The organism is Paenibacillus oleatilyticus (assembly GCF_018998565.1).
Classification (GTDB): domain Bacteria; phylum Bacillota; class Bacilli; order Paenibacillales; family NBRC-103111; genus Paenibacillus_G; species Paenibacillus_G oleatilyticus.
Map to the genome: position 1 here is coordinate 1 of NZ_JAHNZO010000027.1, position 57,345 is coordinate 57,345.

56 protein-coding genes and 2 riboswitches are annotated in these 57,345 nt (G+C 55.3%); of the genes, 18 read left to right on the forward strand and 38 right to left on the reverse strand.

The window, feature by feature from the left end:
- Positions 1–338: 338 nt before the first annotated feature.
- The 6 genes from KQX66_RS27355 to KQX66_RS27380 all read right to left on the reverse strand — a co-directional run bounded on the left by KQX66_RS27355 (position 339) and on the right by KQX66_RS27380 (position 6,098).
- Positions 339–1,199, reverse strand: coding sequence for an inositol monophosphatase family protein (locus KQX66_RS27355; RefSeq protein ID WP_216796045.1), 861 nt, complete (start codon positions 1,197–1,199; stop codon positions 339–341).
- A 224-nt stretch (positions 1,200–1,423) separates the two neighbouring features.
- Entirely contained in the window at positions 1,424–2,191 is a 768-nt protein-coding gene (fabI, locus tag KQX66_RS27360; protein ID WP_216796046.1) for an enoyl-ACP reductase FabI, read from the reverse strand.
- A gap of 105 nt (positions 2,192–2,296) precedes the next feature.
- Complete coding sequence (uvsE, locus tag KQX66_RS27365; protein WP_216796047.1) at positions 2,297–3,289, reverse strand: UV DNA damage repair endonuclease UvsE; 993 nt, start codon at positions 3,287–3,289, stop codon at positions 2,297–2,299.
- Positions 3,290–3,421: 132 nt separating this feature from the next.
- Complete coding sequence (locus KQX66_RS27370) at positions 3,422–3,739, reverse strand: hypothetical protein (protein WP_216796048.1); 318 nt, start codon at positions 3,737–3,739, stop codon at positions 3,422–3,424.
- A gap of 88 nt (positions 3,740–3,827) precedes the next feature.
- Positions 3,828–4,958 (reverse strand): D-alanine--D-alanine ligase, encoded by a 1,131-nt coding sequence (locus tag KQX66_RS27375; RefSeq protein WP_216796049.1) that lies wholly within the window; start codon positions 4,956–4,958, stop codon positions 3,828–3,830.
- Between the two features lie 117 nt (positions 4,959–5,075).
- Positions 5,076–6,098, reverse strand: coding sequence for an amidase domain-containing protein (locus KQX66_RS27380; RefSeq protein WP_216796050.1), 1,023 nt, complete (start codon positions 6,096–6,098; stop codon positions 5,076–5,078).
- A gap of 234 nt (positions 6,099–6,332) precedes the next feature.
- Here KQX66_RS27380 and acnA point away from each other — a divergent pair, with 234 nt between their 5' ends.
- On the forward strand, positions 6,333–9,038 hold the full coding sequence (gene acnA / locus KQX66_RS27385) for an aconitate hydratase AcnA (protein ID WP_216796051.1): 2,706 nt from the start codon (positions 6,333–6,335) through the stop codon (positions 9,036–9,038).
- An 88-nt stretch (positions 9,039–9,126) separates the two neighbouring features.
- On the opposite strand, the gene KQX66_RS27390 is transcribed toward acnA, so the two are convergent.
- A complete protein-coding gene (locus KQX66_RS27390; RefSeq protein ID WP_216796052.1) occupies positions 9,127–9,873 on the reverse strand; it encodes an IclR family transcriptional regulator in 747 nt (248 codons plus the stop codon).
- 374 nt (positions 9,874–10,247) lie between these two features.
- Here KQX66_RS27390 and KQX66_RS27395 point away from each other — a divergent pair, with 374 nt between their 5' ends.
- Both KQX66_RS27395 and KQX66_RS27400 read left to right on the forward strand, forming a co-directional pair.
- On the forward strand, positions 10,248–11,270 hold the full coding sequence (locus tag KQX66_RS27395) for an alpha/beta hydrolase (RefSeq protein WP_216796053.1): 1,023 nt from the start codon (positions 10,248–10,250) through the stop codon (positions 11,268–11,270).
- Positions 11,271–11,369: 99 nt separating this feature from the next.
- Positions 11,370–12,620, forward strand: a complete 1,251-nt coding sequence (locus tag KQX66_RS27400) for a Fe-Mn family superoxide dismutase (protein ID WP_216796054.1) — start codon at positions 11,370–11,372, stop codon at positions 12,618–12,620.
- A gap of 126 nt (positions 12,621–12,746) precedes the next feature.
- Here KQX66_RS27400 and KQX66_RS27405 read toward each other — a convergent pair whose 3' ends face one another.
- The 12 genes from KQX66_RS27405 to KQX66_RS27460 form a co-directional block, all read right to left on the reverse strand.
- Positions 12,747–13,175: a DUF5360 family protein gene (locus tag KQX66_RS27405; protein ID WP_216796055.1), complete on the reverse strand. Its 429-nt coding sequence runs from the start codon at positions 13,173–13,175 to the stop codon at positions 12,747–12,749.
- 25 nt (positions 13,176–13,200) lie between these two features.
- Positions 13,201–13,584, reverse strand: a complete 384-nt coding sequence (locus KQX66_RS27410) for a DMT family transporter (protein WP_216796056.1) — start codon at positions 13,582–13,584, stop codon at positions 13,201–13,203.
- A gap of 23 nt (positions 13,585–13,607) precedes the next feature.
- On the reverse strand, positions 13,608–14,186 hold the full coding sequence (locus tag KQX66_RS27415; RefSeq protein WP_216796057.1) for a TetR/AcrR family transcriptional regulator: 579 nt from the start codon (positions 14,184–14,186) through the stop codon (positions 13,608–13,610).
- Between the two features lie 178 nt (positions 14,187–14,364).
- A complete protein-coding gene (gene folE / locus KQX66_RS27420) occupies positions 14,365–14,955 on the reverse strand; it encodes a GTP cyclohydrolase I FolE (RefSeq protein WP_216796058.1) in 591 nt (196 codons plus the stop codon).
- Between the two features lie 78 nt (positions 14,956–15,033).
- Positions 15,034–15,249, reverse strand: a complete 216-nt coding sequence (locus KQX66_RS27425; protein WP_010502086.1) for a YneF family protein — start codon at positions 15,247–15,249, stop codon at positions 15,034–15,036.
- 81 nt (positions 15,250–15,330) lie between these two features.
- On the reverse strand, positions 15,331–16,359 hold the full coding sequence (locus tag KQX66_RS27430) for an HD-GYP domain-containing protein (protein WP_216796059.1): 1,029 nt from the start codon (positions 16,357–16,359) through the stop codon (positions 15,331–15,333).
- Positions 16,356–16,889 carry a methylated-DNA--[protein]-cysteine S-methyltransferase gene (locus tag KQX66_RS27435; protein ID WP_216796060.1) on the reverse strand — a complete coding sequence of 178 codons (534 nt, stop codon included), beginning with the start codon at positions 16,887–16,889 and terminating at the stop codon, positions 16,356–16,358. The genes KQX66_RS27430 and KQX66_RS27435 overlap by 4 nt, the downstream gene beginning before the upstream one ends.
- Positions 16,870–18,120: a tRNA epoxyqueuosine(34) reductase QueG gene (gene queG / locus KQX66_RS27440; RefSeq protein ID WP_216796061.1), complete on the reverse strand. Its 1,251-nt coding sequence runs from the start codon at positions 18,118–18,120 to the stop codon at positions 16,870–16,872. The genes KQX66_RS27435 and queG overlap by 20 nt, the downstream gene beginning before the upstream one ends.
- On the reverse strand, positions 18,120–18,716 hold the full coding sequence (gene lepB, locus KQX66_RS27445) for a signal peptidase I (RefSeq protein ID WP_216796062.1): 597 nt from the start codon (positions 18,714–18,716) through the stop codon (positions 18,120–18,122). Before lepB ends, queG begins: the two co-directional genes overlap by 1 nt.
- Before the next feature lie 3 nt (positions 18,717–18,719).
- Positions 18,720–19,271: a DUF402 domain-containing protein gene (locus KQX66_RS27450; RefSeq protein ID WP_216796063.1), complete on the reverse strand. Its 552-nt coding sequence runs from the start codon at positions 19,269–19,271 to the stop codon at positions 18,720–18,722.
- Positions 19,272–19,458: 187 nt separating this feature from the next.
- Entirely contained in the window at positions 19,459–19,896 is a 438-nt protein-coding gene (locus KQX66_RS27455; protein ID WP_216796064.1) for a GNAT family N-acetyltransferase, read from the reverse strand.
- 266 nt (positions 19,897–20,162) lie between these two features.
- On the reverse strand, positions 20,163–23,321 hold the full coding sequence (locus KQX66_RS27460; protein WP_216796065.1) for a S8 family serine peptidase: 3,159 nt from the start codon (positions 23,319–23,321) through the stop codon (positions 20,163–20,165).
- Positions 23,322–23,494: 173 nt separating this feature from the next.
- On the opposite strand from KQX66_RS27460, the gene KQX66_RS27465 reads away from it, so the two are divergent.
- The 5 genes from KQX66_RS27465 (at position 23,495) to KQX66_RS27485 (ending at position 26,672) form a co-directional block, all read left to right on the forward strand.
- Complete coding sequence (locus KQX66_RS27465) at positions 23,495–24,298, forward strand: hypothetical protein (RefSeq protein WP_216796066.1); 804 nt, start codon at positions 23,495–23,497, stop codon at positions 24,296–24,298.
- Between the two features lie 145 nt (positions 24,299–24,443).
- Positions 24,444–24,680, forward strand: a complete 237-nt coding sequence (gene yfhS, locus KQX66_RS27470; protein ID WP_253957470.1) for a mother cell protein YfhS — start codon at positions 24,444–24,446, stop codon at positions 24,678–24,680.
- Positions 24,681–24,761: 81 nt separating this feature from the next.
- Positions 24,762–25,376 carry a superoxide dismutase gene (locus tag KQX66_RS27475; protein WP_216796067.1) on the forward strand — a complete coding sequence of 205 codons (615 nt, stop codon included), beginning with the start codon at positions 24,762–24,764 and terminating at the stop codon, positions 25,374–25,376.
- Positions 25,377–25,602: 226 nt separating this feature from the next.
- On the forward strand, positions 25,603–26,286 hold the full coding sequence (locus KQX66_RS27480; protein ID WP_054973825.1) for a Crp/Fnr family transcriptional regulator: 684 nt from the start codon (positions 25,603–25,605) through the stop codon (positions 26,284–26,286).
- Between the two features lie 227 nt (positions 26,287–26,513).
- Positions 26,514–26,672, forward strand: a complete 159-nt coding sequence (locus KQX66_RS27485) for a hypothetical protein (protein WP_163859909.1) — start codon at positions 26,514–26,516, stop codon at positions 26,670–26,672.
- 50 nt (positions 26,673–26,722) lie between these two features.
- Here the strand turns inward: KQX66_RS27485 and mutY are convergent, their stop codons facing one another.
- Positions 26,723–27,856, reverse strand: a complete 1,134-nt coding sequence (gene mutY, locus KQX66_RS27490; protein WP_216796068.1) for an A/G-specific adenine glycosylase — start codon at positions 27,854–27,856, stop codon at positions 26,723–26,725.
- A 173-nt stretch (positions 27,857–28,029) separates the two neighbouring features.
- Here mutY and KQX66_RS27495 point away from each other — a divergent pair, with 173 nt between their 5' ends.
- The 3 genes from KQX66_RS27495 to KQX66_RS27505 all read left to right on the forward strand — a co-directional run bounded on the left by KQX66_RS27495 (position 28,030) and on the right by KQX66_RS27505 (position 30,000).
- On the forward strand, positions 28,030–28,884 hold the full coding sequence (locus tag KQX66_RS27495; protein ID WP_216796069.1) for a helix-turn-helix domain-containing protein: 855 nt from the start codon (positions 28,030–28,032) through the stop codon (positions 28,882–28,884).
- 151 nt (positions 28,885–29,035) lie between these two features.
- Complete coding sequence (locus KQX66_RS27500; RefSeq protein WP_216796070.1) at positions 29,036–29,626, forward strand: hypothetical protein; 591 nt, start codon at positions 29,036–29,038, stop codon at positions 29,624–29,626.
- A complete protein-coding gene (locus KQX66_RS27505) occupies positions 29,623–30,000 on the forward strand; it encodes a c-type cytochrome (RefSeq protein WP_216796071.1) in 378 nt (125 codons plus the stop codon). The genes KQX66_RS27500 and KQX66_RS27505 overlap by 4 nt, the downstream gene beginning before the upstream one ends.
- An 84-nt stretch (positions 30,001–30,084) precedes the next feature.
- Here the strand turns inward: KQX66_RS27505 and acpS are convergent, their stop codons facing one another.
- Positions 30,085–30,510, reverse strand: a complete 426-nt coding sequence (acpS, locus tag KQX66_RS27510) for a holo-ACP synthase (protein WP_216796072.1) — start codon at positions 30,508–30,510, stop codon at positions 30,085–30,087.
- A gap of 118 nt (positions 30,511–30,628) precedes the next feature.
- Between acpS and KQX66_RS27515 the strand changes: the two genes are divergently transcribed.
- Positions 30,629–30,796, forward strand: a complete 168-nt coding sequence (locus KQX66_RS27515) for a hypothetical protein (protein WP_216796073.1) — start codon at positions 30,629–30,631, stop codon at positions 30,794–30,796.
- A gap of 15 nt (positions 30,797–30,811) precedes the next feature.
- On the opposite strand, the gene KQX66_RS27520 is transcribed toward KQX66_RS27515, so the two are convergent.
- Positions 30,812–31,672 carry a hypothetical protein gene (locus KQX66_RS27520; RefSeq protein WP_216796074.1) on the reverse strand — a complete coding sequence of 287 codons (861 nt, stop codon included), beginning with the start codon at positions 31,670–31,672 and terminating at the stop codon, positions 30,812–30,814.
- A 189-nt stretch (positions 31,673–31,861) separates the two neighbouring features.
- On the opposite strand from KQX66_RS27520, the gene KQX66_RS27525 reads away from it, so the two are divergent.
- The 3 genes from KQX66_RS27525 to thrS all read left to right on the forward strand — a co-directional run bounded on the left by KQX66_RS27525 (position 31,862) and on the right by thrS (position 36,287).
- Positions 31,862–32,539, forward strand: a complete 678-nt coding sequence (locus KQX66_RS27525) for a response regulator transcription factor (RefSeq protein ID WP_216796075.1) — start codon at positions 31,862–31,864, stop codon at positions 32,537–32,539.
- On the forward strand, positions 32,529–33,935 hold the full coding sequence (locus KQX66_RS27530) for a sensor histidine kinase (RefSeq protein WP_216796076.1): 1,407 nt from the start codon (positions 32,529–32,531) through the stop codon (positions 33,933–33,935). The genes KQX66_RS27525 and KQX66_RS27530 overlap by 11 nt, the downstream gene beginning before the upstream one ends.
- A 435-nt stretch (positions 33,936–34,370) precedes the next feature.
- Positions 34,371–36,287, forward strand: coding sequence for a threonine--tRNA ligase (thrS, locus tag KQX66_RS27535; protein ID WP_216796077.1), 1,917 nt, complete (start codon positions 34,371–34,373; stop codon positions 36,285–36,287).
- A gap of 67 nt (positions 36,288–36,354) precedes the next feature.
- Here thrS and nadE read toward each other — a convergent pair whose 3' ends face one another.
- The 14 genes from nadE to KQX66_RS27600 all read right to left on the reverse strand — a co-directional run bounded on the left by nadE (position 36,355) and on the right by KQX66_RS27600 (position 50,648).
- Positions 36,355–37,164, reverse strand: coding sequence for an NAD(+) synthase (gene nadE, locus KQX66_RS27540; RefSeq protein WP_216796078.1), 810 nt, complete (start codon positions 37,162–37,164; stop codon positions 36,355–36,357).
- A gap of 168 nt (positions 37,165–37,332) precedes the next feature.
- Positions 37,333–37,767, reverse strand: coding sequence for a BrxA/BrxB family bacilliredoxin (locus KQX66_RS27545; protein WP_010502131.1), 435 nt, complete (start codon positions 37,765–37,767; stop codon positions 37,333–37,335).
- 158 nt (positions 37,768–37,925) lie between these two features.
- The gene (locus tag KQX66_RS27550; RefSeq protein WP_216796079.1) at positions 37,926–38,354 is read right to left on the reverse strand and encodes a DUF3905 domain-containing protein; all 429 of its coding nucleotides are present in this window, start codon (positions 38,352–38,354) and stop codon (positions 37,926–37,928) included.
- A gap of 25 nt (positions 38,355–38,379) precedes the next feature.
- A complete protein-coding gene (locus KQX66_RS37875; RefSeq protein WP_284439853.1) occupies positions 38,380–38,514 on the reverse strand; it encodes a hypothetical protein in 135 nt (44 codons plus the stop codon).
- A gap of 58 nt (positions 38,515–38,572) precedes the next feature.
- Positions 38,573–39,466 (reverse strand): polysaccharide deacetylase family protein, encoded by an 894-nt coding sequence (locus KQX66_RS27555; protein ID WP_216796080.1) that lies wholly within the window; start codon positions 39,464–39,466, stop codon positions 38,573–38,575.
- 127 nt (positions 39,467–39,593) lie between these two features.
- Positions 39,594–40,622 carry a MerR family transcriptional regulator gene (locus tag KQX66_RS27560; protein WP_216796081.1) on the reverse strand — a complete coding sequence of 343 codons (1,029 nt, stop codon included), beginning with the start codon at positions 40,620–40,622 and terminating at the stop codon, positions 39,594–39,596.
- Between the two features lie 26 nt (positions 40,623–40,648).
- Positions 40,649–42,982 carry a universal stress protein gene (locus tag KQX66_RS27565; protein WP_216796082.1) on the reverse strand — a complete coding sequence of 778 codons (2,334 nt, stop codon included), beginning with the start codon at positions 42,980–42,982 and terminating at the stop codon, positions 40,649–40,651.
- Between the two features lie 29 nt (positions 42,983–43,011).
- Positions 43,012–44,259 carry a DUF445 domain-containing protein gene (locus KQX66_RS27570; RefSeq protein ID WP_216796083.1) on the reverse strand — a complete coding sequence of 416 codons (1,248 nt, stop codon included), beginning with the start codon at positions 44,257–44,259 and terminating at the stop codon, positions 43,012–43,014.
- Positions 44,260–44,279: 20 nt separating this feature from the next.
- Positions 44,280–44,894, reverse strand: coding sequence for a potassium-transporting ATPase subunit KdpC (kdpC, locus tag KQX66_RS27575; protein WP_216796084.1), 615 nt, complete (start codon positions 44,892–44,894; stop codon positions 44,280–44,282).
- Positions 44,895–44,985: 91 nt separating this feature from the next.
- Complete coding sequence (kdpB, locus tag KQX66_RS27580; RefSeq protein ID WP_216796085.1) at positions 44,986–47,016, reverse strand: potassium-transporting ATPase subunit KdpB; 2,031 nt, start codon at positions 47,014–47,016, stop codon at positions 44,986–44,988.
- Between the two features lie 34 nt (positions 47,017–47,050).
- Entirely contained in the window at positions 47,051–48,730 is a 1,680-nt protein-coding gene (gene kdpA / locus KQX66_RS27585; RefSeq protein WP_308647285.1) for a potassium-transporting ATPase subunit KdpA, read from the reverse strand.
- Positions 48,731–48,772: 42 nt separating this feature from the next.
- Complete coding sequence (locus KQX66_RS38230) at positions 48,773–48,850, reverse strand: potassium-transporting ATPase subunit F (protein WP_368858150.1); 78 nt, start codon at positions 48,848–48,850, stop codon at positions 48,773–48,775.
- 141 nt (positions 48,851–48,991) lie between these two features.
- Positions 48,992–49,405, reverse strand: coding sequence for a hypothetical protein (locus KQX66_RS27595; protein ID WP_216796087.1), 414 nt, complete (start codon positions 49,403–49,405; stop codon positions 48,992–48,994).
- 131 nt (positions 49,406–49,536) lie between these two features.
- Positions 49,537–49,726, reverse strand: a riboswitch (cyclic di-AMP (ydaO/yuaA leader).
- Between the two features lie 163 nt (positions 49,727–49,889).
- Positions 49,890–50,088, reverse strand: a riboswitch (cyclic di-AMP (ydaO/yuaA leader).
- A gap of 203 nt (positions 50,089–50,291) precedes the next feature.
- Positions 50,292–50,648 (reverse strand): gamma-glutamylcyclotransferase family protein, encoded by a 357-nt coding sequence (locus tag KQX66_RS27600; RefSeq protein ID WP_308647290.1) that lies wholly within the window; start codon positions 50,646–50,648, stop codon positions 50,292–50,294.
- A 741-nt stretch (positions 50,649–51,389) separates the two neighbouring features.
- Between KQX66_RS27600 and KQX66_RS27605 the strand changes: the two genes are divergently transcribed.
- Positions 51,390–52,721 (forward strand): hemolysin family protein, encoded by a 1,332-nt coding sequence (locus KQX66_RS27605; protein ID WP_253957471.1) that lies wholly within the window; start codon positions 51,390–51,392, stop codon positions 52,719–52,721.
- Between the two features lie 69 nt (positions 52,722–52,790).
- Here the strand turns inward: KQX66_RS27605 and KQX66_RS27610 are convergent, their stop codons facing one another.
- Positions 52,791–53,399 carry an HD-GYP domain-containing protein gene (locus tag KQX66_RS27610; RefSeq protein WP_308647286.1) on the reverse strand — a complete coding sequence of 203 codons (609 nt, stop codon included), beginning with the start codon at positions 53,397–53,399 and terminating at the stop codon, positions 52,791–52,793.
- Between the two features lie 126 nt (positions 53,400–53,525).
- Here KQX66_RS27610 and KQX66_RS27615 point away from each other — a divergent pair, with 126 nt between their 5' ends.
- A complete protein-coding gene (locus KQX66_RS27615; RefSeq protein WP_216796089.1) occupies positions 53,526–54,473 on the forward strand; it encodes a tyrosine-type recombinase/integrase in 948 nt (315 codons plus the stop codon).
- A 333-nt stretch (positions 54,474–54,806) separates the two neighbouring features.
- Positions 54,807–56,084, forward strand: a complete 1,278-nt coding sequence (locus KQX66_RS27620; RefSeq protein WP_216796090.1) for a BaiN/RdsA family NAD(P)/FAD-dependent oxidoreductase — start codon at positions 54,807–54,809, stop codon at positions 56,082–56,084.
- 343 nt (positions 56,085–56,427) lie between these two features.
- Here the strand turns inward: KQX66_RS27620 and KQX66_RS27625 are convergent, their stop codons facing one another.
- Complete coding sequence (locus tag KQX66_RS27625; RefSeq protein WP_216796091.1) at positions 56,428–57,297, reverse strand: cation diffusion facilitator family transporter; 870 nt, start codon at positions 57,295–57,297, stop codon at positions 56,428–56,430.
- Between the last annotated feature and the right edge of the window lie 48 nt (positions 57,298–57,345).

Genomic DNA, 57,345 nt, shown 5'->3' on the forward strand with positions numbered 1-57,345 from the left:
AGCTCAAAAGTTACTACTGACGAGAATTTGCATTCTCTTTATGACACTCACTCGATGTTCAGTTTTCAAAGGGCAATGATGTTCGCCATTTTTCGACTTCGTTTTACAACCCGTCGAAAGCGACCTCTTTAATATACCACATCTTCAACCCGTAATGCAAGCACTTTTTTTAAAAGTTTTTTTCGAAACTCTTCAAAAGCTTGTCCTTGCACCGGTTTGCGATGCCCCAGCTCATGGCCGGAAAACTAATATACCATGGCTCAAATCGAAAATCAACCCCTCTGCATAAAAAAGATACAAACCAGCGTTGGTTTGTATCTCGTCTCAGAAATATCGCTTTATATGCCGGTGGCCGAAGCTGCCGACAGCTCCTGCTGGATTTCATCGTGAATATGACCATTCGTAGCAAGAACATCGCGGACATGCAAGCTGTACGGCTTGCCTTCCGTATCCGTAACCTTGCCGCCCGACTCGGAAATAAGCAGCGCTCCGGCCGCCATATCCCATGAATTTAATCCAATTTCCCAAAAACCGCTCAATCGCCCCGCAGCTACATAGGCCATATGTAGAGCAGCAGATCCCGCCACGCGAAGATTTCTTACTTTAGGAGCCAACGCTTGAACGCCGCGCATATTCACCGGCAGGGCGCCCGCCCGATCCGCAGGGAATCCGGTAGCAACCAGACTGTCGATGAGCTTCGCTTCGGAAGAAACTTGCATGCGCTTTCCTTTGAGATAAGCGCCTTTTCCTTTCTCGGCAACATACAATTCGTTATGAACGGGATTGTAAACAACGCCGACAATGACTTCGCCTTTGTGAGCAAGCGCCAGCGAGATGGAGAAAAAGGGAAAGCCATGGACGAAATTCGTCGTGCCATCCAGCGGATCGACGATCCACAAATATTCGGCGTCTCTCAGCTGCTCCAGCGCCCGCTTGGAAGCGTCCGGACCGGGAGCGACTCCTTCCTCGCCCAAAACAACATGATGAGGAAAATGCGTCTGTATCAAATTGCGAATCATCGTTTCAGCGCCCTTATCGACTTCCGTGACAAGATCGTGGGACGAATATTTGGTTTGCAGTTTGTTGAAGTCTCCCAGTTTGCTTTGAATCCATTCTCCCGCTTTGGAAGCGATATTAATTGCGACCGCGGTAAAGCTTTTGCTGCCGACAGCAAAGGAGGGGATGTTGGAATTGGTCATTACTAATCATTCCTTTTCTATACCAATAAATAGAAGTCTTTTTCAATCCTAGTGACATGGCAACAGATCGAATAGTATCAGTATAGTTAATATACGTAAAATATGCTACGGAGTTTCGTCCAACAGGCAGTCAAATGTGACAAAACCTTGATTTTCCCAAAAAACCCAATTTGCACAAGAAAACCACCCGCCGATATGACGGATGGCTGTGTTATAACTGGAGATTAAACGCCGACAATATGGTAACCGCCGTCGACATAAATCACTTCTCCCGTAATCCCGCGGGACAGATGGCTCATTAAGAAGAGAGCGGTATCTCCAACCTCGGCGGTTTCGGTCGTGCGGCGAAGGGGAGCTTTTTCCTCGACGGTTTTCAAGATGGAATTGAAGTCTTTGATGCCTTTGGCTGCGAGGGTACGGATCGGGCCTGCCGATATGGCGTTCACGCGGATGTTATATTGGCCGAGATCGTTCGCCAAATAACGTACGCTGGCTTCGAGGGCCGCTTTGGCGATGCCCATGACGTTATAGTTTTTCATAGCACGCTCGGCACCCAAATAAGTCATGGTCATAACGCTGCCGCCTTCGCTCATAAGCGGATAAAGCTTCTGGGCCACGGCTACCAGAGAGTACGCACTTATATCATGAGCCAGTGCAAAGCCGTCTCGCGACGTATTGACAAACAGCCCTTCCAGCTCCTCCGTGCGCGCAAAAGCGATGCTGTGCACAATGCCGTGCAGGACGCCAAACTGTTCTTTCAGGGCTCCGGCCAGCTTCTCGATATCTTCGTCCGAAGTGACATTGCATGGCAGGACGACGGAGTTCGGAATCGTGTCGGCCAGCTTTCGCACCCGCTCCTCGACCCGTTCGCTTTCATATGTAAAAACAAGTCTTGCACCGTGGCTCGCCAAAGATTGTGCAATCGCCCAGGCAATGCTGCGATCGTTAGCGACCCCCATGACCAATATGTTTTTGCCGGCAACCAAGTTCATATCCATCAGTTCCCCTCTCATCCATAAAATAGGGCTTGGACAACTTTCTCCCTTCTCAACGTACTTTATTTCCACAAAGATTTCAAGTTTGCGGATTCACCGAAATTACAGCTCAAACGAAGCTTGGGACAATACCGTAATCCCTTCTTCCTGGCGAATGGCTTCCATAAGATTGAACAGCGCTTCGTCTTTCTTTTTGGCCTCCAGCATGATATCGAGCCGCGGCGTTGTCGGGGCGATGGCACGCAAAAAGGTCATCAGAATGCCGGTATCGATGAAATCGGCATGGCCGCGGGGATCTTTTTCACTTTTGGGACTGGAGACATGTATTTTGGGTGGCAATTCGTGCGGAGGAGCCGCGGTACCCGCCTGCGCTTTCTGACCTTGCCATGTCTGCTGAATCCTCGGCCATAGCTGTTCCGCCGTCTCTTCGCTCCGGTTCACTTGGTCGTGATGAATGTCAAGCACCATCGGCACGCCGACCTCCTCGCATACCTCCAGAGTTTCGAGGGCGGTAAACGTCTTGTCGTCGTTCTCCAGCGTCATCCGCTCGCGAATCCGCTTCTCCAAAGCACCGAAATTGCGAATGAACCGATCTCTTGCCGTTTTTTTGTTGCCGTACGTGCCCCCGATATGAATGTTGCACTTCGCGGCCGCATCCAGTCCCATCGCTTCCAGCATACGGACATGACGGTCCAGATCGGCGAAAGAGTGCCGAAGCACATCCTCCCGTGGAGTGCTTAATACCGTAAAATGATCGGGGTGAAAGCTGATTCGCATCCGATGCTCCCGGGCATAGCTGCCGATTTCCGCAAACGATTCCGCCAGCTCTTCCATCGGGTCCCAATCGCTAAGCATCTCATGGCCGACCAAGGGAATCAGCTTGGAGGAGCAGCGGTAAAGCTCGATGTCATGCGCCCGGTTATGCTTAAGAAGCCGCAGCGTGTTGTGAAGGTTCTCCGCGGCAATCCGCTCCAGCTTGCGCAGCGCCGCTTCCCGGTCGTCAAGCTTGGCGAAGTTGGTATACGTCATCGTTTTGGAAGGCGAGGCATTCTGTACTATCATGGACATCGCTACATAGCCAAGACGAACGATCATGATACATCACGCTCCCGAGAGTTAACTACTCCATAGCTTGTCCCTGGAAAGAAAAAAGCACCCTCTTCCATGGCTGGAAAAGGATGCTGCCTTCTAGATTTAAGTGACGTAATATTACGCGGGGCTAGCAGTCTAAGTCCGCTCTCCGAAAAACATTTCGTGAGCCAACGACGTCTGGATGCGCGCTTCCTCTTCGGTCAGCTTACGAACCAACTCCATCTCGACCTGCGTTACCTCTTCGCCCTGAAAGTTAATTTCGGCAATGGAAGCCAAAATTTTAACGATGGCAATAGCTTGGTTAGTCGGCGTATAGGCGATGACTCTTTGCCCGGTAGGAAACACGCGGAAGCCGCTTTTCATCATTTTGCCGCGGCCGTACTCCAGCAGCTCGAACAACTCTTGCTCGGATTTGAATTTGCATACGGAATTGAACTCGGTTTGAAATCCCATGAATTCGCTCCTTTCAGCCGTCTTTTGCTTAAGCATATCGAACCTGGGAAGAAAAAAGCAAGTCCGGCGGCTCAATCTGCGTCGAAGGTTAGTCCAAGGCATACTCCAAGCGCTGCTTCTCGGCATGACGCTCCAACGCAAGACGAATCAATTCGTCGATCAGCTCGCCGTAAGGCTTCCCGCTCTCGCGCCACAGCAGCGGATACATGCTGTAAGGAGTGAAACCCGGCATGGTGTTGATTTCATTAATGAAGATTTTGTTGTCTTCTTTCCTTAAGAAGAAATCGACGCGGGACAAGCCCGACCCGTCGATAGCCGTGAAAGCCTGAAGCGCCAGCTCCCTGATTTCTTCCGCCGTTTCTTGCGGAATTTCCGCGGGAATAACCATGGACGAGGTGCCGTCGACATATTTGGCCTTGTAATCGTAAAACTCGCTCGAAGATACGATCTCGCCGACGACAGAGGCTTGCGGCTCGTCGTTGCCAAGCACTGCCACCTCCACCTCACGGGCATTGACGAACTCTTCGACAATGACCTTGCGGTCGTAACGAAACGCTTGATTCACGGCGGCAAACAGCTCTTCGCGGTTGCGCGCTTTGCTGACGCCGACGCTAGATCCGAGATTGGCCGGCTTGACGAAGCACGGATATCCGATCGAGATTTCAATTTCCATCAGGAAATAGGCGTTGTCTTTTTCCCACTGGCTTCGTGTAAAGTGGCGGAAAATGCATTGAGGCAGACCTTCCTGGGCGAATATTTTTTTCATGGTGATTTTGTCCATGCCTACGGACGAAGCCAGTACGCCGGCGCCTACATAGGCGATGTTCGCCATTTCGAGCAGCCCTTGAACGGTGCCGTCTTCGCCGAACGTGCCGTGCAGCAAAGGAAAGACGACATCCAGCGGAGCAGACGGCTCGGAACCGCCCGACACCTTAATCGGCGCGTCGGCGGAAGCCGGTTGGGTAGCAAAAAACGGCTGGAGGGCAAACTCCCCCGAAGCTTCGGACGAGCCATCGAACGCAAGCGCTTCGACCGATTCGGCCGGCGACGTAAGCTGCGGTCCCGCATGCCAGGCCCCTTGCCTGGTTATGTAAAACGGCTGCACCTCGTATTTGTTCAAGTCGAATGCTTTGATGACGGCCAGTGCCGTTTGGAGCGAGACTTCATGCTCCCCGGATTTGCCGCCGTAAATCAAGCCTACACGTATTTTGTCGCTCATAGAAACCTCCGGAAGTATGTTGATCCAAGCCGTCTAAAATCATGAAAAAGCGGGCTCCGTGCATGGCCGACGGCAGAAAAGCGAAGCCTAAGCTACGCACAGCTAAATTCGGAAGAATTAAAAGGAATCGGATAAATGCAGGAAACGGTAGCGCGTTCGCTTCGTCCAAGCCGGGGAATCCGTATAGCTCCAGTACCGATGCTTGCTGTTGATCGTCTGAGCGTTGACAAGCGGCATGCCGCTTGGGTCCTTGGCGGTAACGATGGTGGTATGCTGATACCGGCCGTCGCCGTCCCAGTCGTAGCTTATGATATCGCCCAAATCGAGCTGCTGCGGATTCGCCACTTCTTGGCCCCGCAGCCCTCTGCGGCTCGTCAGCAAATAAAACTGCAGACTTTCGGCTACGGCCCAACTGAAGCTCCAGAGCTCCTGACCGCCGACCCGGCCTTTGTACCACCAGCCCGAATCCCTTTTACCAGTATAGTTCATAGGCGCTCCGCCTGCAAAGATGCATTGGGATACGTAATTGCTGCAGTTGACCTCAAAAGCAAGATAGGCCGGATTGGTTCTGTCCCACCACTGATCGGCGTAACGTACCGCTTCGAGCCGGTTGTAAGGGGTACGGGCGGCGGCTTGCTGGAAATGGGAAATGATTTGAGTATTCAAATACGGTACGGAAGGAGCACGCATTAACCCGACGGCGGCAAACGAATCTTCCGCTTGCATGATCCCGCCCGCAACCGGAGGTTTCAGACGTAAAGCCTGCTCCGCTTGAAGATATTCAATATGTACAACGGACCAGCCGTCCAGCGCCGGGGAAAGGGTGATCCGTTCCTGTTCGATCCGCTGCTCTTCGTGGAGAACGTGCCGAATCTCGCCGACGGTCGTCCGTCTGAGGGTAACGTCGGCCACGATGCTGTCTTCGCGCTCCACCACTTGATCGACAGTGAGCCGGGTTTCGCTTTTGGACGGCACGAATTGCCGCTGACGGTCAGTGTCCGCCCGCCGGGCAAGCCTCTCGGTCTGCGCACGCAAATAGGCGGCATCCTCCACAAAGGGCAGCATCGGTTCCACGGAATAATCGATGTCCATTTGATTGCGATGATGTACATAATCGTAGAGGGTCGTTTTCCAAGACACGGCATCGGTCCCCTTTCATCGGAAGCCTGTACGGCTAAGATCGATTTATTTCAACAGGGCAGAAAACATTCATTCCCATGGTATGCGCGCCGCCGTATAAAAATGAGCGAAATCAACCTTTACGAAACGGCCATTCAGCATGTATACTATAGCTATAGCTAATAATGAAATCAAGTTTCATACAATGAAACAAGATCCATGCAGCTGATTACTTGTCTAAGGAGGAATAGCACCATGTCTAAAAAAGACCAATTCTCGGTCCGCAAGCAGCTGAACGTTGGCGGTCAATCGTACAACTACTACAGCCTGCAGGCGTTTGAAGCGCAAGGCAACGGCCATGTGCAAAATCTGCCTTTCTCCATTAAAGTTCTGCTTGAAGCGGCGATTCGTCAATTCGACGGCAAGGCGATCACGGCAGAGCACGTGAAACAAATCGCCGGCTGGGCTTCCGAACGCGATGCCAACAAAGAAATTCCGTTCATTCCGGCACGGATCGTGCTGCAGGACTTCACCGGCGTACCGGTCGTTGTCGACCTGGCAGCCATGAGAGATACGATGAAACGGGCGGGCGGCGACCCGAAACGGATCAACCCGCTTGTGCCGGTCGACCTCGTTATCGACCACTCAGTTATGGTTGATGCTTTCGGTTCCCCGGACGCACTCGAATATAACGAACGCATCGAATTCGAGCGCAACGAGGAGCGCTACCGCTTCCTGCGCTGGGCGCAAACGGCGTTTGACAACTTCCGCGCCGTGCCGCCGGATACCGGTATCGTTCACCAAGTTAACCTTGAGTACCTCGCATCTGTCGCAGCAACGAAAACCGTTGACGGCGAAACGGAAGTTTATCCGGATTCCCTCGTTGGTACGGACTCCCATACCACGATGATCAACGGTCTCGGTATCGTTGGCTGGGGCGTCGGCGGTATCGAGGCTGAAGCAGGCATGCTGGGCCAACCGCTGTATTTCGTAACGCCGGAAGTTATCGGCTTCAAGCTGACCGGTACCCTGGCGGAAGGCGCTACGGCAACCGACCTCGCGTTGACCGTAACCCAAATGCTGCGCAAAAAAGGCGTTGTCGGCAAGTTCGTCGAATTCTACGGCCCAGGCCTGAGCAACATCAGCTTGGCAGACCGTGCGACGGTAGCGAACATGGCTCCGGAATACGGCGCAACGATCGGCTTCTTCCCGGTTGACTCCGAGTCCTTGAACTACATGAGAGGCACGGGCCGCAGCGAAGAGCAAATCGCGCTTGTCGAAGCTTACTATAAAGAACAAGGCATGTTCCGCACCGACGCAACACCGGATCCGGTATTCAGCGATACGCTGGAGCTTGACCTCGGTTCGGTCGTACCGAGCTTGGCCGGTCCGAAGCGTCCGCAAGACCGCGTCGAACTGACGAACATGAAGGAATCGTTCAACAGCATCATCCGCACTCCGATCGAAAAAGGCGGCTATGGCCTGTCCGACGAGAAAATCGCGGAAACGGTCGAAGTGAAGCATCCGAACAACGAAACGAGCAAAATGGGCACAGGCGCGGTCGTTATCGCAGCGATCACTTCCTGTACCAATACGTCTAACCCAAGCGTTATGCTGGGTGCCGGTCTCGTTGCGAAAAAAGCGGTAGCTCTCGGCCTCAGAAAACCGGGCTACGTGAAAAGCAGCTTGACTCCGGGCTCCCTGGTCGTTACCGACTACCTGAAAAAAGCCGGTCTCCTTGAGCCGCTCGAAGCCCTCGGCTTCCACGTCGCCGGCTACGGCTGCGCAACGTGTATCGGTAACTCCGGTCCGCTGCCGGACGAAGTCAGCAAAGCGATCGCCGACAACGATATGACCGTTGCTGCCGTACTGTCCGGCAACCGGAACTTCGAAGGCCGCGTTCACGCCCAAGTGAAAGCGAACTACCTGGCTTCTCCGCCGCTGGTTGTCGCTTACGCTTTGGCCGGTACGGTCAACATCGACCTGGCGAACGATCCGATCGGCTACGACCATAAGAACGAGCCGGTTTACCTGAAAGACATCTGGCCGACATCGCAGGAGATTCAAGAAGCGATCCAATCCGCAATGAGCCCTGCGCTGTACCGTGAAAAATATGCCAACGTGTTCCGTTCCAACGAGCGTTTCAACGCGATCCAAGTACCGGAAGGCGAGCTGTACGAATGGCCGACTTCCACGTATATCGCAAACCCGCCGTTCTTCGAGAACCTGGGCGCCGGACTGTCCGACATTGCGGATATCCGCGGAGCCAAGACGCTTGCGCTGCTCGGCGATTCCGTTACGACAGACCATATCTCGCCTGCGGGTAACATCAAGGTCGATAGCCCTGCCGGCAAATACTTGATCGAGCATGGCGTGAAGAAGGAAGACTTCAACTCCTACGGTTCCCGCCGCGGTAACCACGAGGTCATGATGCGCGGTACGTTTGCGAACATCCGTATCCGCAACCAAGTGGCACCGGGCACCGAGGGCGGCGTAACGACTTACCTGCCGACCGGCGAAGTCATGTCCATCTACGATGCTTCGATGAAGTATCAAGAGCAAGGCACGAACCTCGTCGTTATCGCCGGCAAAGAATACGGCACAGGCAGCTCCCGCGACTGGGCGGCAAAAGGTACGTTCCTGCTCGGCGTGAAAGCGGTCATCGCAGAAAGCTTCGAGCGGATTCACCGTTCCAACCTTGTCGGCATGGGCGTGCTCCCGCTGCAATTCTCGGAAGGTCAAAGCTGGACATCGCTCGGCTTGACCGGCAGAGAAACGTTCGACATTACAGGTCTGAGCAACGACGTACAGCCGGGTCAAAAAGTATCCGTCAACGTCACGCGCGAAGACGGCTCGAGCTTCAGCTTCGAAGCCATCGTCCGTTTGGACAGCTACGTGGATGTCGATTACTACCGCAACGGCGGTATTCTGCAAACCGTCCTGCGTCAAATTATGGCGTAAGACGAAGCCTTCCATATACAAGGAAGCCCCAATCCTCTTCGCGAGGCCTTGGGGCTTCTTTTTTTGCTATATGAGGCCGTTCTGCCGATTACTTCAACATCTTGCCCATCCGGCGGGCGGCCTCCATCAAGGCAGGCGCATGCTCCTTCATCTTCTTGAGCGTCAGCCGGTTGGCCGGCCCCGACACCGCGAGAGCGGCAACCAGCCGCTGGGCGCGGCCGAAGATCGGCGCCGCCACCGCCGCGGCGCCGGGTTCGCGCTCCTCGACGCTGGTGGCGTAGCCCAGCGTCTTCACTTCCTCCAGCTGCTGCAAATAAGCAGCTGGGGACACCGCCGTCGGCCATGACGGATCGCGCAGCAGCAGCTGCTGCTCGTCCGGATCGGCGAAGGCGACGAGGATCTTGCTCGACGCGCCGACGGACAGCGGCAGTCTGGCCCCGATCGGAGCGACCCGGCGGATCGCCTGGTTGCTCTGAACCGCCTGCACACGGACGCGCTCCATGCCGTCGCGCACGTACAGGCTGACGGTCTCGCCGACTTGATCGCGCAGCCGTTCCATCTCCGGCAGCACGATCAGCGCAGGATCGTCGCTGTGCGTCAAATTGGCGCTCAGTTCCCAGATGCGAAAGCCGAGTCGATACCGCTCCGAGGCCGGGTCGCGGATGATGAAGCCTTTGCCTTCCAGCGAGGCCAGCAGCCGATGGACCGTGCTTTTGTGCAGCCCGACCCTTGCGGAAATTTCCGTTAAGTTCAAATCTTCCGCTTCCGTAAAGCAAAGCAATATATCCAGAGCCCGTTCGACAGCGCGAACGGTTAGTTTGCCATCTTCGACCATATTCCCACTCCCCGAAAATCCGTTTCACTGGTTGAAATCTATTATAGCCGATTTCCATGCATTTTCCTATATGAAGGTCGTTCCTTCTTTAATAAAATATTGTTTTTCCAGTTGTTGTAACAACCGATGTTACAGGGAGATTACAGAAAGTTTACATTTTTCGCGCAATATTGACGCCCGGCCATTCTCCCTATACTATAAAAATATAAGGATCTTACAAGCCTCGAATTTTCGGATCTGACCGCAAATGTAACTCGCAAGTTTTTCCCTCCGATCGTTCGGATAAAAGCTGGCGTTTTCAAATCGTTATCAGGGCCGTATCCGACGTCATCCGCTAAAGGTAGTCATCTTAGTTTCAATGGGAGGGATCCGGCATGGAAACCAATTCTTATTCACCCGTACCTTTAAACACCACTACGGTTGAAAGCGCTATCAGACGTACTACCTTCCTCCGAAGGAACAGAGGTCTGCTTCTCGTTCTGCTGTCCGTTCTGCTTCTGCTGTTCAGCTTGACGATGGCCTTTCACGCTTATATTGCCTGGACGCTGGTCCGGCCGCATATCGATCCGCTGCGCTCGAATCCCGCCGTCGCTTTCGGCGCCGCTTACGAGGACGTGCAGTTTCCTAGTCTGAATGCCTCCTCCAACCTGTCCGGCTGGTACATCCCGTCGAGCGCGGGAACGGCAGCGGCCCGGCAAACGGTTGTGTTCTCGCACGGCTACGGCGGGAACCGCGAAGAAATCTGGGTGCCCATCTACGACTTGGCTAAAGCAGCCCACGATATGGGCTACAACGTGCTGATGTTCGATTACGGCTACGTCCAGCCTCAATGGAATGTGACGGGCGGTTTGCGCGAATCGCAAGAGCTGCTGGGCGCCGTCCAGTACGCGAAAGACCGGGGAGCCGAAAAAGTGTTCGTCTGGGGCTTCTCGATGGGAGCCGGAACGGCTCTGCAGGCCGCGCTGCAAACGAAAGACATCGACGGCATGATTCTGGACAGCACCTTCGTGCTCGAACCGGAGACCCTGTACCATAACATGAAGCAAGCGGCGAATTTGCCGAAGTTTTCTCAAAGCCTTGTGCGTATGTTTTTCCCGCTGATCAATGGAGTCAGCTTGAACCAAGTGCCTTATGACACAGTGAAAGAGACGCAGTATTCGATGCCGATTTTCTTCATCCACGGCAAGAAAGATTTGCGGGCCCCGTACGAAATGGCGGAAGGTATCTTCCAGAAGCAAAAAACGGACTCCGGCTCCGCGTTGTGGCTGCTGGAGAACGACGGGCACGAGCTGATCTACCGCGCTCACAGCAAAAGCTATCTGCAGATGACGACCGGTTTCCTCCGTACGTTGTCCTCCGCTCCGGCACAACCGTCGAAGTATAATAAAGCCAGGTAGACAAATAAAACATAGCTGTACCCCTCCCCGAATACAATGTTCCTGTAGCGTCCGGCAGCGAAAGCCGGATGAAGCAGAACGACGGGGAGGTTTTTGCGTATGCTGTACGTTTACGGTTCCCTAATGCCGCTCAGGGTTTTGGAGGAAATTCGGTTCTGGAAAATGCAGGAGAGAGAACACACGGTCGTCATCCGCGAACTGGTTCCAACGCTCGAACCGGAGTACGCCGCACTGCTGCAGCAATGGGAAGGCGTCCTTGCGCAGACGGAATCCGCCAGCCAGCAATGGATCGAAGCCGTGCTGCGGGCCAAGCATCCGGTCAGTCCGTATATCATCGACAAAGTTAACGAACTGCTCTATGCGTCCATTGCCCAATCGAATGAATTTATCCGGCATTTGTTTCTCATTCTGGAACGAAGCCGTCCGGTTCGGGCGAATCCGGTCGTCCAAACCGTGTTCTTGCACATCATACGCGAATCCGAATATTTTCTCGGCGTTCTGCATGCGGTCCAAAGCTCGCCTGAAGGAGTTGAAGAGTTTCGCGCCGAGGATGCAGGTGATGCAACGGATACGCCCACAGTGAACCATGCCCCGGACGAGGAGCAAGCGCACATCCACTTATGGCGCAGCGAAAGCGAGCCGGCTCCCATTGACCTAAACCAGCTCACGGCGACGCAGGAAGGCATGTGGTCCGGAGAACGGCCCCAATCACCCCACTTAAGGCCCGTACCGATCGGAGGCCACAAGCTGCCTCCTCTGCCCTATGCCTACAATGCGCTCGAGCCGTATATCGATGCGGAAACGATGCGGCTGCATCATGACAAGCACCATAAAAGCTATGTGGATGGGCTAAATAAGGCCGAGAACATGCTTGCGCGTGCGAGGGAAACGGGCGACTTTTCGCTGGTTACGCATTGGGAAAGGGAAGCGGCGTTCAACGGAGCGGGACACTACCTCCATACGATTTTTTGGAACGTGATGAAGCCGGGTGGCGGTGGAAAAGCAACGGGACCCATCGCGGCGGAGATTAAAAAGTCGTTCGGCTCGTACGAAGGATTTCGCAAGCAATTCAGCGCAGCGGCGGAGAAAGTGGAAGGCGGCGGCTGGGCCATTCTGGTCTGGGGTCCGCGCAGCCACCGGCTGGAAATTTTGCAGGCGGAAAAGCATCAAAACTTGTCGCAATGGGACGTCATTCCACTCCTCGTGCTGGATGTATGGGAGCACTCGTATTACCTCAAATATAAGAACGAACGGCCCAAATACATTGAAGCTTGGTGGAATACGGTGAATTGGGATCATGTTAACGAACGGTTCGCGGCTGCCCGTCATTTGATGTGGCTGCCTTATTGAAAAATCATAACGAATCCCCGGCTGACAGAAATCCGGTCCGCATGCGAAGTCAAAGACAAAGCAGTTGCGGGCCGCATCGGTCCGGGGATTGCTGCATTTATGCAGGGACATTTATTGTCGAAGGGCTTATCCCGCGATGGAAGTGGTGCGGTCCTGCTTACCGGAACCCAGCATCGAGATGAGCCAAGGAATGAAGACCAGCGGATACAGCATCAAGTAGGCATTAGGAAGCCACCATGCCGGATCGAATTCGCCGCGAACGGCCCAGAACGAAATGGCCAGCAGTCCGGAGCTGAATGTTAAAATAAGCGAGATCAGCGACCAGCCGATCCACGTGCTCCGGCCTTTTCCATGCAAATACAGGCTGTATAGACCGGTGAGGGAGATAAACAGATCAATAGGCATAAACGACCAGTTCCATGCCACCAGAATCGGGTTGGTGTAGTCGTTATACAGCCATTCCGGAGGGATAAGCTTCAGGGCAGTAATTCCCCAATACAACAAAAATCCGATATCAGTGATCCAAAATAACGCTCTTAGCGCCTTAAGCCGCATTTTTATCCCCTTTTCCCATGGCTATTTAATCCTGTATCTGCTGCTTTGACGCGGGAGCACTTTCCGACGGAGCACTGGCCGAGCTTCCGTGAGCCCCTCCGCCCAAGTTCAGTCCGATGACGCCGAGTATGATCAGAGCGATAGAACCGGCTTTTAACAGCGACATGGACTCGTTAAAATACAAATACCCGATCACCGCAATAACCGCCGTCCCGAGACCCGACCATATCGCGTAGGCGACGCTCACATCAATTTGCTTCAGGGAAAAATTGAGCGCGGTAAACGCCAGCAAGTAAAAGACGACCATGAGGATCGAAGGTGTCAGCCGCGTAAAGCCTTGTGAAAATTTCATCGAAATCGTTCCGGCAATTTCGAGGGCAATGGCAGCCCCCAAATAGAACCAATACATCTACACACCATTCCTTTTTATATTTATTGCTCGATCTCCTGACCCGGATCTTCCGGAATTAATCCTTGCACAAAAACGTCGGCCATCGTTCGGACCGCCCCCGCTAGCGTACAATCCGTATTCATTAAAAAATCAGCGTCAAATAGGGAAACGGACGCTCCCTTCATCAGTTGGATGATCGTCGGCACATGAACGGGCCGAAATTGTCCGGCCGCAACGCCCTCCTCAATAATCGTCCTGACGGTTCCCCACTCTTCCTGAAGCAGCCTGTCGACTTTTAACCACTCGTCTGGAGCGAACCGCTTAAGGTCCGATAGCAACCGATGGTCGCCAAGCTGCAGCCCCTTGGGAAGAATCGTTAAAATCGCGCTCAGCTTCTGGGCGCAGGACAAGCTTTCGTCCCGGTAAATGCCTTGCTCGGTTCGCTTTACCTCCGAGACCGCCTCATCGACGAGCGTGCCGACGATATGCTCTTTGGATTCGAAGTGCTCGTAAATCGTACGCTTGCTGGTGCCCAGCTCGGCGGCCAAATCCGATATCGTAAATTTCAACCCCTTCCGCTTCATCAGCTCCATGGCGGCTTGCAGCAAACGTTCGCGCACAGGCGATCCCTCTTCCTTAAGTTAGTCAATCGTTCCAATTGGTACCGGATTATTTTTGTCAGTACCACAATGAGTAAAGTATACTTTTCTCAACATCGTTCGTCAACGGTTCGTCTCCTGCTCTTCTCTTGCCGAAAAAAGAAAAAGACGCAGGTCTCCCTGCATCTTCTTCGTTAATTCAGTCTTTGATAAGCGATAAAAACTCCGAGCGTGAAGCCGCATCCGTACGGAACAGTCCGCGAACGGCGGAGGTCACGGTTTTGCTGCCCGGCTTCTTGACGCCACGTGCGCACATGCACAGATGCTCGCCCTCGACGACGACCATGCAGCCGTGCGGCTCAAGCTCCGTCTCGATGATGTCGGCGATTTCCGACGTAATCCGCTCCTGCACTTGGAGGCGGCGGGTGACCGCTTCGACCAAGCGGGCGAACTTGCTCAGCCCGGCAATTTTACCGCTTGGAATGTATCCGATATGGATTTTGCCGAAAAACGGCGCCATGTGATGCTCACACTGACTGTAGTAGACGATATCCTTCACAATGACGAGCTCTTCATGCTTCTCGTCGAAGGCAACGCCTAAAATTTCCTTCACGTCTGCGTCATAACCTGCAAAAATTTCTTCATACATCCGGGTTACCCGCGCAGGTGTGTCAAGCAGACCTTCCCGGTCCGGATCTTCGCCGATCAAGCGCAAAATCTCCCGGATATGATGCTCGACTCGTTCCCGGTTGTCGGCAACTCGGCTGTTTTTGTATTCTTTGGCCGGCATGGGTTATCCTCCTCCTGAATTCGTCCGGAGTTTCCGTTCCAATATAGAAAGAAAAGCCCGCGACCAGGCTTTTCGGGCTTACGGACGAAACTTTTGTTTCTTCATCATAGTTTGCATTTTTTGCATCTGCTGCTTGTTCAAGTTGTACCCCATTTGCTTGGCCATCTGCTGCAGCATGTCCGGATTGCTCTGCATTTTTTCAATCTGCTTGCGCAAGTACTGCACGCCGATAAAAAATCCGGCCGCGCCTCCGGCAATGAGGGCGATAACCGCGGTAATGACGTAACCCCACATAATCGTACCTTCACCTCAAACGATGGATGTCATTTCTTCATCATAGCATGTCAAAGCCTCGGTTACAAACACCAATTTCCTCTACATCAGGACACTTTCGATAAATACGGTCGTCTGCTTGGCCAGATCGACTTCCTTGACTTCCATATCGTCTCCGCCGCCCTTGACCACGCGGATGACCGGCCGGCCCGGCAGCCCCCGGTGCTGACCGACCACGACGCCGGTTTCCCGGGTGGACAGCTTGACCGACGTACCTGTCGGATAAACCGACACCGTACGCAAAAACTGGATCACGATCTCCCGGTCCAGCTTCTCGCCCGCCAGCACCATCATGCGCTCGCACGCATCGTGCGGCAGCATCCGCCGGCCTTCGGACAAATCGAACAGCAGGTTGTCATAGGTATCCGCCACGGCAACGATGCGCGCGTACAGATGAATTTCATCGCCCGGCAGCTGACGCGGCATGCCTTGTCCGTCCATCGTCTCGTGGTGTTGAAAAGCGACGTGCGCAATCAGCAAGCTGAGCTCCCGCTTATGCTTCAATACTTCAAAGCCGCGCCATGTATGATGCTTTCGCGGATCGCCGCTTTCATCGTCCGTCACGAGCTCAAGCTTGCCAACATCGTGCAGCAGAGCGCCGATCGCCAGTTCCTTCAGTTGCGTCGTCGACAGCCCCATGTTGATGCCGATCAGGGTGGACATCATGCAAACGTTGATCGCATGCACGTACATTTCGTTGTCGTGCGTCCGGATATCCGACAGTTGCACCAGCACTTCTTTGTTTCTCATAATTTCGTCCAGCAGCGTATCGATGCTTGCCCCGACATGCTTCATGTTGAAATCTTTCCCGGACCGGATCGAATCGAACGTCTCCCCCATCCGCTGCATCACGGCCCGCTTCGTCTCCTCCGAGACGAGGTCGGCCAGCTCGATATCGTCAAACTGCTGGTCTTTGATATAAATCATCGTCACGCCGATCCGCTTCAGCGTCGTGATCATGAATACGGTTAGCTGCACCCCTTCGGATAGCAGCACCGCCCCGTTCGCGGAAAAAATCGTCCGTCCCAAATATTGCCCGGACTCGACGTTCTCGATATGTACGTATCTCACGCTAGGGCCCCTTTCCCCGAAAAGCCTTCATGCTGAAGCAAAAACGTCTTGATGTGCAGTCCGCCGCCGTAGCCGACCATCGCGCCGCTTGCGCCGATCACGCGGTGACAGGGCACGATAATCGGGACCGGATTGCGGTTGTTCGCTCCCCCTACGGCGCGCACCGCTTTAGGCGAACCGATCCGGACGGCAACGTCTTTATACGACCAGACCTCGCCGAACGGAATATCGGTCAACGCCTTCCATACTTGGACTTGGAATGGAGTGCCGCGCAAATCCAGAGGCAGGTCGAACGTTCGTCTCGCACCGGCAAAATAAGCCTGCAGTTGCTTCACCACCTCGGATAGCGCCCCGGGGTCCCTTATCCAGTCGCCCGTGCCGAACCGCTGCTCGGACCAAGCGCGAAGCTTCGGTTCGACATCGGCAAACGCGCCGAATTCGATCTGGCACAAGCCGCCTTGCGGCTCCGCATTCCAGCCTAGCGTCAATACGCCGATCGGTGAATCGATTTCATCGTATCGGATCGCCATCCTGCTCATCCCCCTGTCGCTCTCCCGTAAATTGCGCGCGTGCTTTGCCGATCTCCCGGCGGGCGGCCTCGTCCCGCTCCGACTCCCAAGCGGCGTCCAGCGCCTCGCGCGCCGCCTCGCCTCCGATCCGGCCAAGCGCCCAAGCGGCCGTGCCGCGAATCTCGGGACGCTCGTCCTTCCGCAACAGCTCTACGAGCTGCGGCACGCTGCTTGCGTCCCGGAAGTTGCCCAGCGCGAGAATCGCGTTGCGCTGGATCGGCTTGCGCCCGCGCCAAGCGGCGGCGCTGTGACCGAACCGCTCTTTGAACTCGCGGTTCGACATCGACAGCAGCGGCAGCAGCAGCGGCTTGACGATCTCGGGATCCGGCTGCAGCTCCGGATGATGTCCGGCGTGAATACCTTTATTTTTGGGGCAGACGATCTGGCACGTATCGCAGCCGTACAGCCGGTTGCCGATCTTGCGCTTCAGCTCGTCGTCCTCGATGAGCCCTTTCGTCTGCGTGAGGAACGAGACGCAGCGCTGCGCGTTAAGCTGCCCTGGTCCGACCAGCGCGCCGGTCGGACAGGAATCGATGCAAAGCGTGCAATCGCCGCAGCTCTCGGTTATCGGTATATCGGGCGGAAACGGCACGTTCGTAATCACTTCCCCGAGGTATACCCAAGACCCCCACTCCGGGGTAATGACGCAGCAGTTTTTGCCCACCCAGCCGATCCCGGCCCGCTCGGCCACCGCCCGGTCGACAAGCGCTCCGGTATCGACCAGACTCGCCGTGCGCGCTCCGGGTACCCGTTCGCGAATCCAGGCTTCCAGCCTTGCAAGCCGGTTGCGCAGCACGTGATGGTAGTCTTGGCCCCAAGCGGAGCGGGATAAAATGCCCCGGTACGCGCCCGGCTCGGACCGCGGCGCATCCTTCAGCTTCGACGGATACGCCACCGCGATCGAAATTATGGACCGGGGCTCCGCAAGCGTCAACGCCGGGTCCACACGCTTCTCGATATTCGGCTCCTCGAAGCCGGATTCGAACCCTTTCTCACGGTGCCGGATCAAAATATCCTTCAATTCGACGAACGGATCGGCGCTTGCAAAGCCGATCTTATCAATGCCAAGCTGCGCCGCATCCGCTTGCAGTTGCTCCTTGAGCTGTCTCCAGTCCGCAGGCTGCAGCTCCTCTGCCGCCGCAAAACGTTCGCTCTGCTGCTCCGTTCCCGCCCTGCTGTCTTCTTTTTCCATTACAGGCTCCTCCACTTTTGCGGCGGCCATACGATCCACTCCGCCCGTCCGACGACCCGGGTTACCGGAATCGCGCCGAAGGTACGACTATCGTAGCTGGCATACCGGTGTCGGTTATCCCCCATGACGAACAGATGGCCTTCGGCAACCGTATAAGGCTCGAAGCGCCCGTCCTCAATGCTGGAATCCGTGTACGCTTCCTGCGCCTCGCTGCCGTTGACGAAAAGTTTGCCGCCCCGGATATGCACTTCGTCTCCGGCCACCGCTACGACCCGCTTCACCAAAAAAGGATGCATCGATTCGCTTCCCGGCGGCTCCTGGATGACCACGACATCTCCGCGCTTGGGCGTGGGGCCGGCGTAGCGGAACGTTTTATTTATAAACAGCCATTCGCCCTCTTCCAGCGTAGGCTGCATCGATTCCCCTTTGACTGTGGACAAATGAAACACGAATTGATGCATGAGCACGACCAAGGCCAACGCGAACGCGAACCATTTCATCCAACCCAGCAGCTCCCGTAAAGGATTGGAGCTAACCGGGCCTTCCGACGGACTTTCGGTCCGTTCGCTTTCGTTGTTGCTCAAAGAAAAGCTCACATCCTAACCCTCCGCTCCGCGTTCTTTCCACTGCTCATAATAGGATAGGACCAGCTCGTCCCGAAACGGCGCTTTAGCGCTTTTTACACGCCCCAGCAAATGCTGCAGGCCCTGCTCGACCTTGCTCTCCACAACGGTGGAATAATGATAGGCGAGCTTGTGCCGCTCGTATTCTTCCCGATCGACGACATGCACATCGCCTGTTGGCATGCGAATCACGTCCAGATCGTAATCGATATAGGTAATGACACGTCCGTTCACATACGGCGGGGAAGCGACGTTGCAGTAGTATCGGACGCCGGCTTCCTCGATCAGCGCGACTACGTTAAACCACTGCCCCGGGATAAAAAAAGATACTCCGGGAATGCGGCTTACCCATTCTTTGCCGTCAGCCTCGACGATTTTCGTCTGACTGTTAATCAGCACCAGCATGGACTCCGCCCGATGGGATTCATGCAGCAAACGTTCCGGCACCAACCAATTTTCAAGCCACATGCGATGCAAGTGCCCGTCGTGTTTAAAGCTTTTGATGACATGCGGGGTAAACGTCTCCATGTGGTCCAAACCCTTCTGCCTGCGGTTTTCAACTGACTTTCGTGCTTCTTTCTCTTGCTACTAGCATAAACTTATGTTGCACCGCTTTCAAGAGCCGTAATCTTCGAATAAACAAAAAAGCATAGCCGGGAAACCGAGGGGCTCCGGGTATGCTTGTGTGATTCGTTAAGCTTGTTTCGGCTCGATGTCAGCCGTTCACAATGCTGAGCCGCTGCGGGAACCGGGAAAAGTCTTCCGCCTGATAGCCGGCTTTCTCGTATACGGGAATGACCACTTCGTTGTGCGCATCGATGGTAACCATGATGCGGCGCACTTTGCGCCCCACAAAACGCTGGCGAAGGGACTCGATCAAGGTTTGTCCGATTCCTCTGCGCTGATGATCCTGCCCTACGGCAATGCGATAGTAGTAGCCGTCCTGGTTATCGATCGTTCCTACGATGACCCCGACGATGGCGCCTTCGTCTTCCGCGACAAGGACGAGCTCGCTGTCCCAGGACAACTGTCTGGCGAAAGCCGACATCGTCTCCTCGTAACATTCCTCTGAAAGCACATTCCTGAAAAGCTCCGTGACTGAAACGTAATCGGACAATTTAAACGTACGAACCAGATACGAACTTACAAGCATGTTAAACTCTCCCCGCCACTCATATGGTAGATAATAAAATACGACAAATAACGCAATATTCCTGCTTATTTTCAAAAAAACGATAAAAAATCTTCATATTTTTTTCAAATCCTCCTGAAAGCGCTTAATTTTAAGCGTTTGCAAAGAGTTTGGTCGTTTATTGTCTGTTTTTTGCACTCGTGCAATCTCCGGTCAACGGCGAAAAAGCTCCCCTTCGGCATCCATGCCTTCGGGGGAGCTTTTCCTGCACGCTGTTCGCAATGGCGTTATTTTTCCGTATGGTCCAAGAGCCGGTTCAGAACCGTCACAGCTTGGGCACGCGTCGCTTGTCTCTGCGGCTCGAAGGAGCCGTCCGGGTTGCCTTCCAGCAAGCCCAACCCGGCGGCCCGTCCTACCGAATCTTTGGCCCAGTCGCTGACGGCCTCACGGTCCGTGAATGCCGGTGCATTCGGCGGCAATTGGGATTCGCCCCCCCGGACATAACCGTACGCGTTCATCAGCATGAGAGCCATTTGCTCGCGGGTGACCGGCGCTTCCGGGGCGAACGCCGTGTCGCTGACCCCGCTCACAAGCTTGGCGGCCAGCGCTTGGGCCAACGCCTCGCGATACCACGCATCGGACGGCACGTCCTTGAACGGCAGCTCCTTGGCGCCTGTCGGCAGCTTCAGCGTCCGCGTAAGCAGCGCGGCGAACTGAGCCCGCGTCATGGTCGCCTCCGGCGCGAAGGCCGTCTCCGTCATGCCGTCGGCGATCTGCTTGGCCGCCATCCGTTCGATGGTCGTCTTGGCCCAGTGAGCCGCTATGTCGTCAAACGTCCGACTCCACTCCATGACGGCGTAGGACGAGAAGTGGCTCAACCGGACTTGAATCGCCCCGTTCTCCGCCTTGCCCCCGACATACTCCCAGCGTCCAATCGGAGCGTTGTAAACATAAATTCCCGTCTTGGCGGCATCGCCGATCTTGGCTGAGTCATATCGCAGCAGCGCCGTCACGTTCTTGTCGAACGCTTCGATCGTCCGGTCGCCCGCCTGAAGCGTGAAATCGAATACGGGAGAGACGAGTCCGGCATAGGACGGTTTGCCGGGAGCCTCCTGCGACATGGTGACAGTTAACTTGACCGGAGTCGCTGCGCTTTCTATGGCAAAAGCGTCCGACGGAATGGTCAGCGATGCCAGATCGGAACGAACGACGAAGGCCGACCCGGTTTCCGCCGCTTTAAGCCATACCTCGCCCGGCAGTTCCACGATGATTTGCTTCACGGGACTGTCAGACCGGGCGCCGGCATCGATCGTAATCGGGGCTCCTTTCGCAGCGGCAAGCTGTTCCAGCAGCTTCGCTTTGTCCGGCTTCACGCTCAGGACGGAGCCGGATTCGCTTTTGCCGTCGCCGGAAGCCGCAGGGGCGCCGCCCCAGCCGCCACCGCCGCCTCCTCCGGCGCAGCAGCCCGAGTTGCCCCCTCCACCTCCGCCACTGGCAGGAGCCGGCTGGATGGTATAAGCGTACTCGGCGGTCTCGCTCCAGACGCCGTTTTTCATCGCAGCGGCATAAAACGTCGTATTGGAGCTGATTGTTAAAGGCCCCTCCAATTCGATGGCATTCAATCCATCATACGTTATATAGATTGCGGCTCCGGGTGTCGCCGAAGATAACGTTACGGTTTGGGGAGCGGTGTAAGTTCCCGAACCGATCGAAGCTTTCGGCCGATCCGGAAGCTTGGAAAACCTCGCTACGCCGGATTCGATGAATTCATTGCCGCGGCCGGGCGCATCGTTGGCCTGGATCGTAATATCGTAAACGTCGTCGGTCACGGAAAGCTCGACCGGACCGCTCCATTCCCCGTTGACCAAAGAAACGGTTTTGTTCTGTTTATAACGATCCTCGTGATTCACCGTCACTGTAATTTCGGAGGACAGGTTCCGAAGCAGGGCCCCTTTATCGTCCAATGCCTTTACCGTGACGCTAGCTTGCCGCCCGTCCGGCTCCGGCGCTGCCGTCATACGGAGGCGCGGCATTGTAAAAGCCCGCTTGCCGTTCATCAACCCTCCGCCGTAATAATCTTGATGCTTCGGAGCGTAATATGTCCCCAAATAATATCCCGCGATCGGTGGTACATCCAGCTTTTGGCTGCTGTCATACAAAATATGATGCACGTCCTGCGAGCTCAAGTTTTTATTTTGCGCTTTGAGCAAAGCTGCCAGTCCCGCAACCATCGGGGAAGAATAAGAGGTCCCGGCACCGCTGGCATAGCCTCCGGACAACGCCGTCGAGTAAACGCCGGTTCCCTGCGCAACCGTTGTTATTTTTCCAATATTGGAAAAATCGGAAATCGTCAACGCATTGTTCGCCAAGCGACTAACCGAGCCTACGGAAACGACACCCTCGTAGCGCGCCGGATAGACGGTCCAGGCAAACCTCCTGTAGGAGTTGTCCTCGCGGGTCGGAAAATCCACAGGCTCGCCGAACAGCCAATGGTTGCTCTCGTTGCCGGCCGCTGCGACAATAACCACATTCCGGGCCAAGGCGTAATCGACGGCTTCTTTTAGCATTTGGCTGTTTTGCGGCATCCCCAGGCTGATGTTGATCACGTCCGCCTTGTTGTCCGTCGCCCATCGGATGCCTTGGGCTACGGCACTGCTCGGAATGTAGTCTTTGTTGTTGGCGTCTTTCTTCCCTACTTTCACCGGAACGATCCGTGCGCCGCCGGCCGCTCCGGCTATGCCGACGCCGTTATTGGTTACGGCTGCGGCGATCCCGGCGACCATCGTACCGTGTCCCGAATCGTCGACAGGAGGCTGGCCTTCGTCAAGCGCATTATAGCCTGCTTCCAAGCTCCCCGCGAGGTCCGGATGATTCGGATTCACACCCGAATCGACGATCGCGATACGAATCGAAGTCCTGTCCTGCACGCGCTCCCAGGCATAGGTCATCTCGGTGACGCTAAGGCCCCATTGGCTCCCGTTCACATAATAAGGGTCATTCGGTTGATAGATGGAGGAGGTCACGGTCGGCGAACCGCCTCCGCCTGCGACCTTGCCCGGCACCTCTATAACCGCCGGATCGGCGTATTGCAGCAAATATTCGGGCTCGGCTGCCACCACGGCAGGGTCCTGTTTATAGCGTTCGACAGCGGAAAGCACGTTTTCTCCCGGCGCCAGCGGCATTTCGACGAACGAATCCGAATCCGCGGCCGCAAGCAGTCCGGCAGAGCCCTCGCTCCGGGCTGGCTCCTTGTATTTCACCCATACTTTTCCGGAAACTACGTTTCCCGGTTGAGTTGTGAGAGACGACGGCATTGAAAATGGCGGAGACGAGGACCGTGCATCCAAGTTTCCTTCTGCTGCCTGTACTTTTCCCGAACTCCAAGCCAAAAAAGGCGACAGCATCATTGCCGTCGCTAACGTTACGTGAAGCCATCGCTTCTTCATCCGCATTTGCTCCCCCCAGCAATCTCCCTGTTGACAACTCTACTAAAACTTACCACTCTAGTATATGACGAACAAAAAAGTTTCGGCAACGAAAGATTGCGAATTTTGCCGAAACATTAGATGTACCCGTTTCGTATTAACTGGTAATTTCCTTAGAATGGGAGCGAATCAAGATGAACAAGCATGAGCCCTCCAATCCGAACGCTTCATCGGCAGCGGGAAATAAGAAGCTGATCAGCCTATTTGTAGCGGCTGCCTTGGCTGCAAGCGCCGGATGCTCCTCGCCTCCGCCTGCGAATGCCCCGCTGCAGTCTGCCCCGCCTGCTCAAGGCGGGATCAATCCGCCTCCTGCCGCGACCGGTGCCGGAGCTGCCGCCGGCATCGGAGCCGCAGCCGGTGCGGCAGCTGGTGCTGCAGCCGGCGCGGCAACCGCTCCGTCGGCAGACTACTGCCGGGACGACAACAACGACGGTGACTGCGACGATGGCAGCGGACGCATCAACCGTTCGGGCAGCAGCGCCTATATCTACGGCGGCAACACTTACTACCGGCGATCCGCCACGGGATCGAACGGAGTGGTTGCTTCCCCGCCAACCGTCACGAAGCCGAGCGGCAATGCCGTCCAGCCGCAAGGAAACGGCAACACGCCGACAAATACGCCTACGCCGACAACCAGCGGACGGACAGGCAGCTTCAACACGAAAGACTCCGTTACATCCGGCTCCAACTCAGGCGTCAAGAGCGGCAGCAGCTCGGCTGCGACTAGCGGCGACTCTTCCTCCTCTTCTGCCGGTACGCCGGGCAAATCCGTATCCGGCTCGTCGGCATCGACCGGTTCGTCCGGATCTTCTACAAGCAGCAGCTCGAAAGGAAGCTTCGGTTCGTCAAGCTCATCCAGCTCGTCCAGCGGCATCTCTTCGGGAAGCTCCGGCGGACACGGCGGAATCGGGAGCTCCAGCTCCAGCAGTGGGGGCTAAGAACCCGGGAGGCAGAACTGCCTCCTTTTTTCTTTTGCATAAAAGTCCGAACGGCGTGAAACGATAATCCGGTAATCTTTGGCTTTGCACAGACGGGTGGAATATCACGCGGCAATCGTTCGGATTGCATTGGAGGAGGAAGACGATGACAAACGAGGCGACGCCTAATGCCGGTGCTATGCGCCGGATTGACGAACTGAACGATGTGCAGATGACGAAATGGACGTCGGAGGAGCTTCATTACCACCAACGGGTCATGAGCGACCTGTCCCCTTGGCTGAACGCTCAAGGCACCGCCATGCTCGGGCAGATCATTCATGAGATTGAGCACCGCGGCGGCGAACGGTTCCGTGGGGAGGATGCCCCCGCCACGAACACTTAATATACATAAGTGTTGATTTTATATGGAAAATAGGCGATAATAAATCTTGGAAATCTCATATCCTCAGGAGGTAGATAGAAGATGGCACACCAATTACCGGCACTTCCTTATGCGAACAATGCGCTTGAGCCTCACATCGACGAAATGACCATGATGATCCACCACGATCGTCACCACAACACATACGTTACGAACCTGAACGCTGCGCTTGAAGGCCATGCCGATCTTCAATCCAAAAGCGTGGAAGACCTGATCGCCGATCTGAACAGCGTACCGGAGAGCATCCGTACCGCAGTCCGCAACAACGGCGGCGGCCATGCGAACCACTCCTTGTTCTGGGAAACGATCGGCCCGAACGGCGGCGGCGCTCCGAGCGGTAAGCTGGCTGACGCGATCAACGGCGAACTGGGCGGCTTCGACAAGTTCAAAGAAGATTTCGCTAAAGCGGCAACGACCCGTTTCGGCTCCGGCTGGGCTTTCCTCGCTGTGACCAAAGACGGCAAATTGAAAGTGTACAGCCTGCCGAACCAAGACAGCCCGATCATGGAAGGCGAAACGCCGATCCTTGGTCTGGACGTATGGGAGCACGCGTACTACTTGAAATATCAAAACAAACGCCCTGACTACATCGCGGCATTCTGGAACGTTGTCAACTGGAACGAAGTCGGCAAACGTTACGAAGCGGCTGTGAAATAATCGGCTTTGCCCGCAAAGGACTGCGGAGGTTCTCCTCCATGCAGTCCTTTTTCTATTCTCGGCATGTAGCGCCCGAACCACTTCCTCCAACTGCCCGACAGGGATATCGAAGGCCCCTTTCCCCCGAAGCCGGAACGTAGTATGATAGACAAATAGGCGAATTTTGGAGAAAACGGAAACCGTGACCGAAAAACGCAACATATTTGATCGGGAAAGAGTGAGACTCATGAGCAAACTGATCACTCTCCTGCATGATGTGCCGCTGTTTCAAGATTTGTCGGTGGCCGAGTTGGAGACGATCGTTCCTCTGTTCGTGGAACGGAAATTTAAAAAAGGGACCATTTTGTTTTTCGAAGGAGACGTCGGCGAGGAATTTTATTTGATTCATTCCGGTGTCGTCAAAATTTACCGAATCGACAATTCCAAGGAAATTATTCTTTCGTTGTTCCGGGAAGGCGACTTTTTCGGGGAGATGTCGTTGGTTCAAAAAGGGCTCAAGCGCTCTGCGACGGCGGAAACGCTGGAGGCCTGCTCGCTGTATACGCTGATGCGTTCGGACTTTCAGCAGTTCATGGAGCGAAGCCCCAGGCTGTGCCTGAAGCTGATGGAAGTGACCATGGAGCGGCTGCGCAAAGCGAACGAGAAAATATACGATCTGACGTTCCTCGACGTCCGGACGCGCACGATCAAAACGATCTGCCGGCTCGCGGAGGAATACGGCCAGCCAAAAGCTGGCGGCATGTTTATCGATATGAAGCTGACGCATCAGCAGCTCGCCAACATGGTTGGTACGGTGCGCGAATCGGTGACGAAGGTGCTCCAGGAGCTGCAGGAGGACGAGCACATCGCGATCGACAAAAAGCACATTTTGATCAAAGACATCCAAGCGATGAAGAAACAGATTTACTAGATCAATCGCAAGAAACGCCAACCCGGGGCGAAGGGCAGACCTTCGTTTCCAGGCTGGCGTTTTTCATTTTGTTCGGGCTGTCTATGTCCTTTGTTACATTGCCATTTATCTTTCACATTTGGAAAAGAAAAGCGTGATTTACATCACTTACGTATCCAGCCGCGTTTTCTATAATTCAGCTATAAGGACATCGTGGAGCAAAAAAATGTGAAAAGAGGTTATGACATATGGCAAACCTGAAAACAAACGAACCGAAGCCGCAGAATAGCGGTCTTCTGCTGGTGGTAATTCTCTTCTTTGTGATCCTTTGCTCGCCGCTATTCTATTTCATGTATCACCTGTTGATGGGCAACGAAGCGATGTTTATCTACAATCCCTATAAATAACATCCGGCTGGGCACTCTCCTGATCGTTTAGAGGGAGTGCTTTTTTATTATTACCGTCCGAAATACGCGTTCAGAATGCGCAAAAAGACGTTCGGGAACGCGTACTGCTCCATCTCCTCGCGGTTTACCCAGCGATAATGGGGCGGCAGCGGCACGGGCAGCAGCAGCGCGGAGGCTTCCTCCAGGCGGCCGGCGTACACATCCATCTCCCAGCGGATGTGGCTGAACGTATGCTCCGCCTGCATAAGCCAGCCGATCGGGCCGAGCCCGAGGCCGTCCGCGGCCAGATGCGCCGCCAGCGCGACATGGGCCGCGGCGGGGTCTGCGCCTTCGCCGCGCGGCTCCGCGGCTGCGGGCGCTGTGGGAACTGCCGCATGCGGCAGTTCCCACAGGCGCGCCAGCAGCCCTTCGGCCGGCCGCTGGCGGATCAGTACCCGGCCGGCGTGCTCCGCCGCGCCTTCGATCACTACGGCGTAGCGCCGCTCCGGCCGCGGCGGCTTCGCCTTGGTCTTCACCGGTAGCGACTCCTCCATGCCAGCCGCCCGTCCCGCGCAATGCGCCATGACCGGACAGGTCAGGCAGCTTGGCGATTTGGGCGTACAAACGAGCGCGCCGAGCTCCATCAGCGCTTGGTTGAAATCGCCGGCCGCCCCTTCCGGAATCAACTCCTGCGCGAGCTTCTCCATACTGACGCGAGTGCTCCCCTTCATGATATCGTCTTCGATCAGAAAATATCTCGACAGCACCCGCATCACGTTGCCGTCTACCGCAGGCTCGGGCTTGTTGTAGGCGATGCTCAAAATCGCCCCGGTCGTATAAGGGCCGACGCCCTTCAGCGAGGATACCTCCTCCTTCGAGTCCGGCACGACACCGCCATAACGCTCCCGCACCTCGCGGACGGCGCTTTGCAGATTGCGGGCGCGCGAATAATAGCCAAGCCCCTCCCAAGCCTTCAGCACTTCGTCCTCAGGCGCTTCGGCCAAAGCTTCGACGGTCGGAAATTTATCCATAAACCGGTTAAAATAAGGGATGACAGTGTCGACCCGGGTCTGCTGCAGCATAATTTCGGATACCCAAATATGATACGGATTCCGGCTGCGCCGCCAAGGCAGATCGCGCTTGTGCCGCCGGTACCAGGATAACAGCTCGGTGGAGAAATACTGCTTTTGCTCTGAACTGGACATAAGATCTCCTTCTCTTTGCACACGTTTTCGGGATATAATGGAAATCAATACCCCGAATAAACGGCTGTACGGCTTTTTTTGCAAGAACAACTACGACGTTTACCAAGGTTGAAGCGACGCTTTTAAAAATAGCTCATAACGGTCTTATCACATGAAGGAAAGGACGGACGCCGATGCTGACTCCCGGAGAGCTGGCCTCGCGCCTGAACAAGCTGGTCATCTCGATTCTGCTCGTCGGGCATCAGAAATGCGAGCCCGACTGGCGCCAGAAGCCGCGGACGATCAAGTATCATTCCGTATGGCTGATCATCAAAGGCAAGGGCACCTTTACGATAGGTGGCACGCATTATCCTGCCGAGCCCGGCAAGCTGTTCTGCTTCGCCCCCGGCATGATCGTCGAACGCACAACCGATCCTGAGCAGCCGCTCGAATACTATTTTCTACGTTTTCATTATACGGAAGTTTACGAGGAGAAGGAACAGTGGATTTCCCGCAGCGCCGCCGAGGCGCGGTTCCCGCTGGAGGGGATGTACACGGTCACCAATACGCCGCAGCTCATTTATTTGATGGAGCAGCTCCATATGCTGTGGAAACGCCGGGGACACATGACCGCGATGCGGCGCAAAATCGTGCTGCAGGAGTTTTTCCTGACGCTCGTCGCCGATTTCCGCGCGCAGAAAATTGCCGGCGATACGACGGCGGCGATCGAGCTGACGCAGGACTACATGGTCGGGCACTACCGTGAGCCTCTCACGCTCGAAGGGCTGGCGCAAATGGCCGGGCTCAGTGTGAGCCACTACTCCCGCCTGTTCAAAAAATACATCGGCTACAGCCCGATCGATTACCTTACGCATTTGCGCGTAGACCGGGCCAAAGAGCTGCTGGTGCTGTCGGATTACCGGTTGAAATCGATTGCCGGAAGCGTCGGATACGCGGACGAGTTTTATTTCAGCCGCATTTTCAAGAAAGTGACCGGCTTCTCCCCCCGCGAATATGCCAAAAAACACCGGTTCACGCCGGCAAAATAATACCCGCGGAATACGTCGGACGGACGGTTTCTGCCAAGTCAGCGCCAGGTTTGACTTTCGCACCCCGAAAGGTGTACGCTACCTGTAAATGCCGTCGAATTTTCGGAAAATCGGCGGTTTTTGCAACGTTCGGCAAAGCGAGGCGATATCGATGAAACAAGCGAATGCGGCCGGAGGCCATATCGGCGGAATCCGGACAGACAAGCTGTCTGCCGAGACGCAGGCTTGGAGGGCGGCGGCCCCTTATTCGGCTTATTTATACATTTGGGGACTGGCGTGGATGGCTTCGGCCATCATGACGTTTGTCGGGCAATGGCGGGATTGGGAGCTGCTGCAGCCAGTCCTGTTCTTGGTTACGCTCCTAATTACGGCGGCGGTCTTTCTCCGCCGGCGGCGCGCGTCTGCCGAACGTCCGGCGCAGAACGGGTTCCGGAGCGCGCTTCTCGTTACAGCGGCAGCCGTCGCGGTCGTTTGGCTGCTCACACGCGGTCCAATAGGAATCGATCCGTTCTATTGGCCGGTGCTGAAGGGGCTTGCGCTTACAGCCGCCTATCTTGCCCTCTTCCCGCGATTGGGCTGGGTGCTCGGGGCGTTCGGGGCGTGGATGCTTGCTCTGACGATTACGGTAGTATGGATGTATCTGGGCTATGCGCCCGTGTTGATCGGGGGCTTCGGCGGCCTCAGTATGGTTACGCTCGGCGCCATGATTCGTATGCGAGACAAGGGGATGAACGCACAATGAAACGATGGAAGCAATGGGCGGCCGCTGCGGCGGCTTTGACGGTTTTGGCGACGATAACGGCATGCACGGCGAACAGCCCCGACCCGTTCGGCGGGGGCAAGAAGGAAAGCGGCCTCACGGCGGAACAAGCGATGGCCGGCGCTTCCGAGCAGGTTCAGACGGTCTACAAGCAGAACTGTCTCTCCTGTCATGCAAGCAATCTGGAAGGCCGCATGGGACCGAAAACCAACCTGCAGCAGGTTGGCGGCCGGCTGACCAAAGAACAGATCGTGAAGCAGATCGATCAAGGCGGAGGCGGCATGCCTGGCTTTCAAGGCAAGCTGAAGCCGGAGGAGACGGCAGCCCTGGCCGAATGGCTGGCAAGCAAAAAATAAGCCGCGTCCTGCACCTGCCACTCCTAATGCACAGATAAGGTCAGCAGCCCGCTCCTGTGCAAATTGCCCATTACATCATCAGGTTCATTGATTAGCCGCGGTCCGCTCCACCACGGCATAAGCCATCGCCAGCGTTTCGCTATGCGTGATGCTCAGATGAATGCGAATCGTGTCTGCCGTTACGGACTGGAAAGCCGGCGTCCAGGCGGCTAACCGTTCCCAAGCTGCTTTCGACAAGCGGCATACCGGCTTGCCCTTCCCATCCGGCAGCACTTCCATGTCCTGAAATCCCACTTCTTTTCCAATCCCGCAGCCGAGCGCCTTTACGATCGCCTCTTTGGCAGCGAAGCGCCCGGCTGCGAACTCAGCCAGCCTCCCGCCTCTTACAGCCGCCAGCTCCCGCTCTGCAGGTGTCAACACCCGCTCCAGGAAGCGATTGCCGGACGGCTGCTCCAGAATCTTGCGCATCCGCTCAATCTCCAACACATCGGTACCGATGCCCATAATCATAGCCGTTATTCCTTTCCTAGTCCTCTTTATGCGTATGTCCGCAGCTGTCCGTCGTACTTCGTTTGGCTTTATCGTATCCGATCGGAAGGACAAGTTCAAGAAGACAGGCCGTTTTCCCGTGAGCCGGGGTGTACATGCTGCGGAACATCCGGTTATGTTTTCGTTCATCGTTCCGTATCCTTCCTCCGCCGTTGAAAAAAAACGGGTTAGCGAAGAAGCCCTCGATACCACGGACTGCGTGGAGGTCGAAGGCTTCCTGGCTCAGCTTCATATCGATGTCGGCTAAGACGTTATCTGGTCACTACAGGCGACCAGGGGGATGGAGATGCTTATGCTGCACGGCATCGGCTGCCCGAATGGCGACCTCCTGCTTGCGCGTCTGGTATTCGTCCTTCCAAATCAACTTCTCGCTCAGTTCCTGATCGAGTCTGCCGCTCAACGCCTGGGCCACCAGATCGGTCACCTTCTGTACATCGACGCCTTTCGCCGCAGCCACATCGGCCAGCGACTGGCCGCCGTTTTGCAGCGAGTTTCTCAACTCGTCCGAGGAAAGGCCGAGCGTCGACAGCAGAGCGTCTTTGTCTACATGCTTCAGATCAGTGCCGAAATCCGGTTCAAGCTCGCCCGGTGCAGGAGGCTGAGGAGGCGTACGCTTCACATTGCTAGCGGCGCGTTCAGCAACTTCATTCAAACGGGAATTGTATTGATCCTGTGTTATATGCCCATCCGCCAGCTCCCGGTCAAGCCTTGCCGTCAGCGATTGCGTCGTCAGATCAACGATCTTCTGTACATCAATCCCCCGGCTTGCGGCGATTTCGGCCAAGGATTGACCCGCCCGCCGGGCTTCCCGCAACTCGCCGGATGACATCCCCAGCGTCTCCAGGAGCACCGCCCGCTCCTGCCCGGCGTGGCCCGGACCGGGCGGCAACGGAGGCAAACCCGCAGGCGGAGAAAGGAGGCCCGGCTGCGGCAAAACCGGCGCAGGCGCGAGCTTACTGTAGGTATCCGTGTAGACGGACGTGGGAGCATCGACAGTGAAATTGGCGGTCTCTGCCTGAACAACAGGGAAGCCAGCGACGCCTCCACCCAGCAAGAAGGCGGCGGATAAAGACCCGATCAGCAGCTTGCTTGTTTTCTTTTCCAAGAAGTTCAATTTGTTCATGGTTTCAAAATCATCCTTTCGCAGAGCGTGGTAGTTGTTTCTGAGTTCAACTGTAAACGCCCGGAGTGAAAAAAGGGTGAAATCAAGACGGCTCCATTTTCATTCTTTTTTCTTTATTCTGTTGTATCCTGATATACTAAACCAAATAAATAAACGAAAACGAAATCTAAAATCAAGGGGGGGCAGCTTATGAAAATATTGCTCGCCGAGGATGATCAGCGGCTGGGAGAACTGACCTCCCACTTGCTCAGAAAAAAAGCAGGATATACTGTGGATTGGGTCACCGACGGAGAAGAAGCCTATGATTACGCCAGCGTCTCCAGCTATGACGTGCTGGTGCTTGACTGGATGATGCCAGGCATGGACGGACGAACGGTCTGCCATCAATTACGTCTGGACGGCTACACGGGTGCCATTCTGATGCTGACCGCCAGAGATTCCGTACAAGATCGGATAAAGGGATTGGATGGGGGAGCCGACGACTATCTGGTTAAGCCGTTCGAAATCGATGAACTGATGGCTCGGCTCAGAGCGCTGGGACGGCGAAGCTTTACTCCGCTTTTGGAAGAGATATGCCGGATGGGCGAACTGGAACTGCATCGCACAAGCCATCTTGTCGTCTGCGGTGATAATCAGGTGCAGCTATCGTTCAAGGAGTTCCAGCTCTTGGATTTGCTGCTGAAGAACAGAGGCCGCGTACTGTCGCGCGAGCTTATCCTGGATCGAATCTGGGGCATGGATGCGGAAGTCACGCTCAAAACGATTGACGCTACCGTCAAGCTGCTCCGCAAAAAGCTGACGCAAATCGACCCGCGCTCGAACTGGATTCAGAATGTATGGGGGGTCGGTTATAAAATTGAAGCGTAACCTGCACAAATGGCGCCAGCGTCTGTTCGGCAACGACCTGTTCGGCAGAACGCAGTTTAGACTCACGCTGCAATACAGCTCATTGCTGAGCCTGCTTTTATTCCTTTTTATCGCGATCGTCTACACCCTGCTGTATATCCTGATTTGGAACGATCAGAAGCAAAAACTGAATAAACTGCTGGACACGGAGATTCATGCGCTTCAGGGGCCGCTGTATGCAGAGGTGCTTAATAAGAAGTTCGATAAACCCGGTGAACGCGCCTTTGAGCTAAGCGCCGATCAGGCTTTCTACTATGTCATCGACACGCTGGGCAATACGGTAACGGGCGCTGAAATTCAAAAAGAGCTGCGCGCTCAGGTGTTCGACTTGATTCGCACGGGTGCGCTTCCCGTTTCGACCCTTGAAAAGGTCGAACTGCAAACCTATGACGAACCGCTCCCTCATCTCCGGAAGGCAAACGATCGCCAGCAAAAAATAATGTATATGGCGGGCAGCCGCTTGCTTTACCGCGACGGGCAACTGATCGGCACCCTGTATGCGGGCAAGAATGTTGATTTCCAGAAACAGCTGCTGCAATGGCTGCCGGCCGTTCTGCTAGGCGTTGCATTACTGTTTCAGGCGCTGGTTGTATGGCTTAGCCGGCTGATGTCACAACAGGCGATGATCCCCATTCGTCAAGCTTACATGCGCCAGCAGCAATTTGTAGCCGACGCCTCCCATGAGCTTCGTACACCGCTTAGCGTACTGCTCTCCTCTATCGAAACGCTGCATATCGAGGACAGACCTACAAACGATTCCTTTGAAAAGCGGGTGCTCGAAGGCATAAAGGATGAGGTGCAGCGTATGATCCGGCTGACCGGGAACCTTCTGTTGCTGGCCCGGAGAGATTCGGGGCAGGCGGTGCTGCATAACGCGTGGTTCGACCTTGCTGGCGTAGCTGTCCAAACGGCGGACAAGATGAGCGTACTGGCGGAGGCGAAGCAGATCAAGCTGGAGCTTGAAGCCCCCGATGAACTTCGGGTATGTCTGGATCAGGAGAAAATCGTACAATTGCTCGTCATTTTGCTGGAAAATGCAATCAAATATACCACTGCCGGGGGAAGCGTGAAACTGACAGTCGCCCACAAGGCCGCGCCGTTGGGGGGAAAACTCGTTCTAGAGGTTCGCGATACGGGGGTGGGCATCCCGGAAGAAGAGCTTTCACGCATCTTCGACCGCTTTTACCGGCTGGACAAATCACGCTCGCGGCAGATGGGCGGACATGGGCTCGGACTTGCCATCGCCAAGCATATTGTAGAGGAATGCAGGGGGACGATACTCGTGGAAAGTAGGCCGGGGGAAGGCAGTGTGTTCCGAGTGGAAATGACGGATATGCTTCCTCCCTCCGAGCGGTAAAGCTGTTGCCGCGAGCGCCGGTTGAAAGTTGGTGCCTTTTATTCATCCCTCTTGACTTTACGTTCAAGAAGAAGTTAGAATATTGAAACATCAGGCAATGACCAAAGACACGATTCCCTGCAAGGGCTGCACAGAGAGAGGAGTCCCGGCTGTAAGCTCCTCCAGCGACCGGCGCGGAATTACCCCTTTGCAGCCGTGACGCTGAACTTACGGTCTTAACCATGCGATCGCGAAATTAAGCGCACCGTCTCATCCCCGTTACCGGATGGCCATGAGGTCCGGCATGATTCCTTACGTTCTGGCAGCAGCCATGACGCGAAGGACAGCCGGTCGAATTAGGGTGGAACCACGAGCTGAACGCACTCGTCCCTTGGGCGAGATGCGTTTTTTTGCGTTCATATCATCCCATTTGACCAGAAACGGAGGACGAAAACCATGAAGATTCAAGTGAAGCTGCCGGACGGCTCGGTCCGGGAATACGAAAGAGGAGCAACTATCGAGCAGGTGGCCGAATCCATCAGTCCCAGCTTGAAAAAACAAGCCGTAGCAGGCAAAATCGACGGAAAGGTCGTCGACCTGAACCGGCCCATCGAAGCGGACGCTTCGGTTGAAATTGTGACGCTCGACAGCAAAGAAGGCTTGGAGGTACACCGTCACAGCACGGCGCATCTGATGGCTCAGGCCATCAAACGCCTATACGGACAAAAAGCCGTGAAGCTGGGAATCGGTCCCGTCATCGAAGACGGATTTTATTACGACATCGACATCGAAAAGCCGCTATCCGTCGACGACCTCTCCTCGATTGAACAAGAGATGGAGCGGATCGTCCGGGAAAATGTGCCGATTACCCGGCGCGTCGTCAGCCGGGGCGAGGCCGTACAAATGTTCGAAGCTTTGGAGGACCCGCTCAAGCTGGAGCTCATCCGCGATTTGCCGGACGAAACGGTCCTTTCCCTCTACGAGCAGGGCGAGTTTGTCGATCTGTGCCGCGGACCTCATTTGCCGTCCACGGGCCGTATCAAAGCGTTCAAGCTGCTGAGCGTCGCCGGCGCCTATTGGCGAGGCGATTCCAACAACAAGATGCTGCAGCGCATCTACGGCACGGCTTTCCCGAAGAAGGCGGAGCTTGACGAGCACCTGCATCTGTTGGAAGAAGCCAAGAAGCGCGACCACCGCAAGCTCGGCAAAGAGCTCGGGCTGTTCATGTTCTCCGAGGAAGCGCCGGGGATGCCGTTCTTTTTGCCAAAAGGGATGACAATCCGTACGGTGCTTGAAAACTTCTCCCGCGAGCAACAAGCGGCGAACGGTTACGATGAGGTCCGCACGCCGTTCATGATGAACCAGCGACTGTGGGAGGAATCCGGACACTGGGATCATTACCGGGAGAACATGTATTTTACCGAGGTGGACGAGACGAAGTTCGCGCTCAAGCCGATGAACTGCCCAGGCCACATGCTTATTTATAAAAACGAGCTGCATTCTTACCGGGAGCTGCCGATCCGGCTTTGCGAATTCGGCCAGGTGCACCGGCACGAGTTTTCCGGCGCTCTGAACGGGATGATGCGTGTGCGCACCTTCTGCCAGGACGACGCGCATCTGTTTGTCCGCCCCGACCAGATTGAAGAAGAAATCGGCCATGCCATCGACCTGATTGGCGAGATGTACAAGGTGTTCGGCTTCCAGTACAAGATCGAGCTGTCCACACGGCCCGAGGATTCGATGGGCTCCGCCGAGCTGTGGGAGCAGGCGGAAACGGCGCTGCGCAGCGTGCTGGAACGCCGGGGCATCGCCTACAGCCTCAACGAAGGGGACGGAGCCTTCTACGGGCCGAAAATCGATTTTCACATTTTGGACGCGCTCAAACGAAGCTGGCAGTGCGGGACGATTCAGCTCGATTTTCAAATGCCGGAAAAATTCGACCTGTCCTACATCGGCGAAGACAATCAAAAGCACCGTCCGGTCGTCATTCACCGTGCGATTTACGGCTCAATCGACCGGTTCATCGGGATTTTGACGGAGCATTACAGCGGGGCGTTCCCGCTCTGGCTGTCGCCGGTGCAGGTCAAGCTTCTGCCCGTCTCGGACATTTACAATTCGTACGCTATGGAAGTCAAAAAGGCGCTTGCCGCAGCGGGCATCCGGGTGGAAGCCGATCTGCGCAGCGAGAAGCTCGGCTACAAAATCCGCGAAGCGCAGCTTGAAAAGGTACCGTATATGCTGGTCCTCGGCGAGAACGAGCAAAGCTCCGGCACCGCTGCCGTCCGCAAACGGGGCGAAGGCGATATGGGCCCGATGCAAGTGCAAGAGCTTGTAGAACGGCTGCGCCGGGAAATTCAGGCGAAGCAAGCTTAAAATGATAAAAAAAGCATGCTACCCGTATAGGGCGAGCATGCTTTTTTCGTTATGGGTGAAGCACTGGCTAAATGCCGGGAATCGGCACCCGTTTGTGCTCCGTCTTCAAATATTGCTTTTCCAGCTTCTCCTGCGCTTCGGGCGAAATCGTCTTGCCTTCCAAGTAATTGCTGTTGTCGTCGTAAGTGATGCCGAGCTCGTTCTCGTCCGTCTGCCCTTCCCACAGGCCGGCGGTAGGCGCTTTATCCAGCACGCTAGCCGGTACGCCCAACTCGCGGGCAAGCTGCCGCACCTGACGCTTGTTCAGACTGCTCATCGGAGTGATATCGACGGCGCCGTCGCCATACTTGGTGAAAAAGCCCGTAATCGCCTCCGACGCGTGATCCGTGCCGACCACGAGCAAATTCAGCTCGAACGCAAGCGCGTACTGCACGACCATCCGCGTTCTGGCTTTGACATTCCCTTTGCCGCCACGGCTCAAGTGCTTGTGCACGCCGATCGATTTCAACCCGTACTCGGCTTCGAGCGCGATCTCGTTGACCGCTTCCTCGATGTTCGTCTCGATGCGATATTTCAAATCGAACGCTTCCGCCGTCGCGTAGCTGTCGGAGATGTCCGCCTGCTCCCCGTACGGCTGAAACACGCCGACCGTTTTGTATTCGCGTCCTTTCTCGGCCGTCAACTCATCCGTAGCCCGCTTGCACAACCCTGCCGCCACGGCGCTGTCGATCCCGCCGCTGATGGCGATCAGGAGCCCGTCGACGCCTGCTTTAAGCACGTATTCTTTTAAAAAATCGACCCGTTTGCGAATCTCTTCATTGACATCGATCACCGGCTTGACGCCAAGCTTTGCAATAATGTCCTGTTGCAGACTCATCGTTCTCCACACCTCTCCACGCGAGTAATCGCGACTTGCGGAAGCCGGACAGCCGCTCCGGTCTTACCGCTTGTCAATTTTGTTTACATTATAGCACGATCCGGAAATTACAAAAACTCCCGCCTGACGCTTAGAGCGCCGGCAGGAGCCGATAGAAGGATTAACCTCTTATTTGCAATAGGTTTCGAAAGCGCCGATCAGATCGTTGGCGATCATTTCGGCGGAACGGTCTTCTACTTGGTGGCGTTGGATGAAATGCACTAATTGGCCGTCTTTCATCAGCGCGATCGATGGCGAGGACGGCGGATACGGCGCAAAATATTCGCGCGCCTTTGCCGTTGCTTCCTTATCTTGACCAGCAAACACCGTGTAAAGGTGATCCGGCTTCACTTCGTGCTGCAGCGCTTTGGCCACGCCAGGACGGCATTGGCCGGCGGCACAGCCGCACACGGAATTGACCACGATCAGAGCGGTCCCTTTCATATTGTCGAGCGCCTCGGATACTTCCTCCGGTGTACGAAGCTCGGTTACCCCGATACGCGTCAGCTCGTCTCTCATCGGCTGCACCATATCTCTCATGTATGCTTCAAATGACATGGACATGTTAAGCTTTCACTCCTTTGATCGAACATAAAGGTATATAAAGTTTCCTATGTCCATTATACAACGGTACGGGGCGAAAGCAAGGCATTCCAGCCAACTTCTCTATGCAGCACGCTCCGGCTTGCACTGAAACCGCAGCCGGAGCACACTGTTCGCCGCTATTTTTTATCGGCATCCTTCTCGTCAGGCTCGCCGCTCGGATACGATTTATAGGCCACATCTTTGTCCGAGTGCATGAATGGGTAGCCCTGCGGCACGATCCCCTGCTCGAAGAGCTCGCGGTTTTCCGTCGTTTGAAAACCTACGTCTTTATACGGATGCACCCATTGGTCCCCGGACATGATGGCCGGATCAGTCTCATCGCTCCATTGTTCAAGCGGGGATTGGTCCGATTGGTAGATGTGATCTCCGATCAGCACGCCGTATTCGTTCACGAACGCCTCGCGCGGCCCCCGTTTTTGATGATATTCCTGCCTAAAATTAATTTCAAAAGGATCAAGCTCCGGATCGTTCTTGGCGTTATACGAAATGCCGGTATCGACCTGCTCGTACGATGCGTTTTTATCCCGATTTTCCTTATCGTTCATGAGCTGTGCCTCTCCTCTGCCCCGTTTAGGTGGACGGACGGTTCGGACCGTTCAGTTTTTTATTCGTTTCGGCTGCATCGCTATCGGCTCCAGCCTGATTGGCGTTTGCCTGCCGCTGTTGCTCCTTGGAATCACCAGATCCCGATTGCTGTTGTGCCATCGCGCAGATTCATCTCCCTTCATGATGATGTTAGTATGCGAAGGCTTTGCCAAAATAATTAGCCGGGCGGATGCAAAAATTGAAAAACAAAAGAGGATTTCGATAATGTCTCGAACTTGTATTCTTGCTTCTTCAACCAATCGATCGCATCCGGGAGCGCCTCCACCGTGGTCGTCTTATGGTCATCGTCATGCATGAGCACGATGATTTGATTTTTCCCGCGGCTGTTCGACCGTACGGATGCCAATATATCCTGTTTAGGCAATGTAACTGCGGCTGCATCTGTCGAACTGACGTTCCAATCGAAGTATTGGTATCCAATATTAGTCATTTCCCGGGCAATTTTCGCCATGATATGACGTCCGCCCGCTTTGCGGCTCAAATGATTGTCGGAACCTCCCGGAAAACGAAAAATATCCGGCCTGACTCCAACTGTTCGAGCCAGCAAATCGTTTAATTTTTCCGTATCCTTGCGGTATGCCGCGATCGAGGAATAAATGTAGCCATAATTGTGCGAATATGTATGATTTCCAAGACTGTGCCCTTCATTCACAATGAGCTTATAGTACGATTTAAGCTCCGGAGACGATTTTCCCGTAACGAAAAAAGTTGCCTTAACGCCTTTTTCCCTTAAAATGCGTAAGATATGTCTGGTTTGGCGGGAGGGTCCGTCGTCGAAGGTGAGGTAGGCTTTTTTCTTCCTGCTTCCCCGTTCGGTAGATGGCGGGTCCGTCCCGAGGATAGCATAGGGCTTTGCCGCATACTCGGCGATCATCTGGAAGCCGGACAGCACCCGCTCCTCCTCATCGTACGAAGACTTACCGGCAATATGCTTTTGCCCAGCACTCGTACGGAGTTCTCCCTTCTCAGGACTGCATCCGGTCAAAACACACAAAGTAAACCATGCCAAACAGCAAAAAATAGAAATGCCTTTTCGGTCTTTTAGGCTCATGAACATCATCCCCCCATCGCAGGTTACCGCTTTCTAAGCTAGTATGACTCTTCCGGCTCGGGAGGAATGTGTGTTATTATGTGGAACAATTGAAGGGATTGGGTGGGTTGACTTGTACACAGGAGGGTTATAACGGAGCGCGCACCGCGAGAACTAAACAGACGGAGGCCTGATTCCAGCTCACGGCTTCCGCACGAAATCCATGGGTCTGAAACCAGGCGATCAACCGCTGTGATTCGGCATAATGTTCTTCGCCAGGAGCCGTTCCGCTTGCCGCATATAGGTCATCCGGAGCATCCATCCAATCGACGATGGCGATGCGCCCCTTCGCTTTCAATACCCGGGCCATCTCTGCCAGGGCGAGCGGCTGCTGCGCTTCCGTCAAATGATGGAAAGCGAAGCTGGTCACGACGAAATCGAATTGTCCGTCAAACGACGGAACGGACAGCAAATTGCCGATTCTCGTCTCCAGAGCCGGCAATTGCATGCGGCAGCGCCGCAGCATTTCGGCCGATTGGTCGATACCGACCATGCGCACGCCGCTTGTGAGCAGGCGGGAAGCAAATCCGCCGGTGCCCGTTCCGATATCGAGTCCCCATTCGCCGGGCTGCGGAGCGACCCGCTCTGCGGCCTGGGCCAGTATGCGCGAGTAAGCGGGCTCCGTCGGCACATGCGGCGCCAGTCCGGCGCTGCCGTTAAGCTCCCATTGTTCCGACAGCGCGTCGAAGTTCCAGAGATCGGCCCATGAATCGCGAATCGCTTTGCTTGCCTTGGCCCGTTCCGCCAGCGCATGCCAACGGTGCCGAAGCGATTCCGGCTCATCCTCTGTCCGCTCGATCATGCCGTCAAGCAGGGCAAGCGTCTCCCGAAGCTCCAGCCACTGCCCGTAAAGAGCCGAGCGCTGCAGCTCCAAATAGCGCCGGACCTCGTCCGTTTCGGCCCGGTCCGTCCGCTCCAGCACGGTCCGAATATCGTCTACGGCAATGCCGGCCTCCCGCAGCGCCAGAATCGTCTGCAGCCGCCAAGCGTCTTCCTCCGTAAACCGGCGATAGCCGTTGTCCGGATGTTTGGCTGGCGACAGGAGGCCCTTTTCTTCATAAAATCGGATCGCCCGGGTCGAGACGTTCAGCCGCCGGGCCAGCTCTTGAATTTTCATCCTGTTAACGTCTCCTTTCCCGTAGATCAGCCCGATTGGGTCTCTGCATCCGCTACGACAAGCACGTCGATATGCCGGGAGCGGCGAAGCAGCTTTTTCACGACCGAGCCCTGTATCGTTTCCTTCCAGGAAGGCTTGCTGGATTGGCCGATAACGAGCTGCGTCGCCTGACAAGCATCGGCCTTGGCAGCCAACACTTCCGGCAGACGCCGCCGATTGTCCGCGCGGTGCACCTCGAAGATGCCACCAAGCCGCTCCGTCAGCTTGCGGAGCTGCTCCAGCCTGGCGCCCAGTTCGTTGCTATGCGTCCCGCTGCCAAGCTGAACGTAGGCCACATGCCATACGGCTTTCAGCCGATGAGCGATCCGAAAACCGCGTCGGATCAACCGCTCAGCCTCCGGTGTAACGTCCACGCACACAAAGATCGATTCCTGCCTGCGCCACGGACCGCGAAGCGAGCTTTTGCGCTCGTACGATTCCAGCCGTTCGTCCACGTCATCGGCAATTTCACGCAGAGCCAGCTCCCGCAGCGCTATCAAATTCACAGTACGAAAAAAATGACCAAGCGCTTGATCCACCTTGTCGAGCGCGTAAATGCGCCCCTCTCTCATACGCTGCTGGAGTGTCTGCGGCGCGACGTCGATCAGTTGAACTTCGTCCGCCAGGCGTAAAATATGGTCCGGCACCGTCTCCCGGACACGGACACCGGTGAGCTTCTCCACCGCGTCGTTCAAGCTTTCCAGATGCTGGACGTTCACCGTCGAGATGACCGAAATGCCTGCTGACAGCAGCTCCAGCACATCTTCGTAGCGCTTCTTGTTCCTGCTGCCCGGCACGTTCGTATGCGCCAGCTCGTCGACTAGCACGACCTCGGGCTTGCGCCGGATGATCTCGTCCGTATCCATGTCCTCCAGCTTCGTGCCGCGGTAATCGATCACCTGCCGCGGGATCGTCTGAAGCTCGCCAATCTGCGCCTGGGTTTCCTTGCGGCCGTGCGTTTCCAGCAGTCCAATCTGCACGCCGATCCCCTTCTTCAGCAGATCGTTGCCTTCCCGCAGCATCGTATACGTCTTGCCGACGCCCGGAGCCGCGCCGATATACACCTTGAACCGCCCTTTGCGAAGCTGCGCGATCTCCCGTTCGACCTCATCCGAGCTGAGCCGGCGGTATAGATCGGACGCTTTCTGCCGCTTGGTCTGCTTGGTCGGCAGAATACGCTCGCCCTCATGCGCCGCCCGGTCCGCCACGACAAAAATATCGATATTGCGCGTCCGCTTCAGCATGTCGTGCACGATCGACCCTTGCCACAGCTCCTGCCATAACGTCTGCTTGGAATGCCCGAGGACGATGCGCGTTACACTATGCGCCAGCGCATAGTTCACCAGCACGCCGGGCAAGGAACGCCGCCCGCACAGCGGCAGCTCTTCGAACACTCCGCCGACTTTCTCCGCCAGCTTCACCATCGACCGCTTGAACGCCGCCTCTTCTTTGGATAAGTCCTTCTTCCGATCAACAAAAGCAACGACAAGCAGGTCGCCGTTCAGCCGCTTGGCAATTTGCTGGCCCCGCCTTACATAGATCGAGCCGTTCCAATGATATTGAGCGGATACGAGAATACGTTCGGCCGCGCCTGACGGTCCGATTAGCCCAAGCTCTTCGCGGTGCTTCTCCAGCGAATCGTTGACGCCTTCCGCCACGAGCCGCAGCGCCAGCTCCCGGAGCACTGCGAGATTGCCCCGCTTGAATACGCCCGCGCCCTTCTGCGCTTTCACGCTGCCTTCCTCGACGCGGCCTAAAATCATCTCCGGCGTCGCATCGATCAGCACAACTTCGTCGGCCAGCTCCAGCGTATCGGACGGTACCGTCTCCCGCACCTCAATGCCGGTCAGCTTCTGGGCCAGCTCCGTTGCGCCCTCCAGCTCGTACACGTTGATCGTTGTAATGACGCTGATGCCCTTGCTGAGCAGGTACCGAATATCCTCAAGCCGTTTCGGATAAAGAGCCCCTTCGCGGTTGCGGTGCGCCAAGCCGTCCACCAGCACGACCTCGGGATTGCGCTCGGTGAGCGCTTCCAGATTCAAATCCTTCTTATCTACACCGTCTTTCTGCCAGTGGATGCTGGACACCCGCTCCAAATCGCCGATCTGCCGCACCGTTTCCGGCCGCTGCATCGTGGAAACGGCACAGATGACAACGTCGATCCCCTGTTCCTTCAGCAGCTGTCCTTCCCGGAGCATGTGATACGTCTTCCCCGACCCGCTCACAGCCCCGATATACACTTTAAGTCGCCCTTGATGAAGCTTGGAAATGGACCGCAAAATTTCTTCCGGCGTTTTTCGCTTGAACGTTTCCGTCCCCATCCTGAGTTCGCCTCTCTTCTCCCACGGCGTCAGACGAACAATTTGACCGTTCCCAGCACCAATCCGATCAAAAAGCCGCATAGCGCGCCGTTGACCCGAATCCACTGCAAGTCGCTTCCGATTTTATCTTCCATTAACGCAATCAATGTCTCATTGTCGAACCGATCCACATTCTCCCGGATCAAAGCGCCGATTTTGGAATGGTTGGCCTCCACCCAGCGGCCGAGCTGCTCATGGACCCACTGTTCCAGCTTCTCCATACCCTCTTCGTCTTCCCGAATCCGGCTCAACAGCTCTTTCAAAAAAGGAATCGCATAGCGCTCGGCAAACTCCGGCGCGCGCACCGTTTCCACCAGCCGCTCCTTCAACTGCTCTACCCAGCGCTCCGTCCGGGCGGAGAGGTCCAGGTTATCCAGCAGCCGGACCTTCCAAGTGTCCAACGTATCCGCCGTCTCCGGGTCGGCCAGCCAACGTTCCAGCCGGACGCGCAGCTCCGCCAGCAGCGCCAGGCGGTTTTTGTTCCCCTGCCGTTTCATGTCGCGGATGGCGTTCCACACAAACTGCTGGATCATCGCCCCAAGCTTTTCTTCATTATAAAAGCCGAGAAACGCATTAACCGCGAGCTGCATAAATCCGTTCGTCTGAAGCCCATGCATCGCCTGCGCAGCCATCGCGCCCAGCCGGTGCTGCGTTTCTCTCGTCAATACAAGCTGCTCGGCCAAATCCAGCAAAAAATCGAGCGCCTTCTCGTCGCCCTGATGCTGGTACACTTGATCCAGCACTTTGCGAAGAGCTGGTGCGGCCTCCAACGCGTCAATGCGCTGCCGGATTTCCTTCTCCAGCAGCGCAGGTATACGATCCCATGGGATATAGTCCAGCAGCCGCTCGCACAATACGGCGATGCTCTGCTGTGTCTTGTCGGATTCCAGAACCCGTTCGGCCCCTTCCAGTCCGCGCGAAACGATCTTCAGCCCGGCGAGCTTGCTGCGGATGCTTTCTTTACTGATCAGCTCCTGCTCGACGGTTGTAATGAGCGCCTCCGTTACCCGCTTCCGGTTATTGGGTAACAGCGCAGTATGCGGGATTGGAATGCCCAGCGGATGGCGGAACAAGGCGGTAACGGCAAACCAATCGGCCAGCCCCCCTACAAGTCCCGCTTCGAATCCGCTTTGCAGCAAGCGTACCCACGTATGATCCGCCCACGGTATGGTCGCCGCGAACCCCGCGGCCATGACGCCGAGCGACACGGCGGCGGTATGTTTGGCTTTTCCGGACAAGACACAACAGCTCCTTTACACTACTTTATCGTCATCATTTCGGTAAGCGCCAGGTTCAGCTTCAGCACGTTCACACGCGACTCGCCGAATACGCCGAGATCCCGCCCTTCCGTTTGGCGTTCCACTAAATTCCCTAGGTCCGCTTCGCTGATCCCCGTCAGCTTGCTGATCCGCGGCACTTGCGCTTGGGCGGCCTTTGGGGAAATATGCGGATCGAGACCGGAGGCGGAGTTGGTTAACAGGTCGATCGGAACTTCGCTGACCGGCACGCCCGGATTGGCTGTCTTCCAGGCCTCGATCGATTCCTGCGTCCGCTTCACGAGCTCGGGGTTCGACGGCGCATAGTTATTCGAGCCCGAGGCGTCGGCTTTATAATCAATACTCGATACGCGTCCCTGAAAATATTTCGGATCGCTGAATTGCTGCCCGATCAGTTCGGAGCCGACTACAGCGCCGCTGCGGTTATGAACCAGACTGCCGTTCGCCTGAGCCGGGAAAATCGCCTGCGCGATTCCGGTCGAGACAAGCGGATAAATAAGACCGCAAACGACGATAAACACTAGCGAAGCGCGTACGGCAATACTGAGCGAGAAGCGGGCCGTCTCGGCCCCTTCATGATTGACGCGGCTTACCATAAGGAATCATTCCCTTTCTATATATCATATCTCCAAGTTGTTTTCTCTACAAATCTTGACAGCGAAAAAACGGATGCAAGTTTTTACCCCATTAAATCCACAGGTGAACCGCCAGGTCGATCAGCTTGATGCCGACGAACGGCACCAACACCCCACCGAGCCCGTACAGGAACAAATTGCGGCGCAGCAGCTGCGTCGAACTCATCGGCTTGTAGGTTACGCCTTTCATCGCCAGCGGAATCAGCAGCGGGATGATGATCGCGTTGAAAATCAACGCCGAGAGAATCGCCGACATCGGCGAGCCGAGCTTCATGATATTTAGAGCTTCCATCTGCGGAATCGCCAGCGTGAACATCGCCGGGATGATGGCAAAATATTTCGCCACGTCGTTGGCGATACTGAACGTCGTCAGCGCACCGCGGGTCATCAGAAGCTGCTTGCCGATGGCCACGACTTCGATGATTTTGGACGGGTCGGAATCGAGATCGACCATGTTGGCCGCCTCCTTCGCCGCCACCGTCCCGCTGTTCATCGCAAGGCCTACGTCGGCTTGCGCCAGCGCCGGCGCGTCGTTCGTGCCGTCGCCGGTCATCGCCACCAGCTTGCCTTCGGCTTGTTCGCGCCGGATCACGGCGATTTTGTCCTCCGGCTTGCTCTCCGCGATAAAGTCGTCCACCCCGGCCTCCCGGGCAATCGTAGCGGCCGTCAGCGGATTGTCGCCCGTACACATGATCGTCTTGATGCCCATCTTGCGCAGCTGCTCGAACCGTTCCTTCATGCCCGGCTTGACGGTGTCCTTCAAATAAATCAAGCCAACGATTTCGCGGTCTACGGCCACGGCCAATGGCGTGCCGCCTTCGGAGGCGATCGCATTGCCCTTCGCTTCCAGATCGGCCGGGATGACGCCTCCCTGTGCCTGCACCCATTTTTTCACCGCATCCACAGCGCCTTTGCGCACCTGACGGCCGTCCGTCAGGTCAATGCCGCTCATCCGGGTCTCCGCCTTGAATTCGATAAACTCACCGCCTTCGGCGAGCGTCGGATCGAACGAAAAGCTCTGCTTTTTCATCAGCTCCAGCACGGAGCGTCCTTCCGGCGTCTCGTCTTTGACCGAGCTGATTGCAGCCCACTCCGCCACCGTGTCGGAATCCGCTGAGCCAACCGGCACGAACTCGCTCGCCATCCGGTTCCCGAACGTAATTGTGCCCGTTTTGTCAAGAATCATCGTGTTGATGTCGCCGGACGCTTCAACAGCTTTCCCCGACATCGCCAGCACGTTGAACTGGGTCACCCGATCCATCCCGGCAATCCCGATCGCCGACAGCAGACCGCCGATCGTTGTCGGAATCAAGCAGACCAGCAGGGCGATCAGCACCGGAATTTGCAGCTCGATCTCCAGGTAACGGGCAATCGGAGCGAGCGTGACGACGACGATGAGGAAAATGAGCGTCAGGCTGGTGAGCAGCGTGTTCAGCGCAATTTCGTTCGGCGTCTTCTGCCGCTTCGCGCCTTCGACCAAAGAGATCATCCGGTCGATGAACGATTCGCCCGGGTCGCTCGTAATGCGCACCCGGATCTTGTCGCTCACTACCCGGGTCCCCCCGGTCACCGAGCTGAAATCGCCTCCTGCTTCTTTAATGACCGGAGCGGATTCCCCGGTGATCGCCGATTCGTCCACGGACGCCAGCCCTTCGATCACTTCACCGTCGCCGGGAATCATTTCGCCTTGGGATACGATGACAATATCGCCCTTTCGCAGCTCGGTGGAGGGAACCTGCTTCACGCCGGCTCCCGTCACTTTATTCGCGGTAATTTCCTTCTTCGATTTCTTGAGCGAGTCGGCCTGCGCCTTCCCGCGCCCTTCGGCGAGCGCCTCCGCGAAGTTCGCAAACAGCACCGTGAACAGCAGGATAACAAATACGGTGAAGTTGAAGCCGACGCTCTCTTCCGTTCCGAAATACCCCGGCAGCAGCGTCATTAACAGCACGACGAGCGTGCCTACCTCGACCACGAACATCACCGGATTTTTCATCATCGTGACCGGATTCAGCTTCACGAAGCTTTCTTTTATCGCATTCCGGACGATCGGTCCGGACATCATGCTTTTTCGATTCGAACTCATGGGTAACTCCCCTCTTCCTTCCCGATCTTCACGTTTAACGCAGCGTCAAATGCTCGGCTACAGGCCCAAGCACGATGGCCGGCAGGAACGTCAGTGCCCCGATTATGAGCACCGTTCCGACGAGTATGCCGACGAACAAGCCGTTGTCCGTACGGAACGTACCGACCGTCTCCGGCACCCACTGCTTGCGGCTGAGCGAACCGGCCACGGCAAGCAGCGCAATCATCGAGATGTAACGCCCGAACAGCATCACAAGGCCGGTCGTAATATTCCAGAACGCCGTATTGTCGCCCAGACCCTCGAAGCCGGACCCGTTATTGGCCGCCGATGACGTATACTCGTACAGCACCTGTGAAATGCCATGGAACGACGGATTCGTGATCGCCGCTTTGCCTAACTCGGTCGCAAGCGCAATCGCCGTCGGCGCCAAAATAATAAACGGATGCGCCAAAATCGCAATGGCGATCAATTTCATCTCGCGGGCTTCGATCTTCCGCCCCAGAAATTCCGGGGTCCGGCCGACCATCAGACCTGCAAGGAACACGCCCAGAATGGCGTACATGAGCATATTGACGAGGCCGACGCCTTTACCGCCGAACACGCAGTTCAGCATCATCAGTGCGAGCGGCGTAATGCCTCCGAGCGGCGTCAGCGTATCGTGCATGTTGTTGACCGAGCCGGTCGTCGCCGCCGTCGTGACCGTTGTAAACAAGGCCGACATCGGGATGCCGAAGCGCACCTCTTTGCCTTCCATACTGCCTTGGGAAGCGTCCATGCCCAGCTTGTTCAACGCCGGGTTACCGTTCAATTCGGACGTGTAGACGAGCGACAGGAACAGCAAGAACAAAATGAGCATCGCAGAGAAAATAACCCAGCCCTGCTTCCGGTTCTTCGCGAACAATCCGTACGTGTACGGCAGCGCCGCGGACAAGCACCACATCGACAGCATCTCGATCACGTTCGTCAGCGGATTCGGGTTCTCGAACGGGTGCGCCGAGTTGACGCCGAAAAATCCGCCGCCGTTCGTTCCCAAGTGCTTAATCGATTCCAGCGACGCGACCGGTCCGATCGCAATTTGCTGCTCCGCCCCTTCGAGCGTCTGCACAGTGATCGTCGGCTGCAGCGTCTGCGGCACGTTCAAGGCTACCAGCGCCAGCGTGACAACGAAAGCAAACGGCAGAAACACACGGGTGTGCGCTTTGACAAAATCCTCGTAGAAGTTGCCAAGCGTCTTGCCCTTGGTCGTAACGCCGCGGATAAAGGCGATCGCCACGCACAGCCCCGTCGCCGCGGAAGTAAACATCATCATGGTGATCAGAGCCATTTGCGACAAATAAGAAAGTCCCGACTCCCCGCTATAATGCTGCAGGTTCGTGTTCGCCATGAAGCTGATGACCGTATTGAACGACAAGGTCTGCTCCATATTGTCGATGCCGTTCGGATTGAGCGGCAGCAGCTTTTGCACCCTTAACAGCAAATATCCGAAAGCAACCAGCACAATATTGGTTGCGATAAAGCTGAGTCCGTACGTTTTCCATGTCATCCCCTTGCGTTCGCGCAACCCGATCAGCTTGTAGATCGGCCGCTCCGCCCATCCGAACAAGCGGTCCGTACGATTGGCCTCGCCGGAAAAGACATGATATAAATAAGTGCCGAGCGGCTTCGCCAGCAGCACCAGAATCCCTATGACAATGGCTATTTGCAAAATACCCACGGGGTCCAAACCTCCTTTAATGAACAAGCCGAATCCGGTTGGTTAAAACTTCTCCGGATGAATCAAGGCATACGCCAAATAGATGAATACGAATAAAGTCAATGCTCCGATGACGATCATCGCCCGTCCCCTCCCGATTCCTCGGTTACCCGGCTGCACCAGGTCAGAAAGCCCCAGAACACCACGTAGGTTCCAGCCAACAGCAATACCATGTACAAGTCCGCCACTTCCCAACGTCTCCTTCCGAGCGATTGCGCTCGATTACTCCAAATGGCCGTCTATTAAAAATCCGACATCATCGCCGTTCGTATAAATGACATGATGCGCGCCAAGCCCCTTATATACGAGCCGGGGGCTCGGATTGCTTGTAATCAGATAAATCGGCCCGTTCGTCCACGTCCGGCAAATCTGAATATACCGGCATGACAAGTTCAGGCTTTTCTCGAACAAAAATACCCGGCTGACCGCGAACTGCGGCACGGTCCACGACTCGCAGCCCGACGTGTCGATCGTCACCACGTTCCCGACGCCAAGCCCGGCCAGCTTCCTATGCTCGGCCTTGCTGTTGGCAAGGGCCGCGAGGCGAAGCTGCCGTCTTTGCAGCTCGCGGATAAAGTTTTCTCCCGCCTTGTTCGGCGCCGATACCAGAATATAGCCGGATGATGCTTTGATCATTTTTATACGTTCTCCTCCTGTTCACTCCAGGAGAAAAGGCAACAAAAAAGAAGCCTTGGGCAAGAGGTGACTCTTCCCGCGGCTTCCAAGGCACGGTAAAACAAACCGTGTCTTATGAGCTCACGACAATCGTTGCCTCTCTCTATACGCTTACGAGGTTAGCTGACGGATTCGGGCGTGAGAGTCGCCCTACCCCAGTACATGTTTCACATGCACGATGAGGATTCACCCCGTGGAATAGGAACGGCGCGTTTAACGCCCCGTCCTGTCCCGTTGGTTCCCCCGCTTCCCGGCGAGCCGGGAATTCAGCGATATATTGCATGGAATGGCTGCATTTTTATAAGTTTGCGAATGGAACTGACGTTCCGTTTTTCCAAAAAAGACAATAAAAAACCACAGAGGCAGGAGCCCTGTGGTCGCTATACGATCACAAGCTTCATCATCCTCTCTCCATTCGAACATAGGCCGCGGCCGGCCGCTAAACGGCTGTTCGATCCAACGCTGACGAGGTTAGCTGACGGATTCGGACGGTGAGAGTCGCCCTACCCCAGTGCACGCTTCACATGCACGATGAGGATTCACCCCGGGGACGCATGGCTTTCGGCTCTCACACCGGCAGCGCAGGCTTCCCTTGTGGTTCCCCCGCTTTCCGCACGATGGCGGAAATTAAGCGATAAGAATTTGGAAACTGTAAATTTATGAATTGAATATTACGCTTGTCGGAAGCAACTGTAAAGAACGGTGGGAATGGCTCTGGAGCGAAATAGGGGAGGTTCAGGCACATAAGAGCGCTTTCTCAGATATGGTTCTTTTCCAATCTCTACAAATCTCACTATTTCTTCGTTTTTCATAAATCGTGATCTTTTTCTCAGCACTCCGTTCCCGGCTACAGCCAGATTCCACTTTCAATCCGCGCCAAGCCATGGCCGGAGGCGTACATATAAGCAAACGCCTCGTAGATTACCGCTCCCACAAACACTTGAACGGACTTCAGCTCAAAGCGGTACGGCGGGTTCATCCGGTTAAAATTCGACGCCAATTCCCGGACGGTTTCAAACGCGACATCTCCCATCGCCAGCAGCTTGCCGCTCACCTTGTCTTCCCCCGAGGTTAATGCGGGAAAACCGAGTCCGGTATCGTACAGAACGCCTCTCACCCAGGCCTCATCGCTCAACAGCTGTGAATGCCTGGAAATAAACGGGTTGTCTTTGTGATTCAAGGAAACGACGCCATACACGAACACATTCAATTCCGCAACCTCTTTTCTCTGGAATACCGTTTGAGCTTAACTATAGGGGAAAACTGTTAGAAATGTATTAGGGACGGAAATTTTTGCCGGAATGGGCGGCTCCGCGGCAACAAAAAAAGCTCCGTCAGCGGATCTGTCCCTGACCGAGCCTTCTTTGGCCGTTTATAAATACCGGTTACCCTTCCTTACCCCAAAGCAAATCCAATTTCTGTACATGATGCTGCGCATACTAAAACAATGAAAGCCCTGCCTCTCTTCCATCCTTGCGGCTCCGAAGACCGCGCCAGTGTGAATCAGTGTTACAACAATTCCTAATCATGGGAGTTCCTTGAATGAACGATTAAACATGTGCGGAAATAACGCTGCTTTCTCGAGGAAAATCTTCCGTGTAGGGGTTGTATGAGGGTTTAAGTATATTCTTGCGAATATCGAATAAATTTACCATAGCTCGTCCCGGATGTCAACCCGTCAATTCGTTTGAATCTAAAAATCAACCGAGTTTTCGTCATTTTCGCACGAAAATGAACAAATTCGCGGCAAATGGGGGGATTTTCGTTACTACCTCTCGATTCGGAGTCCGCACACCCCGTGCATACCCCGGAGTGCCCTGCTCGCCGTTTGAGCGCTGATAGGCGTTCCGAGTATAATGGATTATAAGCAATCTTTATTTTTGTCTATTATTTGAACGCTTAAGGGAGGTGTACCTATCCACCTCACGCAGGGGATAGGGAATATTTGAGTAGTGACCCGTTACCTTTATTGTTTAACGCGGTTCTCATTATCGTCTTGGTGCTGCTGAACGGCTTTTTCGTCGCCGCGGAGTTCGCCATGGTCAAAGTAAGAAACAGCCGCATTGATACGCTCGCCCAAAGCGGCAATGTGAGCGCGCGGTTCGCGCAAAAAATTACGGGCAACCTGAACGCTTATTTATCCGCCTGCCAGCTCGGCATTACGCTTGCGTCGCTTGGACTCGGCTGGGTCGGAGAACCGGCTATCGCCGCTTTTCTCGAACCGATCCTGAAAGATTGGCTCGGCTTAAGCCCCGTCGTTATTCATACGATCTCCTTCTTTGTAGCTTTCTCGCTCATTACCGCGCTGCATATTACGCTCGGGGAGCAGTTCCCGAAGACGTACGCGATCCGCCAATCGGAGAACGTGACGCTTTGGTCCGCGCTGCCGGTTATCATTTTCTACAAGCTGATGTACCCTTTCATCTGGATGCTGAACGGCGCGTCGAACTGGATGCTGAAGCGCGCAGGCATTGAGCCGGCCACAGAGCACGAATCGGCTCATACGGAAGAAGAAATCCGCGTCTTAGTGAAGGAAAGCCATAAAAGCGGCTTCATCGACAATACGGAGCTTACGCTTTTTGACAATATATTCGAGTTTACCGAAACGAACGCGCGCGAAATTATGATCCCGCGGACGGAAATGGCTTGCTTGTACGCCAATCTGCCGTTCGAGGACAACATGGAAATCGCGCATCGCGAAATGCGTACCCGTTATCCGGTATGCGACCCGGATAAAGACAACATTATCGGCTTCGTGCATATCAAGGACTTGATGAAGTCGCACGGTGCGCTGACTGAGCTTCGCTCTATCGTGCGTCCGATCGCCAAAGTGCCGGATTCGATGCCGATCAGCAGGCTGCTCAAGCTGATGCAGTGGAAAAAAGTGCAGATTGCCCTGCTTATCGACGAATACGGCGGAACTTCGGGGATGGTGACGCTGGAGGACATTCTGGAAGAAATCGTCGGCGAAATCCAAGACGAGTTCGACCCGGATGAGCGGGCTCGGGTGGAGAAGAAAGACGAGTACAACTACTCCATCGACGGTCTGATGCTAATCGACGAAGTGAACGATCAGTTCGGGCTGGAAATCGAGTCCGAGGACTACGATACGATCGGCGGCTGGATGTACTCGCAGGTGGAGCTTCCGCCCAAGCATGGACAGAGCGTCGTCTATCAGGACGAATTCGAGTTCGTTATCGAGGAAACGGACGACCTGCGAATCGCAAGACTCGCCGTCCGCAAGCTGCAAGCGGATTCGCAAACGCAGTCGGCGTAAGGCATAATAGATGGTCATTGGAACGCAAAAGAGAGGCCCATTCGATTCGGGGACCTCTCTTTTTTATGTTCAGGATTGAACGGTAGAATTGATGCCTTCGCGTCTTGCGTAAGAATGGTGAAGCATCTCGCCCGGCATTTGCAGAAACACTTCCACGTACTGCTTATCGAACTGCGTGCCGCTGTGCCGGCGCAGCTCTTCCTTCGCTTCCTCCAGCGACATTCCTGCCCGGTAGGGCCGGTCGGACAGCATGCTGTCGAAAGAATCGATGATGGTGCAGATCCGGGCGAACGCCGGAATGTCCACCCCGCTTAAGCCGTACGGATAACCCGTTCCGTTCCATCGCTCGTGGTGAAATTCGACGATGTCGATGATCACCTGTTCCTCCGGCGCATGAATTTTCAATATATCCGCCCCCAGCACCGGATGCTGCTTCATCATCTTCCATTCTCTTTCCGTCAGCGACGTCTCCTTTTTTAGAATCGAGTCGGGCATGTAGATTTTCCCGATGTCGTGCAAGCAGCATCCGATCACCAATTGCCGGGTCTGCGCCAGATTCAGGCGCATCATCAGCGCCATGCTCTTTGCAAGCTTCCCCACCCGCAGACTATGCTCATAGGTATCGACGTCCTTTTCCATTAACCGAACCAACTCTTGAGTGACTAAACGATCCCGCACGCGTTACCCCTCCTCAGCCCATGTGTCGCGCCCAGCCGAAATCCTTCAAGCCCCTCCTTTCCGTAGTCAGGCGTGATACAATAGAGTTCGTACAATTTGTGTTGTTCGAAAAAGAAAGGAGACCCTATGCAAACCCTGCTCGCTCAAATCCATCTTCCCGAACAATTGAAATCAACCGAAAAATACACGGACGAACAAATCGTCAACATGTTCCTGACGACTTGCTCCCGATCCCCGTATACGATGAGAAATTACCGCAACGCGATCGCTAAATTCCGCCGCTTTATCGGCGATAAATCCTTACAGGACGTGACCTGGCGGGAAATCGAGGTCTATAAAATCGGCCTGCTGGAAGGGCTGTTAAGCCGCGCAAACAAGCCTCAGGCTCCGGCGACGGTGGCCATACATATCGCGCCTCTGCGCTCGCTTTATAAATGGGGCAGCGACCCGAACATAGGCATGTTTAAGCATAATCCGACCACCTGCATCCGCATCCCTAAAATCCCCGTGAACAGCAAAAATCATTATTTGACGAAGGCCGAAGTGCTGCGTTTGTTCGAGCAGTTAAAGCAGCAAGGGCTGCGCGATTACGTCATCGGAGTCACGCTGGTGCTGCTCGGCATCCGGGTATCGGAGCTGGTTTCGATCCAATGGAACCATTTTCACACCGACCCCGAAGGTGCTTCGATGTGGCTAACGATTCGTGGCAAAGGCGATAAAGAACGCGAAGTTAAGGTGCCGCATATGCTGTGGACGCTGCTTCAAGCTTATGATGCTACAAAGCCGGGGCCGTCCGGTCCGGAGGACAAGCTGTTCCCTTTATCCGTCCGCATTGTCGAGAAAATTATCAAGAAAGCCCGTGAGCAATGCGGTATGGAGAAGAAGGCGACCCCTCACTGGCTCCGCCACACAAACGCGACGCTCGCCCTCCTGCGCGGCGCTTCCTTGCAACAGGTACAGGAATCGCTCGGGCATACGCACATCAACACCACACAGCGCTATCTCCATACGGTCCAGCAAATTAAAAAAGCGGCCCCCGACTATGTCGAAGACTGCTTCAAAGACAGCTTATAGGCATTTCATCCTATGTTTTTCCATTATTCTCTTGTTTCATTGGTTAATATTGACTATAATACAAAAAAGAAATATTTGTAGAAATAGTATGAATTTCATAAATAAATGTCGAACAACACAAATTGTACGAACCCCATTGTAACGTATTGCCTTTGAAAAAGCACCCCATTTTCCACCGTCCGTCGTTGCCCACGAACGGCCGCAACCGCTTGCGGCCCGCTCTTTGTTCTTTCGTGCGTCAGCCGTCTTCCGCAGCCATTTTGGGATCGTTTCGTTTTGGGCTATAATACTAGCAAAGACGCTTCATGAGCAGGAACAGAATGGAGAATTGATATGAAGTACGATGTTATCGTCATCGGCGGCGGACCCTCCGGCTTGATGGCCTGTATTGCAGCCAGCAGGCAAGGCGCACGCGTCGCGCTGATCGATAAAGGGGACAAGCTCGGACGCAAGCTCGGCATCTCCGGCGGAGGCCGGTGCAACGTCACGAACGCGAAGGAAATCGATGAGATTATTAAGCATATTCCGGGCAACGGACGGTTTTTGCACAGTGTGCTCGCCCATTTCGGCAATCGTGAAATCATCGCTTTTTTTGAAAATCTCGGTATCCGGCTGAAGGAAGAGGACAACGGGCGAATGTTTCCCGTGACGGACAAAGCCAAAACCGTCGTCGACGCGCTTGTCGGCCAAGTCCGCAAGCAAGGCGTGGACATTAAGGTGAACCGTGCGGTGGAGCGGGTGCTTTATCAAGACAGACGCACCGCAGGCATTCGCCTTCAGACGGGCGAGACAATTGCCGGCAAATGCGTCGTCATCGCCAGCGGAGGCAAATCGGTGCCGCATACCGGCTCGACCGGCGACGGCTACGCTTGGGCCGAGGACGCGGGGCACACGATCACGCCGCTGTTTCCCACCGAGGTTCCGCTGACGTCCGGCGAGCCTTTTATCAAAAGCCGGGAGCTCCAAGGCTTGTCGCTGCGGAACGTGGAGCTTACGGTCTGGAACGCCAAGGGGAAGAAAATCATTTCTCATCAGGGCGACATGCTGTTTACCCATTTTGGCCTATCCGGCCCGATCGCGCTGCGGTGCAGTCAATTCGTCGTGAAGGAGCGGCAAAAAACGGCGGAGCAACACGTGCTGACCACCATTGATCTGTATCCGGACAAAAGTGTGCAGGAGATCTACGACGAGACGATGGCTTTGGCTAAAAGCGAGCCGAAAAAAGCGGTCAAAAACGTGCTAAAGGGGTATGTCTCCGAACGCCTCCTACCGCTTCTGCTCCGGCAAGCCGGGCTGGACGAGCAAACGACGTACGATAATATCCCGAAGCAGCCGTGGATGGACTTAAGCAAGCGGATCAAAGCGTTTCCCGTGCAGGTAAACGGGACACTGTCGATTGAAGAAGCCTTCGTCACCGGCGGCGGGGTGAATTTGAAGGAGCTCGATCCGCGGACGATGGGGTCGAAGCTGATGGAAGGGCTGTTCTTCTGCGGCGAGATTCTCGATATCCATGGGTATACCGGAGGCTACAACATCACGGCGGCCTTCGCCACAGGCTATACGGCAGGGACGTTCGCCGCACAGGCCGCGCAAGACGCGCTCGAAGCGTAGAAGCCCGGTCTCTTCCCGAAAACCAAAGAAAGAGGGTGGCCCGGAGGCCATCCTCTTTCGGTTTATAATTAGCGGCTTGTCGACAGGTTACAGCTCAGTCAGCGCTTGAACCACCAAGTAAGGCACCATCCCGATGGCGATAAGACCGAACAGAAACCCTTTTGCGATGGACTTTAAAGCATGTTTCATGATGTTTTCCTCCCTACTCTCTTTTTATCTGTGTCTAATCTGTGAATTACTTTCATTGTAATTTTCAATTGTTACGAATTTATGACGCTAACCTGAAACGAAGGTAAAATCAAATAAAAACGGGGGTCCCTTTTATGAAAAGGAACTCCCGTTTTTATTCGAAGTAAGGCTCGATATGAACGTGCACGTTGCCAATCTGATGCTCCTCCAGCATCCGCTTCTCGATCTCGTCGCTGATCTCGTGACTTTCGCCGACGGACAGTTCGGCGCTGACCTCTATGACGACATCCAACAGCACGCTGCTGCCGTGCACTCGGGCCCGGATGTCCTTGATCCGCTCCACGCCGGGCGTCTGGTGCACCGTCTGCCGGAACACCTTCAGCTTCTTGTCGTCGAACCCGTCCGTGAGCGCATGGGCGGCATCGATGAATACATCCCATGCCGTCTTGCAAATGACCAAGCCGACAGCGAGCGCCGCGGCCGCATCCAGGATCGGATAGCCGAAGCGCGACCCGATGATGCCTACGGCTGCCCCGATGCTGACGAGCGCATCCGACCGGTTATCGTAGGCCGCCGCTTTCAACGATTGGCTGTTTAGCCGTTTCGCCAAACGGCTGTTATATGTGTATACCCCCCACATGACGACCGCGCACCCGAGGGCAATCCATGCGGCCAGCAAATCCGGAGCCTGACGGTCTGTTACGAAAAAGCTCTTGCACGCCTGCAGCACGACTTGAATCCCGGCGGCAGCCATAATGAACGACGCGACAAGCGAGGCGATCGTCTCGGCCCGTCTATGTCCGTAAGGGTGGTCCCGATCCGGCGGCTTGCGCGAGATGCGCAGTCCGATCAGCACGGCGAGCGATACGATAATATCGGTCGAGTTATTGATTCCGTCGGCGGTGAGCGCCTCGGAGCCGGTCGTATACCCCATGCCGATCTTAAAAGCGGCAAGCAGGATGTACGCGACGATGCTGACCCACGCGCCCTTTTCGCCTTCTTTTAACGGATCATGCATTTCCACGGCGGTTCCCCTCCATTGCTCTTGCCAAAATCACCTTGATTGAAGTCA

Bases quoted from the DNA above. Each gene is read 5' to 3' on its own strand.
- thrS (WP_216796077.1), top strand. From the start codon at position 34,371: ATGAAGATTCAAGTGAAGCTGCCGGACGGCTCGGTCCGGGAATACGAA.
- KQX66_RS27475 (WP_216796067.1), top strand. From the start codon at position 24,762: ATGGCACACCAATTACCGGCACTTCCTTATGCGAACAATGCGCTTGAG.
- KQX66_RS27405 (WP_216796055.1), bottom strand. From the start codon at position 13,175: ATGCGGCTTAAGGCGCTAAGAGCGTTATTTTGGATCACTGATATCGGA.
- folE (WP_216796058.1), bottom strand. From the start codon at position 14,955: ATGCCGGCCAAAGAATACAAAAACAGCCGAGTTGCCGACAACCGGGAA.
- KQX66_RS27520 (WP_216796074.1), bottom strand. From the start codon at position 31,672: ATGAACAAATTGAACTTCTTGGAAAAGAAAACAAGCAAGCTGCTGATC.
- acnA (WP_216796051.1), top strand. From the start codon at position 6,333: ATGTCTAAAAAAGACCAATTCTCGGTCCGCAAGCAGCTGAACGTTGGC.
- KQX66_RS27390 (WP_216796052.1), bottom strand. From the start codon at position 9,873: ATGGTCGAAGATGGCAAACTAACCGTTCGCGCTGTCGAACGGGCTCTG.
- KQX66_RS27465 (WP_216796066.1), top strand. From the start codon at position 23,495: ATGAACAAGCATGAGCCCTCCAATCCGAACGCTTCATCGGCAGCGGGA.
- KQX66_RS27425 (WP_010502086.1), bottom strand. From the start codon at position 15,249: ATGTGGGGTTACGTCATTACCGCGGTTATCGCCCTCATTGCCGGAGGC.
- KQX66_RS27410 (WP_216796056.1), bottom strand. From the start codon at position 13,584: ATGTATTGGTTCTATTTGGGGGCTGCCATTGCCCTCGAAATTGCCGGA.
- KQX66_RS27525 (WP_216796075.1), top strand. From the start codon at position 31,862: ATGAAAATATTGCTCGCCGAGGATGATCAGCGGCTGGGAGAACTGACC.
- KQX66_RS27480 (WP_054973825.1), top strand. From the start codon at position 25,603: ATGAGCAAACTGATCACTCTCCTGCATGATGTGCCGCTGTTTCAAGAT.
- KQX66_RS27545 (WP_010502131.1), bottom strand. From the start codon at position 37,767: ATGTCCATGTCATTTGAAGCATACATGAGAGATATGGTGCAGCCGATG.
- uvsE (WP_216796047.1), bottom strand. From the start codon at position 3,289: ATGATCGTTCGTCTTGGCTATGTAGCGATGTCCATGATAGTACAGAAT.
- KQX66_RS27400 (WP_216796054.1), top strand. From the start codon at position 11,370: ATGCTGTACGTTTACGGTTCCCTAATGCCGCTCAGGGTTTTGGAGGAA.
- KQX66_RS27595 (WP_216796087.1), bottom strand. From the start codon at position 49,405: ATGATCAAAGCATCATCCGGCTATATTCTGGTATCGGCGCCGAACAAG.
- acpS (WP_216796072.1), bottom strand. From the start codon at position 30,510: ATGATTATGGGCATCGGTACCGATGTGTTGGAGATTGAGCGGATGCGC.
- KQX66_RS27460 (WP_216796065.1), bottom strand. From the start codon at position 23,321: ATGAAGAAGCGATGGCTTCACGTAACGTTAGCGACGGCAATGATGCTG.
- KQX66_RS38230 (WP_368858150.1), bottom strand. From the start codon at position 48,850: ATGATCGTCATCGGAGCATTGACTTTATTCGTATTCATCTATTTGGCG.
- KQX66_RS27565 (WP_216796082.1), bottom strand. From the start codon at position 42,982: ATGGGGACGGAAACGTTCAAGCGAAAAACGCCGGAAGAAATTTTGCGG.
- mutY (WP_216796068.1), bottom strand. From the start codon at position 27,856: ATGTCCAGTTCAGAGCAAAAGCAGTATTTCTCCACCGAGCTGTTATCC.
- KQX66_RS27455 (WP_216796064.1), bottom strand. From the start codon at position 19,896: ATGCTTGTAAGTTCGTATCTGGTTCGTACGTTTAAATTGTCCGATTAC.
- KQX66_RS27560 (WP_216796081.1), bottom strand. From the start codon at position 40,622: ATGAAAATTCAAGAGCTGGCCCGGCGGCTGAACGTCTCGACCCGGGCG.
- KQX66_RS27615 (WP_216796089.1), top strand. From the start codon at position 53,526: ATGCAAACCCTGCTCGCTCAAATCCATCTTCCCGAACAATTGAAATCA.
- KQX66_RS27435 (WP_216796060.1), bottom strand. From the start codon at position 16,889: ATGGCGATCCGATACGATGAAATCGATTCACCGATCGGCGTATTGACG.
- KQX66_RS27500 (WP_216796070.1), top strand. From the start codon at position 29,036: ATGAAACAAGCGAATGCGGCCGGAGGCCATATCGGCGGAATCCGGACA.
- fabI (WP_216796046.1), bottom strand. From the start codon at position 2,191: ATGAACTTGGTTGCCGGCAAAAACATATTGGTCATGGGGGTCGCTAAC.
- queG (WP_216796061.1), bottom strand. From the start codon at position 18,120: ATGGAAAAAGAAGACAGCAGGGCGGGAACGGAGCAGCAGAGCGAACGT.
- yfhS (WP_253957470.1), top strand. From the start codon at position 24,444: ATGACAAACGAGGCGACGCCTAATGCCGGTGCTATGCGCCGGATTGAC.
- kdpB (WP_216796085.1), bottom strand. From the start codon at position 47,016: ATGAGTTCGAATCGAAAAAGCATGATGTCCGGACCGATCGTCCGGAAT.
- KQX66_RS27395 (WP_216796053.1), top strand. From the start codon at position 10,248: ATGGAAACCAATTCTTATTCACCCGTACCTTTAAACACCACTACGGTT.
- KQX66_RS27495 (WP_216796069.1), top strand. From the start codon at position 28,030: ATGCTGACTCCCGGAGAGCTGGCCTCGCGCCTGAACAAGCTGGTCATC.
- KQX66_RS37875 (WP_284439853.1), bottom strand. From the start codon at position 38,514: ATGGCACAACAGCAATCGGGATCTGGTGATTCCAAGGAGCAACAGCGG.
- kdpC (WP_216796084.1), bottom strand. From the start codon at position 44,894: ATGGTAAGCCGCGTCAATCATGAAGGGGCCGAGACGGCCCGCTTCTCG.
- KQX66_RS27620 (WP_216796090.1), top strand. From the start codon at position 54,807: ATGAAGTACGATGTTATCGTCATCGGCGGCGGACCCTCCGGCTTGATG.
- KQX66_RS27375 (WP_216796049.1), bottom strand. From the start codon at position 4,958: ATGAGCGACAAAATACGTGTAGGCTTGATTTACGGCGGCAAATCCGGG.
- nadE (WP_216796078.1), bottom strand. From the start codon at position 37,164: ATGAGTCTGCAACAGGACATTATTGCAAAGCTTGGCGTCAAGCCGGTG.
- KQX66_RS27550 (WP_216796079.1), bottom strand. From the start codon at position 38,354: ATGAACGATAAGGAAAATCGGGATAAAAACGCATCGTACGAGCAGGTC.
- KQX66_RS27505 (WP_216796071.1), top strand. From the start codon at position 29,623: ATGAAACGATGGAAGCAATGGGCGGCCGCTGCGGCGGCTTTGACGGTT.
- KQX66_RS27370 (WP_216796048.1), bottom strand. From the start codon at position 3,739: ATGGGATTTCAAACCGAGTTCAATTCCGTATGCAAATTCAAATCCGAG.
- KQX66_RS27485 (WP_163859909.1), top strand. From the start codon at position 26,514: ATGGCAAACCTGAAAACAAACGAACCGAAGCCGCAGAATAGCGGTCTT.
- KQX66_RS27555 (WP_216796080.1), bottom strand. From the start codon at position 39,466: ATGAGCCTAAAAGACCGAAAAGGCATTTCTATTTTTTGCTGTTTGGCA.
- KQX66_RS27450 (WP_216796063.1), bottom strand. From the start codon at position 19,271: ATGGAGACGTTTACCCCGCATGTCATCAAAAGCTTTAAACACGACGGG.
- KQX66_RS27355 (WP_216796045.1), bottom strand. From the start codon at position 1,199: ATGACCAATTCCAACATCCCCTCCTTTGCTGTCGGCAGCAAAAGCTTT.